The organism is Bradyrhizobium sp. SZCCHNRI1029, assembly GCF_032487555.1.
In the GTDB taxonomy this organism is placed as follows: domain Bacteria; phylum Pseudomonadota; class Alphaproteobacteria; order Rhizobiales; family Xanthobacteraceae; genus Bradyrhizobium.
On sequence record NZ_JAUEUK010000005.1, the window covers coordinates 574276 to 616006 of the forward strand.

General features: G+C 67.0%; 41 protein-coding genes and 1 pseudogene (1 of these 42 cut by a window edge). 22 read left to right on the forward strand and 20 right to left on the reverse strand.

All coding sequences use genetic code 11. The features are described 5' to 3' along the window. Positions 1-268, forward strand: partial view of a hypothetical protein gene (locus QW861_RS17605; RefSeq protein ID WP_316186635.1) — the 3' portion only. 173 nt of this gene lie to the left of the window's left edge; only the last 268 of its 441 coding nucleotides appear in the window; the start codon falls outside the window, past its left edge; it ends in the stop codon at positions 266-268. A 246-nt stretch (positions 269-514) separates the two neighbouring features. On the opposite strand, the gene QW861_RS17615 is transcribed toward QW861_RS17605, so the two are convergent. Both QW861_RS17615 and QW861_RS17620 read right to left on the reverse strand, forming a co-directional pair. Beyond that, a complete protein-coding gene (locus tag QW861_RS17615) occupies positions 515-730 on the reverse strand; it encodes a hypothetical protein (protein WP_316193325.1) in 216 nt (71 codons plus the stop codon). A 38-nt stretch (positions 731-768) separates the two neighbouring features. Beyond that, entirely contained in the window at positions 769-1956 is a 1188-nt protein-coding gene (locus QW861_RS17620) for a TCR/Tet family MFS transporter (protein WP_316193326.1), read from the reverse strand. A gap of 327 nt (positions 1957-2283) precedes the next feature. Between QW861_RS17620 and QW861_RS17625 the strand changes: the two are divergent. From QW861_RS17625 to QW861_RS17635, 3 genes and pseudogenes are all read left to right on the forward strand, one after another. Further along, a pseudogene (locus QW861_RS17625) lies at positions 2284-2587 on the forward strand (HigA family addiction module antitoxin). Between the two features lie 349 nt (positions 2588-2936). Beyond that, complete coding sequence (locus QW861_RS17630; protein ID WP_316172731.1) at positions 2937-3212, forward strand: hypothetical protein; 276 nt, start codon at positions 2937-2939, stop codon at positions 3210-3212. A gap of 14 nt (positions 3213-3226) precedes the next feature. Continuing rightward, entirely contained in the window at positions 3227-3616 is a 390-nt protein-coding gene (locus QW861_RS17635; protein WP_316172730.1) for a hypothetical protein, read from the forward strand. 916 nt (positions 3617-4532) lie between these two features. Here the strand turns inward: QW861_RS17635 and QW861_RS17640 are convergent. Next, complete coding sequence (locus tag QW861_RS17640) at positions 4533-6557, reverse strand: YgiQ family radical SAM protein (protein ID WP_316172729.1); 2025 nt, start codon at positions 6555-6557, stop codon at positions 4533-4535. A gap of 132 nt (positions 6558-6689) precedes the next feature. Continuing rightward, positions 6690-7376: a hypothetical protein gene (locus QW861_RS17645; RefSeq protein WP_316172728.1), complete on the reverse strand. Its 687-nt coding sequence runs from the start codon at positions 7374-7376 to the stop codon at positions 6690-6692. A 106-nt stretch (positions 7377-7482) separates the two neighbouring features. Between QW861_RS17645 and QW861_RS17650 the strand changes: the two genes are divergently transcribed. The 4 genes from QW861_RS17650 (at position 7483) to QW861_RS17665 (ending at position 10605) form a co-directional block, all read left to right on the forward strand. After that, positions 7483-8178: an HAD-IA family hydrolase gene (locus QW861_RS17650; RefSeq protein ID WP_316193327.1), complete on the forward strand. Its 696-nt coding sequence runs from the start codon at positions 7483-7485 to the stop codon at positions 8176-8178. Positions 8179-8324: 146 nt separating this feature from the next. Beyond that, positions 8325-8789: a hypothetical protein gene (locus QW861_RS17655; protein WP_316167296.1), complete on the forward strand. Its 465-nt coding sequence runs from the start codon at positions 8325-8327 to the stop codon at positions 8787-8789. Between the two features lie 131 nt (positions 8790-8920). Then, positions 8921-9751: a hypothetical protein gene (locus QW861_RS17660; protein WP_316172757.1), complete on the forward strand. Its 831-nt coding sequence runs from the start codon at positions 8921-8923 to the stop codon at positions 9749-9751. Between the two features lie 23 nt (positions 9752-9774). Continuing rightward, the gene (locus tag QW861_RS17665; protein WP_316172727.1) at positions 9775-10605 is read left to right on the forward strand and encodes a type 1 glutamine amidotransferase; all 831 of its coding nucleotides are present in this window, start codon (positions 9775-9777) and stop codon (positions 10603-10605) included. Positions 10606-10610: 5 nt separating this feature from the next. On the opposite strand, the gene QW861_RS17670 is transcribed toward QW861_RS17665, so the two are convergent. Beyond that, positions 10611-11321: an LrgB family protein gene (locus tag QW861_RS17670; RefSeq protein WP_315825887.1), complete on the reverse strand. Its 711-nt coding sequence runs from the start codon at positions 11319-11321 to the stop codon at positions 10611-10613. Continuing rightward, positions 11296-11715 carry a CidA/LrgA family protein gene (locus QW861_RS17675; RefSeq protein WP_316172726.1) on the reverse strand — a complete coding sequence of 140 codons (420 nt, stop codon included), beginning with the start codon at positions 11713-11715 and terminating at the stop codon, positions 11296-11298. Before QW861_RS17675 ends, QW861_RS17670 begins: the two co-directional genes overlap by 26 nt. A 110-nt stretch (positions 11716-11825) precedes the next feature. Between QW861_RS17675 and QW861_RS17680 the strand changes: the two genes are divergently transcribed. From QW861_RS17680 to QW861_RS17695, 4 genes are all read left to right on the forward strand, one after another. Continuing rightward, entirely contained in the window at positions 11826-12707 is an 882-nt protein-coding gene (locus QW861_RS17680; protein ID WP_316172725.1) for a LysR family transcriptional regulator, read from the forward strand. Between the two features lie 361 nt (positions 12708-13068). Next, positions 13069-13896 (forward strand): class II glutamine amidotransferase, encoded by an 828-nt coding sequence (locus tag QW861_RS17685; protein ID WP_316169580.1) that lies wholly within the window; start codon positions 13069-13071, stop codon positions 13894-13896. Between the two features lie 26 nt (positions 13897-13922). Next, complete coding sequence (locus tag QW861_RS17690; protein WP_316172724.1) at positions 13923-15698, forward strand: N-acetylglutaminylglutamine amidotransferase; 1776 nt, start codon at positions 13923-13925, stop codon at positions 15696-15698. A gap of 20 nt (positions 15699-15718) precedes the next feature. After that, positions 15719-16951 (forward strand): carboxylate-amine ligase, encoded by a 1233-nt coding sequence (locus QW861_RS17695; RefSeq protein WP_316172723.1) that lies wholly within the window; start codon positions 15719-15721, stop codon positions 16949-16951. Positions 16952-16958: 7 nt separating this feature from the next. On the opposite strand, the gene QW861_RS17700 is transcribed toward QW861_RS17695, so the two are convergent. The 3 genes from QW861_RS17700 to QW861_RS17710 all read right to left on the reverse strand — a co-directional run bounded on the left by QW861_RS17700 (position 16959) and on the right by QW861_RS17710 (position 19845). Next, positions 16959-18164, reverse strand: coding sequence for an amidohydrolase family protein (locus QW861_RS17700; RefSeq protein WP_316172722.1), 1206 nt, complete (start codon positions 18162-18164; stop codon positions 16959-16961). Between the two features lie 113 nt (positions 18165-18277). Then, the gene (locus QW861_RS17705) at positions 18278-18910 is read right to left on the reverse strand and encodes an alpha/beta hydrolase (RefSeq protein ID WP_316172721.1); all 633 of its coding nucleotides are present in this window, start codon (positions 18908-18910) and stop codon (positions 18278-18280) included. Next, positions 18907-19845: a ring-cleaving dioxygenase gene (locus QW861_RS17710; RefSeq protein ID WP_316172720.1), complete on the reverse strand. Its 939-nt coding sequence runs from the start codon at positions 19843-19845 to the stop codon at positions 18907-18909. The genes QW861_RS17705 and QW861_RS17710 overlap by 4 nt, the downstream gene beginning before the upstream one ends. Positions 19846-19976: 131 nt before the next feature. Here QW861_RS17710 and QW861_RS17715 point away from each other — a divergent pair, with 131 nt between their 5' ends. From QW861_RS17715 to puuE, 3 genes are all read left to right on the forward strand, one after another. Next, positions 19977-20882: a LysR family transcriptional regulator gene (locus tag QW861_RS17715; RefSeq protein ID WP_315752165.1), complete on the forward strand. Its 906-nt coding sequence runs from the start codon at positions 19977-19979 to the stop codon at positions 20880-20882. A gap of 81 nt (positions 20883-20963) precedes the next feature. Then, positions 20964-21320 carry a hydroxyisourate hydrolase gene (gene uraH / locus QW861_RS17720; protein ID WP_315713680.1) on the forward strand — a complete coding sequence of 119 codons (357 nt, stop codon included), beginning with the start codon at positions 20964-20966 and terminating at the stop codon, positions 21318-21320. Positions 21321-21325: 5 nt separating this feature from the next. Beyond that, positions 21326-22753 carry an allantoinase PuuE gene (puuE, locus tag QW861_RS17725; RefSeq protein WP_316172719.1) on the forward strand — a complete coding sequence of 476 codons (1428 nt, stop codon included), beginning with the start codon at positions 21326-21328 and terminating at the stop codon, positions 22751-22753. Here puuE and QW861_RS17730 read toward each other — a convergent pair. Together QW861_RS17730 and QW861_RS17735 are read right to left on the reverse strand one after the other, a co-directional pair. Further along, complete coding sequence (locus tag QW861_RS17730) at positions 22744-24096, reverse strand: amidase (RefSeq protein ID WP_316172718.1); 1353 nt, start codon at positions 24094-24096, stop codon at positions 22744-22746. The genes puuE and QW861_RS17730 overlap by 10 nt on opposite strands. Continuing rightward, entirely contained in the window at positions 24083-25276 is a 1194-nt protein-coding gene (locus QW861_RS17735) for an MFS transporter (RefSeq protein ID WP_316172717.1), read from the reverse strand. Before QW861_RS17735 ends, QW861_RS17730 begins: the two co-directional genes overlap by 14 nt. A gap of 29 nt (positions 25277-25305) precedes the next feature. Between QW861_RS17735 and QW861_RS17740 the strand changes: the two genes are divergently transcribed. Beyond that, positions 25306-25647, forward strand: a complete 342-nt coding sequence (locus tag QW861_RS17740; protein ID WP_316172716.1) for a hydroxyisourate hydrolase — start codon at positions 25306-25308, stop codon at positions 25645-25647. A gap of 194 nt (positions 25648-25841) precedes the next feature. Here the strand turns inward: QW861_RS17740 and QW861_RS17745 are convergent, their stop codons facing one another. The 8 genes from QW861_RS17745 to QW861_RS17780 all read right to left on the reverse strand — a co-directional run bounded on the left by QW861_RS17745 (position 25842) and on the right by QW861_RS17780 (position 33034). Further along, positions 25842-26657, reverse strand: a complete 816-nt coding sequence (locus tag QW861_RS17745; RefSeq protein ID WP_315713685.1) for an ABC transporter permease — start codon at positions 26655-26657, stop codon at positions 25842-25844. Continuing rightward, positions 26654-27523 (reverse strand): ABC transporter permease, encoded by an 870-nt coding sequence (locus QW861_RS17750; protein ID WP_315713686.1) that lies wholly within the window; start codon positions 27521-27523, stop codon positions 26654-26656. The genes QW861_RS17745 and QW861_RS17750 overlap by 4 nt, the downstream gene beginning before the upstream one ends. Before the next feature lie 4 nt (positions 27524-27527). Next, on the reverse strand, positions 27528-28574 hold the full coding sequence (locus QW861_RS17755) for an ABC transporter substrate-binding protein (RefSeq protein WP_006615317.1): 1047 nt from the start codon (positions 28572-28574) through the stop codon (positions 27528-27530). A 25-nt stretch (positions 28575-28599) separates the two neighbouring features. Beyond that, positions 28600-29685: an ABC transporter ATP-binding protein gene (locus QW861_RS17760; RefSeq protein ID WP_315825895.1), complete on the reverse strand. Its 1086-nt coding sequence runs from the start codon at positions 29683-29685 to the stop codon at positions 28600-28602. A gap of 216 nt (positions 29686-29901) precedes the next feature. Continuing rightward, a complete protein-coding gene (locus tag QW861_RS17765) occupies positions 29902-30651 on the reverse strand; it encodes an aspartate/glutamate racemase family protein (protein WP_315825896.1) in 750 nt (249 codons plus the stop codon). A gap of 65 nt (positions 30652-30716) precedes the next feature. Next, positions 30717-31169, reverse strand: coding sequence for a DUF3429 domain-containing protein (locus tag QW861_RS17770; protein ID WP_315825897.1), 453 nt, complete (start codon positions 31167-31169; stop codon positions 30717-30719). A 4-nt stretch (positions 31170-31173) separates the two neighbouring features. Beyond that, the gene (locus tag QW861_RS17775; RefSeq protein ID WP_315713691.1) at positions 31174-31353 is read right to left on the reverse strand and encodes a DUF2256 domain-containing protein; all 180 of its coding nucleotides are present in this window, start codon (positions 31351-31353) and stop codon (positions 31174-31176) included. 205 nt (positions 31354-31558) lie between these two features. After that, positions 31559-33034: an amidase gene (locus tag QW861_RS17780; protein WP_316172715.1), complete on the reverse strand. Its 1476-nt coding sequence runs from the start codon at positions 33032-33034 to the stop codon at positions 31559-31561. A gap of 282 nt (positions 33035-33316) precedes the next feature. On the opposite strand from QW861_RS17780, the gene QW861_RS17785 reads away from it, so the two are divergent. From QW861_RS17785 to QW861_RS17805, 5 genes are read left to right on the forward strand one after another with little or no spacing between them, the layout of a single operon-like run. Then, a complete protein-coding gene (locus QW861_RS17785; RefSeq protein WP_316167309.1) occupies positions 33317-33904 on the forward strand; it encodes a LysE family transporter in 588 nt (195 codons plus the stop codon). A 21-nt stretch (positions 33905-33925) separates the two neighbouring features. Next, a complete protein-coding gene (locus QW861_RS17790; RefSeq protein ID WP_315752156.1) occupies positions 33926-34345 on the forward strand; it encodes a hypothetical protein in 420 nt (139 codons plus the stop codon). Between the two features lie 58 nt (positions 34346-34403). Then, a complete protein-coding gene (ihpA, locus tag QW861_RS17795; RefSeq protein WP_316167311.1) occupies positions 34404-35672 on the forward strand; it encodes a divalent metal ion exporter subunit IhpA in 1269 nt (422 codons plus the stop codon). Further along, positions 35669-36652 carry a divalent metal ion exporter adaptor subunit IhpB gene (gene ihpB / locus QW861_RS17800; RefSeq protein WP_315713695.1) on the forward strand — a complete coding sequence of 328 codons (984 nt, stop codon included), beginning with the start codon at positions 35669-35671 and terminating at the stop codon, positions 36650-36652. The genes ihpA and ihpB overlap by 4 nt, the downstream gene beginning before the upstream one ends. Continuing rightward, entirely contained in the window at positions 36645-39818 is a 3174-nt protein-coding gene (locus tag QW861_RS17805; RefSeq protein WP_316172714.1) for a CusA/CzcA family heavy metal efflux RND transporter, read from the forward strand. Before ihpB ends, QW861_RS17805 begins: the two co-directional genes overlap by 8 nt. Before the next feature lie 59 nt (positions 39819-39877). On the opposite strand, the gene QW861_RS17810 is transcribed toward QW861_RS17805, so the two are convergent. Further along, the gene (locus QW861_RS17810) at positions 39878-40444 is read right to left on the reverse strand and encodes a hypothetical protein (protein ID WP_315825903.1); all 567 of its coding nucleotides are present in this window, start codon (positions 40442-40444) and stop codon (positions 39878-39880) included. A gap of 346 nt (positions 40445-40790) precedes the next feature. Here QW861_RS17810 and QW861_RS17815 point away from each other — a divergent pair, with 346 nt between their 5' ends. After that, on the forward strand, positions 40791-41186 hold the full coding sequence (locus QW861_RS17815; protein WP_316172713.1) for a GFA family protein: 396 nt from the start codon (positions 40791-40793) through the stop codon (positions 41184-41186). Positions 41187-41731: the final 545 nt, after the last annotated feature.

Consider the following 41731-nt stretch of genomic DNA (forward strand, 5'->3'; position numbering starts at 1 on the left):
TTATCCGCCCGTGCGGGTCTTTGGCAATCCGGGCAACCCGGGCGGGGGACAGATCGAATCTGAAGGCGAGCTACACCGCGACCGCGGCTTTGCGGAGTTTCGCCTGGTCGCAGGCAGCTATGGGGTCCGGATGAACTACTTCGTCTCAGCGCGCATCGAAAAATCCGGCTCCGGATCGCGCGTGACCATCAAGGTCAGCAACCCGATGGGAGCGGGCCCCCTGAGCGACCGTATCTACCGCTGGGCCGGTGGGGACTCGAGCTGCTAGCTCCGAGCTTCAAGAGCTGCCGTAATGACCAAGAAGCTCGAGCCGATGCATCCCGGAGAGGTTCTGCGCGAGGAGTTCCTGGTTACGCTCGAGATGTGAGCGGGCGCTCTCGCCAAGATTCCGGGCGGCTTGAGGACCGGAGGCTTGGCGTGTCCGCGGGCAGGGGGATCTCAAGCTTCGTGCACTGTCACCGTGACCGCGGGGCGGCGAGCTGGCCGATCGCCCGCCGCGTCCCGGCACGGCAGATCAGGATTGGTCGGAGCCGCGTTGTCGGTCGAGCTTGCGCAGATAGCTGAGGCCGCACACGGTCAGCCGGCCGGGATCATGCACGCCTTGTTCGGCCAGTCCGCGGATATGCCGCGCCAGGGCGCGCCGCGCTCCCCGGTCCAGATCGTGTCTGGCCACGCGACGATAGATCTGCATCGCTCGAACGAGCGGCTTTGCGAGTTCGATCTCAGGCATCCGGGCCAACGGGCGGCGACGGCGATGGTTCCGACGCATCAGGGCGCAGACGCCGGCTTGGCCGGGCGCAGCGTGACGACGACGGGAATGGCGATCGCGTAGATGGCGACGACCGACAGCCAGATCGCCCCGGGCCATTCGTCCCTGACGGCGAAGTAGAGGCTCGAGAAGCCGAGCGGCGCAACGATCGAGGCGAGGCTGACCGTGGCGGCGAGCACGCCCTGGAACTGGCCCTGCAAATGTGCGTCCACCTGCCGGGTGGCGATCGACTGCAGGGCCGGCATGCCCATGCCGCCGAGCGCGAACAGCGGCATCGCGCCAAACACCATCCAGCTCTGGTTGGCGAACGCCATGGCGGTGAGGGCCGTGCAGACACAGGTCACTCCGGTCAGGATGGCGCCGCGCTCGGTCAGCAATCTCACGGCCGGACCGGGAAGGAATATTTGGGCCAGCATCTGGCACACCCCGAAGGTGCCGAGCGACAGGCCGATCCAAAGACCGCTCCAGTGGAAGGCGTCGCCGCCCCACAGCGCCCAGCAGACGCCATAGGCCTCGCCGGTCGCGCTGAACAGGAAGAAGAGGAGAACGACCGGCAGCAGGCTCTTGACGGCGAACACCCAGCGCAGTGGCCGCAGCGGGTTCAGAACTGCGATCTCGATCTTGCCAGGGTCCGGCGGTCGCGATTCCGGCAGCATCAGCAACGCCAGCAGGACGTTGCATCCGTTCAAGGTCGCCGCCACGACGAACGGCAGCCGCAGCCAATGGTCGCCGAGCGCGCCGCCGAGCACGGGCCCGATGATGAATCCCATGCCGAACATCGCATTGAGGAGGCCGAAGCGGCGGGCCCGCTCGTCCTCGCGCGAGACGTCGGTGATGTAGGCCGTGGCCACCGAGACGTTGGCGCTGGTGACGCCGGCGATGGCGCGGCCGAGCAGGAGCATCCAGAGATCGGGCGCAGCGGCCAGGAACAGGTAGTTGACGATGGCGCCGGCCAGCGAGACCAGCAGCAGCGGGCGCCGGCCGAGCCGATCGCTCAGCGAGCCCAGCACCGGGGCGCAGATGAACTGCATCGCGGCGTAGAGCGCCGTCATGACGCCGAGAAGGAACGCCACGTCGCCGGTGTGGGTCACGTCGTGCAGCAGCGCCGGCAGGATCGGAAAGATCAGCCCGATGCCGGCGGCATCGAGCACGATGGTGAGATAGATGACGGCAACAGCCCTGGTCATGGCGCGCTCCGGTCCACGCGAGCCGATGGCGCAAACACGCGCGACCGCTCGCTGGAGCCTGACGATCCGTCAGGCGATTGATGTGTGGGAGACGCTGGGCCGGTCCATGCCAGAAAGGCAGATGGACGGCTTGTACTCGGCCGCAGGCAACGACCGCTTTTCGCGACAGGCGCCGTCTACACGCCGAGATCGGGCGGCGCAAGCCGCCTTTTCCGAACGACGATCGGTGCATTCAATGCATAGTCGAGCGAAGGCCGGTCAGTGGGCGCCTCCGCCGGAGCAGGGACTGCCGGGAGCGATCTCAAGTCGCCGAGATCGGCCGCGGCGATGACCAAGAAGCTCAAGCCTCGCATCCTGGCGAGGTTCTGCGCGAGGAATTCCTTATTCCGATCGAAATGTCGGCCGGTGCTGTCGCCAAGGTCTGCGGCCTGCCGCGAACCCGCATCGAGCGGATCGCCAGCGAGCAGACCGGCATCACGGCCGACACCGCGCTCCCGCTCGCAAGGCGCTCGCTACGACGCCGGAGCTCTGGCTCAATCTGCAGACGGGTTATGATGTCTAGATCGCCAAGCGAAAGCTTGGCAGGGTTCTCGATCGCATCGAGACGGTGAATAAGCCGCAAGCGGTCTAGCTCGGGAGACGACATAGGCCTGTTGGCGACGGTGGTGCCTTTGCCGGCTCCTGCCCAGCGGGTCATGAGCCGGCAAGGCGTTTTGCCATATACAATGTCATCGCAGTTCCTTGAGACTAGCCGTCGCGGCCTGAACGGCGGCGAGCGGCAATCCGGCAACTGTGGGTCCGGCGTGTGTACATGATAGCTGAGGTAAGCTTGAGCAGTTGTCGTCGAGGGTCTGAGGACCGTGGCATGACGGCCTGCAATACAAGGTTCGCCTGTTACGGAATCTTGTGTGATTGTCGATGGGACCGGCGTCGCGCCGTGTTATGGTTCGGCGTAGCGCAAATCCGGCGAATGGGGGAAGATGGTGCTTGAACGCATCTCGAAACATTGGCCAATCTTCACCGCGATTGCGATCGCAATCGTATCGCTATTCAACATCGGCTATTTTATGCCAATTGGCATTCATTTCATCGGAATTGTGGACATCACCAACATTGCCTATTCTTTCGGTTTGGTGATTGTTCTGATTCTTCTTCTTGGGCCAACGATATTTGGAGTTATTCAGGAGTCCGGCCCCAGCGTGATGGCGCAACTAAGGAAAAGAGGGATCGGTGTAAGGTTTTTGCGGCTCTTTTAATCTTGAGTGCGCCATTGGGCATGATGGCCGGTCATATCTACGGCGTCACCTTGCCGTCGGCCATCGTGTGGGTGGCAGCTATTTCGATCTACATGGCCGCATTTAGCTATGATGATTTGGTCAGTGCTGGGTCGGTAAACTCAAGTGGCATCTTCTTTTCATCTTGGGCAGCGATGCTGTTTTTTGTTTTGATAGGTGCGTGGGTTTGCACTCTTCAAATGAAGAGTACTGAGGTCTTCGAAGTTGCGACAAAAGAGCGTGTATTTGCAAATGCCAAGATATTGCGCTCGTCATCGAGCGGCTTTCTTATCTATGTAAATGACAGAGTAGCATATATTCCATCGAGTGAGATCAAGAGTGTTGTAGCGTTGACCGGTCCACTAAAACAGTCTGCCCCTTTTTAGATGCCTTTGTTACAGGGACAGTATGCGAAAACTGTCTTGTTGGACTTAAAGCCTTGGCGCCGTCGCTGCCCGACAGGCATTTCCCGCATCCCCGCATGTGCAAACTGCCCGTCGAGCCAGTTTGTCGCACGCTTCCCGGCTTGCACCGTCGGGCAAATCAGAACGATGTTTCCGGGCATCCCGCTCGCGATGAAGAGGGGCGTTTCGGCCGATCGTCACGGAGCGTAGCAAGCGGGAAGCGGTGGACGTGTCGGGCTTGGGGCTCTGCATTTGCGGAGCCGGCGAGCAGGCCTGGTGCGTACGGTCAAGTCGCGTGGTCCTGGCCTCCCGATGCTGAGGTCAAGCCGGTTGATGATGCGGCGACGCGTCTCGCTGGTGATGGGGGCAAGACAGCCCGGTCCCCAGGGAGATTGCGAAGCAGCCGTTAAAACCAGCGCGCGGGGAAGGCCGGGTCGTCCGGCTGAACCGTGGTACCTGCCGCCTGCATTTTTTTTCTGCAGGCGGGCCACGGACCTCAGTCGAGGTCCGGTCTTCCCCGCGCCCTCTCGTTTCTCGAGGGCGATGTCGGCAGCATGACCCGGGCGCGAATGGCGCCGCGGGGCTGCGGTGGGCTGTTTGGAGAAATCGTGCAGTGGATGTGGTGCGTGGGCGCGGATACGTCGCGCTCGCGATGCTCATCACGCCTGTGAGGTGGAACGGCCATGCGACACACTCAGTGTCGTCCCGGCCTTGAGCCGGACCCATCACCACCGGCGGATGTGTGAGGCACGCTGGTGGCTCAGGATGTGCCCAACACGTCTCCCTGTGGTTATGGATCCCGGATCTTCGCGCGCGATGCGCGCTCGTCCGGGACGATGGGGGAGTGTGGGGCGCGGGCTTGCTCTTGACGCCGAGATCGGAGGTCGTCCAGCGCGGACTACTTCCTGATCCGCACACCCTTCGTCGTGAAACGCTGCGGTCTCTGCTCCGGGCGCACCGGCCGCCGCGTCGTGGCGGCCTTGCCGGTGCCGGGCGGCTGATGCGCGGGGACCAATTGCTCGGGACGCGAGCCGATCAGATCGGCACGGCCCATCGCCCTGAGCGCATCGCGCAGCACCGGCCAATTGTCGGGGTCGTGATAGCGCAGGAATGCCTTGTGCAGCCTTCGCTGCCGCAGGCCCTTGATGGCTTCGACCTTGTCACTGCCGCCGTGACGCACGCCGCGCAGCGGGTTGACGCCGGTGTGGTACATCGCCGTTGCGGTCGCCATCGGCGACGGCAGGAAGGTCTGGACCTGATCGGCGCGGTAGCGGTTCTTCTTCAGCCACAGCGCGAGGTTCATCATGTCCTCGTCGCTGGTGCCGGGATGGGCGGCGATGAAATACGGGATCAGGTAGTACTTCTTGCCGGCCTCCTTGGCGGCGGCGTCGAACATCTGCTTGAAGCGGTCATAGCTGCCGATACCCGGCTTCATCATCTTGTCGAGCGGGCCGCGCTCGGTATGCTCCGGCGCGATCTTGAGATAGCCGCCGACGTGATGCGTGACCAGCTCCTTGATGTAGGCCGGGCTCTCGACCGCGAGGTCGTAGCGCACTCCGGAGGCGACCATCACGCGCTTGACGCCCTTGACCTCGCGCACCTTGCGATAGAGCCGGATGAGGTCGTCATGCGAGGTGTTGAGGTTCGGGCAGATCTCGGGAAACACGCAGGACGGCCGGCGGCACGCGGCCTCGACCTTGGGGTCCTTGCACGCCATCCGGTACATGTTGGCGGTCGGGCCGCCGATGTCGGAGATCACGCCGGTGAAGCCCGGCGTCTTGTCGCGGATGCGCTCGATCTCCTGCAGGATCGAGCCTTCCGAGCGGCTCTGGATGATGCGGCCCTCGTGCTCGGTGATCGAGCAGAAGGTGCAGCCGCCGAAGCAGCCGCGCATGATCGTCACCGAGAACTTGATCATGTCCCAGGCCGGGATCTTGGCGTCGCCATAGGACGGATGCGGCGCGCGGGCATAGGGCAGATCGTAGACGCTGTCCATCTCCGCCATGGTCAGCGGGATCGGCGGCGGGTTGAGCCAGAGGTCGCGGTCGCCATGACGCTGCACCAGGGGACGCGCATTGCCCGGATTGCTCTCCCGGTGCAGCACGCGCGAGGCGCGGGCATAGGCTTCCTTGTCCGCCTCGACCTGCTCGCAGGACGGCAGCCGGACCACGACGTCGCCCTTCTCGCGCGCAGCGCCTTCGTCGGCGGAGTCGAGATCGTCGGCATGCAGCTCGACAAAGCCTTCGGGCACTTTCCGGAACAGCGCGGTGCCGCGCACCGACTGGATGTCCTTCGGCGCTTCGCCGCCGGCGATCCGATGCGCGACCTCGATCACCGCACGCTCGGCATTGCCGTAGATCAGGATGTCGGCCTTGGCGTCGGCCAGCACCGAGCGGCGAACCTTGTCGGACCAGTAGTCGTAATGCGCGATGCGGCGCAGCGACGCCTCGATGCCGCCGAGCACGACGGGCACGTCCTTGAACGCCTCGCGGCAGCGCTGCGCATAGACCAGCGTGCAGCGGTCCGGCCGCCTGCCGCCTTCGCCATTGGGCGTATAGGCGTCGTCGCTGCGGATGCGGCGGTCGGCCGTGTAGCGGTTGACCATGGAGTCCATGTTGCCGCCGGTGACGCCGAAGAACACGCGCGGCCTACCGAGCGCCTTGAACGGCTCGGCGGAGTGCCAGTCGGGCTGCGAGATGATGCCGACGCGAAAGCCCTGGGCCTCGAGCAGCCGGCCGATGATCGCCATGCCGAAGGAAGGATGGTCGACATAGGCGTCGCCGGTCACCAGCACGATGTCGCACGCGTCCCAGCCGAGCGCGTCCATCTCCTTGCGGCTCATCGGCAGGAACGGTGCGGGCTTGAGGTCCGCGCGATGGCGCGGCCAGGAACTCAGCGGTGGGGCGGTGAGGGCGATGTTCATCGCCCACGCATAGAGCCGCGGCGCTGCGAGTTCAACCGAAGCCCCGGTCGCAGGCGAGGGCAGGTGGTCAATTTGTCCGGAATGGTTCCCGCGGCGTTGCGCGGCCGACCTGACGTCGCGGTTCCTGCCGTCTCAGTTGAGGTGATGCGACGCGCCGTTGCGGCGCTTGAGCCAGCCATGGCCGAAATAGGCCAGCAGCGCCGCTGCGGCAAGCATGATCCACATCGAGGGCATCTTCGAGCGCGGGCTGCCGCCGGCCTCGCCGACCGTGACGGGCGCCATGCCGGGCTCGGTCATCGACACCAGCCGCAGGCCGGCGGCGTCGGTCGCGCGCCGCATGTCGGCGATGGCGGAGTGGGGCAGCGGGTCGGACGCGAACAGCCGACCTGTCGCCGGCGCGTCGGACGCGGCGAGGTCGCTCGGCGGCGGCTCCATCGAAGACTGCGCGGCCTGGGTGCCGGAGGGCAGCTGCGCAAAGGAGTTCAGGTTCGCCGGCCGATGCGGCTTCGGTCCGTGCTGCGCCATCCGGTCCGGCTTCTCGGCCTTGTCCATCTTCTTCGGCGTCATGCTCTGCGGCACCGCGACCCGCACCTGCGGCCGCGAATAGGACGCCGGCTGGGTGACGGCCAGCATGCGGTCGGACCAGGCCATATAGGCCTTGCAGAGATCGTTGCAGTACTGGCCGTTGACCATGTCGCCGTTGGCGGAGCCGGCCTGCGCGGCGCCGGGCGCGGCAATGCAGATGACGGAGACCAGCGCGGCGGCCGCTCCGAGCCTCGACGATGTCAAAACAGGCAATGCGCTCAACTGGCCGATCATCGCAATTTCCCCCGTCGCGGTTTCACGCCGTTTGAGGAATAACGACAGCTGGTCTGGTCGAGAGTTGGATCAGATCGCGTCAACATCCGGATGAGTTGAGGTCAATTTGCTGATGCGAGGCGTTATCAATAAAAGGGGGCGGGCTTTGCTGTTCGACATAGACGGCACGCTCGCTGATACCGATGCGCTGCATCTGCAGGCCTTCAACGCGGTGTTCGGGCCATATGGCCATGCGTTCGACCGCGCGCGGGCGGCACGCGAACTGCTCGGCCGATCCAATTTGTCGATCTCCGCCCAATTTCTGCCCGATGAGCCGCCCGAGCGGCGCGCGGCGGTCATGGCGCAGAAGGAGGAGGTGTTTCGCAGCCTCGCCGCCGGCGCGGTGCAGCCGCTGCCGGGCCTGATGGCGCTGCTCGATCGGGCCGCGGCGGCGGCGATTCCAGTGGTGGCCGTGACCAACGCGCCGCGGGCCAATGCCGAGCTGATCCTGCACGGGCTCGGCCTGATGGACCGGTTTCGCGCCGTGGTCATCGGCGACGAACTGCCGCACGGCAAGCCGCACCCGCTGCCCTATCTGGAAGGCCTGCGCGCGATCGATGTCGTGCCGGAACGGTCGGTCGCCTTCGAGGATTCCCGCGCCGGCATCGCGGCGGCGACGGCGGCCGGCATCGCCACCGTCGGCATGCGCACCAATCTCGGTCACGACGAGCTGATCGCGGCCGGCGCGGCGCTGACCGCGGCGGCGTTCGACGACGCCGGCGTGCTGGATCTGGTGATGGCGCGGCTGGGAGGGAGACTGTGAGCGACGCGTCGCCATCCGGCGACAATGCCGCCGGCGGAGCTGACATGTCGCTGACATCGGGCAACAGCTTGCGGTCACCGCGCTTGCGCCATGGTGTCGATGAACGCGGCCGCCGGGTTGGCCGTGACGAGATCAAGGTGAGACGCATGCGCAAGTTGTTGATCGCGGCCGGCCCCTCGGAACAGCCGTTCCGGCTGATGTTGCAGGTCGATGACGAGGGATCAGCATCCAATCAGCGCGGCCGTCGCGCCAGCGGAGCCGGGCGAGCCAAGCGCGCCGATGGCCGCGCCAAGCGTTCGGCCCGGCCGTTTCGCTGGGCGCAGCCGTCGCGCGCAATGGCCGCCATCCTTCGCGGCTTGCGGGCGACGCTGCTGGCGCTCTCTCCCGTGGAGATCCGGAGTGATGTGAGCGTACGCCAGGAGGCCTTGCGGGACATGTCGCCGGTTGTGCCGCGGCTTCGCGCCGTCAGCGGTTGCGGAGGAGCGCGCGAGGCCGCCGCCGTGCCGGACGGCGCGCTCAATGCGATGGTCTGCACTGCGGCCACGCCGCGCCATCACGTCCGGTCGATGGAGACGCCGCGTGCCCAGCGCCGGCGGCTGCGCGCCTGCTGATCGCATCACCGCATGGGTGCCCTGCATGCACCGTCCGTCGCACCTTGCTTGTCCGCAGCCCGATGCCGTGATTGAAACGAACGGTGCGCGCCAGGCTCGCTGTGCTCGCCTCGCAGGAGGACGGATCGATCATGTTCGTGGCGCGTGTCCTGCCGATGGCCGCCGCCTTTCTCTGCGCGACCGCCGCCCTCGCGGCCGACAAGCCCGGCGACACCAGGGGTACGGTGCTGGAGCCGTCGCCGGCCAATCTTGCGCTGACCTGGAGCGGGGCCAACCTGGTGTTGCCGGCGACACTCGCCGGCGGACGGCGCTGGGAGGGCCGTGCGGAGGACGCGCCCGACGTGATCGGGATCGCGCCGCTCGTGATCGTGATGCACGGGTCGAGCGGCGTCGCGCCGGCGGTGAAGGAGTTCCAGGCCTGGCTCGCCGACGAGCTCGGAGTGGCATCGGTGGCGCCCGACAGCCTCGCGATTCCCGACCGGCTGACCTACACCTCGCCGGTCGACGTCGCGACCTATGAGCACGTCCACGCCTTGCGGCTGGCCGAGCTGGAGAACGCGCTGAAGGCGTCGCGCGACTGGAGCTGGGTCGACCGGCTGCGGATCGTGCTGGCGGGCACCAGCGAGGGCGCGGTGGCGGTCGGCCGCTACGCCGGCAAGGACGTGGCGGCGCGGCTGATCTATTCGTGGTCGTGCGAGGACAACTACTTCGTCACCGCGCCCGGGCTCGGCATCGGCCCGACCGAGCCGGTGCTGAACGCGATTTCGGCGCGCGATCCCTATTTCTCGGCCGCCAATCCCTGGAACAAGGACCGCGCCGTCACCGGCTCCTGCGCCGCCGCGCTCAAGGACGATGCGAAGGCGGAGGTGATGGTGATCGATGCCGACGTCCATACGATCCTGAACCGGCCGGAGGTGCACGAGCGGAGCGCGCGATTCCTGCGCGGCGTGTTGGATCCGTGATCGGGCGGGCGGAGGATCGACGAGTGCTGAGACTGCTCGTGCTCGAAGGCAACTCGCTGGACGGCCGACGCCGCTGGGCCGAGGTCGCAGGCGCCACGCCGTCGGAGAGCTACGCGGCCGTGCTGCGCGCGCTCGCGCCGGACGCGGCGATCGACATCGCCACGCCCGCCGATGCCGATGCGCGCCTGCCGCAGCCGATCGATGCCTATCAGGGCATCGTCATCACCGGATCGACGCTCAATATCTATCAGCGCGAGCCGGAATCCCTGCGTCAGATCGAGCTGGTGCGCGCGGTCTTCACGCAGGGCGTGCCGATGTTCGGCTCATGCTGGGGACTTCAGCTCGCCAGCGTCGCGGCCGGCGGCGAGGTGTCGCTCAATCCGGCCGGCCGCGAGGTCGGCTTCGCGCGCAAGATCGCGCTGACGGAGGCGGGCCGCGATCATCCGATGCATGCGGCGCGGGGCGCCGTGTTCGATGCCCCGGCGATCCATAGCGACATCGTCACCCGGCTGCCGCCGGATGCGACGGTCACCGCACGCAACGCGATGAGCGAGGTGCAGGCCGCGGAGATCCGCAGCGGCCGCGGCCGGTTCTGGGGCGTGCAGTATCATCCCGAATTCAGCCTGCAGGACGTCGCCTGGGTGCTCCGCCGCATCGGCCAGCCGCTGGTCGAGGAGGGCTTCTTCGCCGCTCCGGCGGAGCTCGAGCGCTACGCCGCCGATCTCGCGATCCTGCACCACGACCGTGCCCGGCGCGACATTCTGTGGCGGCTGGGGCTCGACCAGGACGTGGCGAATGACGGGATGCGGCAGACAGAGATCAGCAACTGGATCGCCTCGCTCGCACGGGGCTGAGCGCGCTACCGCATGAACTGAATGATGAGCGGCGCCAGCGCCACGTTCATCAGCCCGACCAGCACCATCACGAGGCCGGCGACCGCGCCCTCCTCGCGACCGATCTGGTTGGCGCGCGCGGTGCCCGCGCCGTGCGCGCCGACTCCGAACAGCGCGCCCTTGGCCAGCGTCGAGCGCAGCGGCAGCCGCGCGAGCACGAGGTCACCGACGGCGGCTCCGATGATGCCGGTGAGCACGACGAACACGGCGGTGAGATCGGGGATGCCGCCGATCTCGCCGGAGACTTCCATCGCGAACGGCGTGCTGATCGAGCGCGGCAACAGGCTCAGACGCAGCTCGCCATCGATGCCGAGGACATAGGCGAGTGCCCAACTGGTCGCCACCGCGGTGAGGCTCCCCGCGACCATGCCGGCCAGCAGCAGCGGCCAGCGGCGGCGGATCAGCGCCCGCTGCTCGTAGATCGGCACGGCGAAGGCGACGGTGGCCGGGCCGAGCAGCGCCACCAGCCAATGCGTGCCGCGGATGTAGTCGCGATAGGAGACGTTGAGCGCGAGCGCTGCGATCATCAGCAGTGCTGGCGCCACCGCGAGCGGCATCAGCCACCAGCGCGGCCAGCGCCGGTGCATGCGCTTGGCGAGCACATAGAGCAGGATCGTCGCGAGCGACCAGACAGCTGCCTGGATCAGCGGCTCACGCCACAGCGCGGCGAGGGTCATGACGCTCGGTCCAACGGTAGCAGAGGTCGATCGTGAGCGCGGTCACGCACATCACGGCGGTGGTGCTGACGACGATCAAGGCAAAGATCTTCAGGCCAAGCAGGCCGAACAGTTCGCGATGGTCGAGCAGCGCCAGCACCGCCGGCACGAAGAACAGCAGCATCTCGGCGAGCATCCAGTTCGCGCCGCGCTTCATGCTGGCGACCTTCAGCCCGCCGGCCAGGAACAGGGCGAGCGCGAGTGCCATTCCGATGATGCCGCCGGGCAATGGCAGGCCGGTCGTCCGGGCCAGCGCCTCGCCGACAGCCCAGAACAGGCCGAGCAGGCCGATCTGCACCAGTCGGTTGCGGCGGAGCAGGCGATGGACCCCAATGGAAATGTTGCGATGCATCATGCGACGCGTCCGAGAAGTGATTGCGCCTTCAAGGTATGTCGCATCGCAGCATGTAGAAAGCGAATTGATTGAATGATAATAAGTCCAAAATGGAATACTAAGGGGCGATTATGGAACTCCGTACCCTCAGGACCTTCGTCGAGGTCGTCCGGCAAGGCGGCTTCTCCCAGGCCGCCAAGGTGGTGTTTGCGACCCAGTCGACCGTGAGCAAGGCCGTCAAGCAGCTTGAGGACGAGCTCGGATTGCCGCTCTTGGACCGGCTCGGCCACAAGAGCCGCATGACAGCGGCTGGCGAGATCGTCTATCGCCGTGCGATCCGGCTGCTGACGGAGCGCGATGATCTGCAGGCGGAGCTCGCCGAGCTGCGCGGCCTGAAGCGCGGCGTGCTGCGCCTCGGCCTGCCGCCGATCGGATCGAGCACGCTGTTCGCGCCATTGTTCGCGCTCTACCGCCAGCTTCATCCGGAGATCGAGATCCGGCTGGTGGAGCACGGCAGCGACCGGCTCAGCGAATTGCTGGCTGCAGGCGACATCGATTTTGCCGGCCTGCTGCCGCCGATCGCCGATGAGTTCGCCGCGCAGATCGTGCGCCGCGAGCCGCTGATGGCGCTCGTTTCCGTCGAGCATCCGCTGGCCCGCCGCGAGACGATCATGCTCGCCGAGCTGCGCGACACGCCGTTCGTGCTGTTCGAGGCCGGCTTCGCGCTCAACCGTATCCTCCGCGAGGCCTGCCGCCGCAACGGCTTCGAGCCGGTCGTGGCCGCGCGCAGCACGCAGATCGATTTCATCGCCGAACTCGCCGGTGCCGGTCTCGGGGTTGCCTTTCTGCCGCGCATGATCGCGACCCAGCGCACGCAGGTGCCGATCAGTCTCGTCCTGCTCGACGAGCCCGGCACCGAATGGACGCTGGCGATGGCCTGGCGTCGTGGCGCCTATCTCTCGCCGGCCGCGGCGGCGTGGCTCCGGCTGGTGCGCGAGCGCGGCGAGGCGTGAACATGAGCGCGACGATGTCGCTTCATCTGTGAGGAACGTGCAGCGAGACGGTCGGTGTCGCCATGGCGATTGGCGAGGACCTGAGCTCTACGCACAACGCGCAACGATCGAACACCTGTCGCAACGCCGCGAAAGCGCGAGCCAGTAGAGGCGACCCTCGGACGTGCGGATGGGAACGGCAGGAGCTGACGAAGGTTGCCTCTGCGCGCTGACTCGTTGATCTGCGCTCCCACAGGCCGACGTCCCGTGCGTAACTGAGTGCGCGGGAACCAGTGGTGCTTTGACGCGTTTCCGCCTGCTCCGAAAGAACGTGACACGCGCAGGCGTGCCGCGAGCCCATTGATTGAACCGGAGGGGCAGGATGTGCCGCTGGATCGCGTACCGCGGTGAGACGACCGCCTTCGAGCACTATGTGACCGAGCCGGAACATTCCCTGGTGACGCAGAGCATCCGCGCGCTGGAATCCACCGCAGGCACAAATGGCGATGGCTTCGGTCTGGGTTGGTATGGGGATCATCCTGAGCCCGGCCTGTATCGCGAGACGCGCCCGGCGTGGTCCGATGAGAACCTCCGCTATCTCTGCCGACACCTGCGTTCACATCTGTTCTTCGCGCATGTGCGCGCCGCGACCGGCACGGCCGTGACCCGTCAGAACTGCCATCCGTTTGCCTGCGGCCGCTGGCTATTCATGCACAACGGCTTCGTCGGTAGCTGGAACAGGCTTCGCCGCAAGGTCGAGGCAATGATCCCGGACGCGCTGTATCCGTCGCGGCTCGGCACCACCGATTCGGAAGCCGTGTTCCTCGCCATCGTCGGCGCCGGCATCGATCAGGACCCGATCGGTGCGACATCGAACGTGCTGCGCGCGCTCCGCCAGTTGGTCAACGAGGACGGTCTGCGTGAGCACCTGCGCTTCACGTCCGCCCTGTCGAACGGCCACGATCTCTACGCATTTCGCTTCGCTGCGAATGATCGCGCCAACTCGCTTTACTACCGGGAAGATGGGGATCAGGTGATCGCCGTCTCCGAGCCTTTTGACAAGGAGCCGGACTGGATCGAGGTTCCGCCCGATCACGTGCTGGTCGCGCGCGCGTCCAGACGCGCTGAAATCGTTCCGCTATTTGACGCAGACTCTGCCGGTTTCGCCGCGGAACACAAACGAAGACAGAGGGTTGTCGGCGGCACCTAAGAACAACAGGAACTGGATGATCCGCGATGTGCGGCATTTGTGGTGAAGTCAGGATTTCCGGACAGCCCGCGCTCGCGGCGCTCGGCCGCGTCAACGATGCGATGCAGGCGCGCGGTCCCGACGCCGCTGGCCTCTACGTGCAGGGCGGAATCGCGCTGGGCCACCGTCGTCTCAGCATTCTCGATCTATCAGCCGCCGCGCAGCAGCCGATGATCGATGCCGCGCTCGGCCTCGGCATCGTGTTCAATGGGTGCATCTATAATTTCCGCGAGCTGCGCGCCGAGCTGCAGGCGAAGGGCTATCGCTTCTTCTCCGACGGCGATACCGAGGTGATCCTCAAGGCCTATCATGCCTGGGGCAAGACCTGCGTTCAGCGCTTCAAGGGCATGTTCGCCTTCGCGCTGTGGGAGCGCGACAGCGGACGCGTCGTGATCGCGCGCGACCGTCTCGGCATCAAGCCGCTGTACTACACCGAGGGGCCGGGCTTCCTCCGCTTTGCCTCGTCCCTGCCGGCGCTGCTCGCCGGTGGTGATGTCGACACCTCGATCGACCGAACGGCGCTGCATCATTTCTTCAGTTTTCACGCCGCCGTTCCGGCGCCGCGTACGATCCTCAATGGCGTGAAGAAGCTCGAGCCGGCGACGTTGCTGACGATCGAGCCCGATGGAACGCAGCGCCGCGAAAGGTACTGGCAGTTCAGCGTCGGCGCGTCGCGCTCCACCGATCGTGCCATGAGTCAGGAAGAATGGTCGGATGCATTGCTGGACGCGATGACATCGGCGGTGGACCGTCGCCGCGTCGCCGACGTGCCCGTCGGTGTGCTGTTGTCGGGCGGGCTGGATTCGTCGCTGCTGGTCGCGCTGCTGTCCAAGCTGGGCCACGAGGACATCCGCACCTTCTCGATCGGCTTTGACGCTGTGGGCAAGCACGCCGGCGATGAATTCCACTACTCCGACATCATTGCACGGACGTTCGGCACCAACCACGAGCAGATCAGGATAGGCGGCACCTGCGCGCTCGACGCCTTGCCCCATGCCATCGCCGCCATGTCCGAGCCGATGGTCAGCCACGACGCGGTCGCATTCTATCTCCTGTCGTCCGAGGTCGCCAAGCGTGTCAAGGTGGTGCAGAGCGGGCAGGGTGCGGACGAGGTGTTCGGCGGGTACAGCTGGTATCCGGGCTTTCTCTCGGCCAACGATCCCGTTCAGCAATATCAAAATGCCTATTTCGACTGGACGCATTCGGATCTGCAGCGGCTGCTGGCGCCGGAGTTGCTCGGCGAAGACGACGAGAGCCTGGCATTCGTGGAGCGCTTCTTCGCAGCTCACGCTGGCGCCTCGGCGGTGGACAAGGTGCTGCAGATCGACACCGAGATCATGCTGGTCGACGACCCGGTGAAGCGGGTCGACAACATGACGATGGCGTTCGGGCTGGAGGCCCGCGTGCCGTTCCTCGATCACGACGTGGTGGAGCTCGCCGCGCGCATGCCCGCCGAGCTGAAGGTGAAGAACGGCGGCAAGCACATTCTCAAGGAGGCGGCCCGCCGCTGCGTGCCGGCGGAGGTGATCGACCGTCCCAAGGGATACTTTCCGGTGCCGTCGCTGCGCTATCTGCGCGGCCCGTTTCTCGACTATGTCCGCGACGTGCTCAACGACGAGAAGGCGCGCGCACGCGGTCTCTACCAGCGCGACCTTATCGACCACATGTTGCAAAACCCCGAAACCGAGATGAGCCCCAAGGGACATTCGCGGCTGTGGCAGGCGGCCCTGCTCGAGGCATGGCTTCAGACTCACGGCATTTGACGTCTGACAGGATTGATCACATGGGATTGGATCCACGCATCTTGGAGAAGCTGCGGCTCGGCCTGAGCGATGACGAACGTCGTCTGGTGATCCGCTCGGCCACCGGCAGCGAGGAAGTCACGGAATATTCGTTCGGCATCGAGGAGGAGTACTTTCTCGTCGATGCGCAGACGCGCGATGTCGCGATCCGCACGCCGGACGATCTGTTCGAGGCCGCCAACTGGTCGACCGGCGGACAGGCCATGCGCGAGATGCTGCAGGCGCAGCTCGAGGTCGCCACCAACGTGCATGTCGATGTCGGCGATGCGCGCGAGGAGCTGAAATTCCTGCGGCGCGAGGTTGCCGGCGTGGCGAGTCAGTATGGCCTGACGATCCTGGCCTGCTCCACGCATCCGACCGCGACGTGGCGCAGCTCACAGCCGAGTCCCAAGCCGCGCTACGCGGAGATGATGGAGGACCTCCGCATCGTCGGCCAGCGCAACATGCTGTGCGGCATGCACGTGCATGTCCAGTTGCCGGACCCAGACCTGCGCTTCGCGGTGATGCGGGCGATGCTCCCTCACATCCCGGTGTTCGTCGCGCTGTCTGCGTCCTCGCCGTTCTGGAATTCGCGCGAGACGGGCCTGAAGGGCTATCGGCTCGCCGCCTATGACGAGCTGCCGCGCAGCGGCCTGCCCGAGCTTTTCACCTCGAAGCAGCAATATGATCGCTATGTCGCGGCGCTGACGAAGTCCGGCGTGATGCCGGACGAGAGTCATGTCTGGTGGGCGATGCGGCCGTCGCTGCGGCATCCGACCTTGGAGTTGCGTGCGCCCGACGTCTGCACGTCGGTGGATGACGCCGTGGCGATTGCCTCGCTCTATCGTGCTTTGGCACGCTACCTCTATCTCAATCCCGATCTTGCGGAGAGCGTCGGCAATGTCGAGCGCGCGATCGCGGTCGAGAACAAGTGGCGGGCGCAGCGCTATGGCACCGACTGTCTGTTCGTGACCGAGGACGGTCCCGTGACGGGCCAGGAGATCCTCAACCGCATGATCGCGGATGTCGCACCGCATGCGGAGGCTCTGGGATGTCTCGCCGAGGTCGAGCACTGCCGCATCATCATGCAGTTCGGCAGCTCGGCCGACTATCAGCTGCAGGCCTATCGCGAGTCCGGCGGACAGTTGTCGGCCGTGACGCGCTGGATCGAGGCCGCGACGGTGTCGCGCGCCGAGCCGCCGCGCTCACAGGCACCGGTCGAGCCGGCACAATGACGCGGGCCTAGGTCGGCTGCCTGATCACACGGCCGTCGCGCGCGATGAGGCGGCCGTCCTTGTAGACTGAGCGGCCCTTTGGCACGGCGACGACGGCCTCCGGCACGTGCTCGGCATCGAGGGTGACGAAGTCGGCCCGCGCGCCGACGCGCAGGCCGTAGTCCGCAAGCCTCAAGGCCTTGGCGCCGGCTTCGGTGACGAGGTCAAAGGCCATCCGCAACTCGTCATCGACATAGAAGCCGGAGCGATAGCCGACCATCATGGCGCGGTTCAACAGATCGCCGTCGCCATAGGGCCACCAGGAATCGCGGATGTTGTCGTTGCCGCTGAACACGGTGACCCCCGCCGCGCGCAGCACCGCCACCGGCGGGAAGGGCCGCGCGCCCGGAGCGTTGGTCATGATGGCGACGCCAGACGCCGCCAGGACGTCGGCAATCTTCTTCAGCGGGTCAGCAGGCAGGTCGCCGAGCGCGTAGGCGTGGCTGACCGCGACGCGACCTTGCATGCCGAGGGCGCGCGTGCGCGCCGCGATCTGCTCCAGCTCGAACAGGCCGAGCATGCCCGGATCGTGCAGATGGATATCGACATCGACGCCGTGCTTGTGGGCTGTGCCGAACACGACGTCGAGGTGCTTTTCGACGTCGCGGTCGAAGCTCGCGGGATCGAGCCCGCCGACGAGGTTGGCGCCGAGCCTGATGGCCTCGTCGAGCAGCTCGCGCGTGCCCGGGCTCTTGAGGATGCCGCTCTGCGGAAAGGCGACGAGCTGGATCTCGATCAGCTCGCGATACTCGTCGCGGACGCGCAGGATCGTTTCCAGCGATGTGAGGCCGACGGAGCCGTCGACCATGACGTGGCTGCGCATCCGTGTCGTGCCGTGGCCGATGCAGAGATCGAGCTGGTTGCGGGCGCGCACGTCCATCGGCGCCGCCGCCGCCATGTTCTGCGCCTGGAACGTGACGCGCTCATGCACGTCGAAGCCGTTGGTGCAGGGCTTGTGCGGCTTCCAGGCATCGCCGTAGAAGCTGGTGTCGAGATGGACGTGGCCCTCGACGAAGCCGGGCACGACCAGCGCGCCGCCGAGATCGATCACCTCGCGCGCCTCAGGGCGCTCGGTCTCAGCGAGAAGCCCGCTGATGCGGCCGCCGTCGACCGTGATCGCATGGCGCGCGCCGCGGTCGAGCCGCGCATTGATGAACAGCTTGTCGACGGCCATGCGCAACATCCTTCCCATCTATCCGCCAGCATCGGAGCCGCCGGAGGGCGGTCCGATGCTGGTGCCGATGAGACCACATTCTTGGCCAGGAGCCGCGACAGCCGCAAGCGTCTTCAGGCGGCGATCGCCTGCGGCAGTCCGGCGAGCCAGTCGCGCGCCAGCGTCACATCCGCCTGCGACAACTGGTGCCCCGCCGGAAGCGTCGTGTGGGTCACGTCGGCACCGGCCTCGGTGAGCTGCGTGCACAGCTTCGCCGAATTGCTGGCGGGTACGATCGGATCGGCGAGCCCCGACAGCATCAGCACCGGCCGGCGCGCGAGCGTGGCGGCCGGAGGATGCGCCAGCGGCACCATGGCGCGGAACAGCACTGCACCGGTCAGCGCTTCCGGCTGCAGCAGCAGCAGCGCGGCGGCGATGTTGGCGCCGTTGGAATAGCCGACCGCGACCGGCGCTCCGATCCCGTAGTGCTGACGCGCCTCGCCGATGAAGGCGCCGAGCTCCAGCGCGCGTCGGCGGACGTCGTCCTCGTCGAACACGCCCTCGGCAAGCCGGCGGAAGAAGCGCGGCATGCCATGCTCGAGCACCTGGCCGCGCGGCGACAGCAGGGCGGCGCCGGGCGACAGCGTGGCGCCGAGCGGCAGCAGATCGTTCTCGTCGCCGCCGGTGCCGTGCAGGAGCAGCAGTGGAGCTGCTCCCGGTGTGCGTCCGGGCTGGAAGCGGTGGGTGAAGGACAATGCCACGGTCATGATGCGGCCTCTTCGAGGTTGGGCAGCGCGCCTTCGATCTGCTTGCGGTGCGATTCGAGGAAAGCGGGCAGCTTCAGGTTTCGTCCGAGCTCGGCGACCGGCTCGTCGACCGCGAAGCCCGGGATATCGGTCGCGATCTCGAACAGCACCCCGCCAGGCTCACGGAAGTAGATCGAGCGAAAGTAGTTGCGGTCCTTCTGCTCGGTCGGATGCAGGCCGTGGCGATCGACCAGCCGCTGCGCCATCACGCCCTGTGCGGCGTCATCGGCGGCGCGGAAGGCGATGTGATGCACCGACCCGGCGCCCTGCGCGCCGCGCAGGAAGCCCTTGGCCTCGTAGATGTCGACCACGCTGCCCTGCGCGTCGCCCGGCGCCTTGAAGCGGATGACCGAGCCTTCGCGGCCTTGCTCTGCAAAGCCGAACACATCGGTCAGCACGGCGGCGGTCTTCTCGGCGGAGTCGAGCAGCAGGGTCACGCCGTGGAAGCCGCGGATCGCGTGCTCGGCCGGAATGTCGCCATTGCTGTAGCCGGGCTCGTTCTCCGCGCCGGGGACGCCGACCAGCGCGAGCGCCATGCCGTCCGGATCGGCGAACGGCAGCACGGATTCACCGAAGCGCTTCTCCAGCGCCTCATAGGCGATGCCCTTCTCGGTCAGGCGCTGCGTCCAGTAGCCAAGGGAGCGCTGCGGAACCCGGAACGCGGTCTGGTGGGTCTCGCCGACGCCGCGGCGGCCCGGCCGCACGCCGGCCCAGGGGAAGAAGGTCAGGATGGTGCCGGGGCGGCCGGTCTCATCGCCGTAGTAGAAATGATAGGTGCCGGGATCGTCGAAATTGACCGTCTTCTTGACGAAGCGCAGCCCGAGGTCGCGGGTGTAGAAGCCGAAATTGCGGATCGGATCGCCGGCAATCGCAGTCACGTGGTGCAGTCCGGGCATGTGGGTCTCCTGTCGATGGGCCGCCGAAAGGGCCGTTGATTTCCTGGGCACAATATTGGCCGGCTTTGATTTGGAGACAATCCGTGCTCTTGTGACGTCTCTGTCTACGATTTGGCGACAATGGCGGGCCTATGGACAAGCTGAGCAGCCTGCGGGCCTTCGTGAAGGTGGTCGAGAGCGGCAGCTTCGCCGAGGCCGGCCGGCAGTTGCGGCTGTCGCGCTCGGCGATCTCGAAATATATCGGCGAGCTTGAGCAGAGCCTCGGCGTGCAGTTGATCGTCCGCACCACCCGCCATGCCAGCCCGACCGAGACCGGCCAGCTCTATTTCGAGCGTGCAGTCTCGATTCTCGCCGAGCTCGACGCCGCCGATCAGGCCGTCAGCCAGTCGCAGGCCGCGCCGCGCGGGCTCTTGCGCGTCAATGCGCCGATGTCGTTCGGCACCATGCGGCTCGGTCCCGTCGTCGCCGATTTCATGGCCCGCTATCCCGAGCTGCAGTTGCAGATCGTGCTGAGCGACGACCTGCTCGATCCGGTCCAGGACGGTTTCGATGTGACCTTGCGGATCGCCGAGCTGGAATCGTCGAGCCTGGTGGCGCGGCGGATCATGCCGGTGGAGCGCGTGATCTGCGCCGCGCCGGCCTATCTCGCGCGGCACGGCACGCCTGGCAGCCCGGAGGAGCTGCGTCGTCACACCTCTCTCACCTACGGTTTCCTGCTGACCGGCAATCAGTGGAAGCTCACCGGCCGCGACGGCGACCACTGGGTCCAGCCGGCGTGGTCGTTGTGCGTCAACAATGCCGAGGTGCTGCGCGACGTCGCCATCAGGGGACAGGGCATTGCGCTGATCCCGCGCTTCATTGCGGCGGACGCGCTCGAGAGCGGCGCGCTGACCGCGATCCTCGCCGATTACGCCGCGCCGCCGCTCGCGCTGTATGCGATCTATCCGCCGACGCGGCACCTCTCGGTGAAGGTGCGGCTGTTCATCGACTTCCTGGTCGAGCGCTTCGGCAAGGAGCGCGACGTGACCAGCCCGTAGGCTGAGACTGAACTGCAAATCGCCTCGAACCTTTAACCTGGCGCTGATAGTGTTCCGAACCGGCAGCAGAGGGAACGATGCATGGGGCGGCTGAGCACGCATATTCTGGATACGGTCAGGGGCAAGCCCGCGGCCGGCGTCGCGATCGATCTCGATGTCCTCGAGCCGGACGGCTCCTGGCGCCGCGTCAAGCAGGTCCGGAGCAATGCCGACGGGCGCACCGACCAGCCGGTGCTGGCGGCCGATGACTTCACCACCGGCACCTACATGCTGACCTTCCATATGGGAGCTTATTTCAAGGCCCATGGCCTCGCCTCTGAAGACCCGCTGTTTCTGGACTTGATCCCGCTCCGCTTTTCCGTCGCCGACGCCGGCGCGCACTATCATGTGCCGCTGCTCGCGACGCCCTGGAGCTACCAGACCTATCGCGGGAGCTGATCCGGATGAGTGCTGACGTCTATCCGCGCGACATGGTCGGCTACGGCCGCACGCCGCCGCATCCGCGCTGGCCCGGCGATGCCCGCATCGCGGTGCAGTTCGTGATCAACTACGAGGAGGGCGGCGAGAACAACATCCTGCACGGTGACGCTGCCTCCGAAGCCTTCCTCTCCGAGATCGTGGGCGCCCAGCCGTGGCCGGGCCAGCGCCACATGAACATGGAATCGATCTACGAATTCGGCTCGCGCGCCGGCTTCTGGCGGCTGTGGCGGATGTTCACCGCGCGCAAGCTGCCGGTGACGGTGTTCGCCATCGCGAGCGCGATGGCGCGCAATCCGGATGCTGTTGCTGCGATGAAGGAAGCCGGCTGGGAGATCGCCTCCCACGGCCTGAAATGGATCGACTACCGCGATGTCCCCGAGGTCGACGAGCGCGCCGATATCGAGGAGGCTATCCGGCTCCATACCGAGCTGACGGGCGAGCGGCCGCTCGGCTTCTACCAGGGCCGCACGTCGGAGCGCACGCTCGACATCGTGTTGAACGAGCAGGGCTTCGTCTACAGCGCCGATTCTTATGCGGACGAATTGCCGTACTGGATCGCAGGGCCGCACGGCCCGCAACTGATCGTGCCCTATACGCTCGATGCCAACGACATGCGCTTCGCCACCCCGCAGGGCTTCAATTCCGGCGACCAGTTCTTCGCCTATCTGAAGGACAGTTTTGATACGCTCTACGCGGAGGGCGCGGAGAGCCCGCGCATGATGTCGGTCGGGTTGCACTGCCGGCTGGTCGGCCGCCCCGGGCGCGCGGCCGCGCTGGCGCGCTTCCTCGACTACATCACGGGTCATGACAAGGTCTGGGTCGCGACCCGGCTCGACATCGCGCGGCACTGGATCCGGACGCATCCGCCGGCCGGCGCGTGGCGGCCCTCGCAGATGTCGCGCGTGCTGTTCGTGGAGCGCTATGGCGACATCTTCGAGCACTCCCCGGAGATTGCCGACCGCGCCTATCGCGCCGGCCTGTCCGCATTCGACGACGCCGCGGATGCGCTGCATACGACGCTCATGAACGTCGTCCGCGCCATGAGCCGCGACGAGAAGCTGAAGCTGATCCGCGCCCATCCGGAGCTCGCCGGCCGCGAGGCACTGGCGGGTGAGATGACGAACGACTCGATCGGCGAGCAGGGTCGGCTCGGCTTCATCTCGCTGTCGCGCGCCGAGTTCGAGCGCGTCGCCGACATCAACCGCCGCTATCGCGACAAGTTCGGCATGCCGCTGATCGTCGCTCTGGCGCTGCACGCCGACCGCCCCTCGGTCATCGCCGAGATGGAGCGTCGCATCGGCAACGACCCGGACACCGAGATCGCCAACGCCATCGACCAGATCGGTCACATCACCCGGGCCCGGCTGGCGAAGAAGTTCGATCAGGACTGAGCAAGGATCCGCTCGGCGTCGGCAGCGACATCGAGCAGCAGGCGGTCGCGGCCGCGGGCCGCGATGAGTTGCAGACCGAATGGCAGTCCGTGAACGTTGGCGCCGCAGGGGATCGAGATCGCCGGCACGCCGGCGTGATTGGCGTAAGGCGTGAACACCGCATGCGCGCGCGGGCTCGCCGGCTTGCCGCCGATCTTGGATGGGCCGAGCTGCGTGAATGGCCAGGCGACGCAGGGCACGGTCGGCGCCAGCAGCACGTCGGCCTGCGTGAAGAAGCTTGCGAAGGCCCGCGCGATCTGCGCGCTTGCCTCGAGCGCACGCGCGACGTCGGCGCCGCTCAGGCCGAGCCCGCGCTCGATCTGCTTGGCGATATCTGGATCGAATTGCGCCGGATCACTGTGGAAGGCATCGCCGTAGAGCGCGGCCAGCCCGGCATGCTGGAGCGGCATCACCGCGTCCTCGGCAAGGCCCGCCGGCCAGACGGGATCCTTGTGGACGATCGGCATGCCGCCGGCGCGGAGGCGGTCGACCGCCCGCTGCAGGCCAGCGCTGATGTCGCCATCGACCGCGACGTCCAGCCCGAGCCGCGGCGAGAACGCCACGCGCGGCGGCGTTGCATGATCCGCCGCGGCCACATCGAACGTATCAGGATCGCGCGGATCGGCGCCGGCCATGATCTCGAACGCAAGTCTGGCATCGCCGACATCGGCCGCAATCGGCGCAATCACCGAGATGCGCCAGAATGGCTCGGGGAATCCCGGGCCGTAGGGAATGGCGCCGAACGACGGCTTGAAGCCGACCACGCCGACATGGGCCGGCGGCCGGCGGCTCGAGCCGCCGGCATCGGTGCCGATCGCGAGCGGCACGAGCCCAGCCGCCACCGCAACGGCGGGACCGCCCGACGAGCCTCCGGGCGTGAGCTGCCGGTCCTGCGGATGAACGGTCGGTCCGAACAGCCGCGAGGTCGTCACGCCCTTGCAGGCGAACTCGGAAGTTGCGCCGATGCCAATGATCACGGCGCCAGCGCGGCGCAACCGCGCGATCGCGATCGCATCCTCGGGCGCGATGAAATCAGCGAACAGCCGCGAGCCCTGCGTGATGCGCCAGCCCTCGACCCAGATGTTGTCCTTGACCACGATCGGCACGCCGGCGAGCGGCATTGCTTCGCCGGCGGCCACGCGCGCATCGACGGCATCGGCCTCGGCGCTCGTTCGCGCCGGATCTGTGGTGACGACGGCGTTGAGGTCATGGGCCGCCGCGATCCGCGCCAGCGCCTGCTCGGCGATCTCTCTGGCCGTGTTCCGCCGTGCCATGACGGCGCCTGCGATGTCACTCGCGCGCATGGGATCGCTCCATCAGCAGTACGGCTGTGCCTGCGGCCGCCGTCAATCCGAGCGCGACGAAGCTGCCGCCGAGTCCCACGCGGGGAGTCAGCAGCGCGACGAGCAGCGGCGCGGCGACGAGGCCCAGAAACGAGGCGGTGAGCACTGCGCCTGTCGCCTCGGCGACGCGTCCGGGCTTGGCGAGATTGGCGATCTCGGCGATGAACACGCCGTTCCAGCCGCTCGCCGTCAGCCCGAACACGATCGTGAGCAGGATCAGGATCGATCGGCTCAGCAGCGGCCCGCAGAGACCGAGCAGCAGCGCGCAGACGGCCATGCCCACGCCCGCCATCACCAGCACGGCGCGCGCCGAGCGCAGGCGTGTCGCGACCACGCCCCAGCCCAGCCGTCCCATCAGGCCGGCGCCTTGCGCTGACGCCAGCACCCAGCCGGCCTCGACATGGCTCAGCGCGAGCTCTGACGTGCCGAAGCTGACGAAGCAGGTGTTGAGGATGACCTGCATGCCACTGAACGGAATCGAGGCGACGGCGAGCGCGGCCATGCGGCGGTCGGCGCTGATCAGTCGCAATCGATCGAACAGGCCGAGCCGCGGCATGGTTGGCGGCGTCATGGCATAGGCCGGTCTGAGACGCTCGAAGCCGGCGACGGCGATGGCGGCGCAGACGATCACGGCGGCATAGGCGGAGCTCGGCGCCAGCAGCACGGCGATCGGCGGCAGCAGTAGCGAGCCGACGACGGCGCCGATCTGGTTGCCGGTCTGCCGGATCGAAAACACCATCGCGCGCTTTTCGGCCGGCACGAGCCGTCCGAGCAGCGCCGAGCTTGCCGGCGTCTCCGGTCCGACCGCAAGGCCGAGCATCAGCCCGGCCCCGAGCAGCGCCCATCCGCTCTCGAACAGCGCCAGCGACATGCCAGCGCAGACGGCGACCGCGCACAGGGCCGCCACGCGCAGCGAGCCGACGCGCTGGACCAGCGTGCCGCCCCAGAACGAGGAGACGAGGCTGATGGTGAAGGCTGTCGTGGAGAACAGCGACAGTTGCTCGATGCTCAGTCCAGCGCGCGGCGCCACGACGCCCGGCGCGAACAGCGCCAGCGACACCAGGGCCTGCAGCGCGGTCATCGCAGCGACTGCAGGCCACAGCGGCGGCGCTGGCGCTGATGCTTGCTTCGCGGCTATCATGCCGCGACAACCTGATGGCGGAGCACGAAATGGCCGGTGGAATCTCGGTTCATGCGGTTGATGTAGCGAACGGGCGCCCCGCGCGTGGCCTGCGCGTCGCGATCTGGCGCGTGATGCCCGATCGCACGCTGCTCGCGGAGGGACAGCTCGGCGCCGATGGCACTCTGCAGGCGTCGGTCGTCGAGGGCGACGGCGTGACCGCCGGCGAGTATGAGGTGCTGTTTCATGTCGGCGAGTTCTTCGGGACTGGCGCTCAGACGAAATTCCTCACCACAGTGCCGTTTCGCTTCGCGATCGACAAGGTCGAGGAGCACTTTCATCTGCCGCTCAAATTCACTCCCTGGGGCTATTCGATCTTCCGTGGGGCCTGAGGTACAGCTCGCGCCGTCGTACGCTGATGGTTGGACGATCCTGCCTGCCAAGGAAATACTCGTCATGCCCGTGTCCCGGGCATCCACGTCCATCCACGATCGCCGGCCGACGTGGATGGCCGGGACAAGCCCGGCCATGACGGCTTGGAGTTGGACGGGCACGAACTCCCAATTTCAGGAACGGGCACTCAGCCTCAACCCGTCAGCCGCTTCGACAGTCCGGTGGTGCGCTCCATGATCGTCATCAGCGCGATCGTGGCAATGATCAGCACGCTCGACAGCGCGGCGATGGTGACGTCGAGCTTGCCTTCGAGGTCCTGCCACATGCGGATCGGGAGCATGTCGGTGGCGGCGTCGCGCAGGAACAGCGACACCGGCACGTTGTCGAACGATGACATGAAGGCGATGAAGGCACCGGAGATGATGCCGGGGCGGATCAGCGGCAAGACGATGCGGCGGAACGTGTAGAGCCTGGAGGCGCCGAGGATCGCCGAGCTTTCCAGCAGGGTCGGCTCGAGCTGGGCCAGTGCCGCGACGGTGTTGCGGACGACATAGGGCACGCAGACGATGGTGTGGCCGATCACCAGGGTCAGCAGCGACACCGGTAGGCCGATCAGCGAGAAGAACATCAGCGCCGCCAAGCCGAAGGCGAGTGCCGGCAGTACCAGCGGCGACATGAACAACGAGTCCAGGAGCTTCGCCGTGAGCGTCTTCGAGCGCGAGATCGCCAGCGCCGCGGCGACGCCGAGCATGATCGACAGACCCGTCGACCATAGCGCGACGACGACGCTGTTGCGTGCGGCGAACTGCAGCTGCCAGGCGTTCCACAATTCGACGTACCAGCGGGTCGAATAGCCCGGCGGCGGGAATTTCAGCGAGAAGCCGGACGTGAAGGAGACGATCACCACGACCAGCGACGGCGACACGATCAGGATCAGCGCCAGCACGGCAACCACCGTCATCACGATCTGGAAGCTCAGCGCTTCCCAGTTGCGCTGGCGCTGGCTCATCTGGCGTCTCCATAGCCGCGCGCACGCCGCCCGAGTGTCGAGAACAGCGCGACGATGGCGAGCACTGCGAACAGGAAGATGATCGAGATCGCCGCCGCGAACGGCCAGTTCTGCAAGGTCGAGGCCTGCTGATACAGATACATCGGCATGAACAGCATCTGACCGCCGCCGACCAGCGACTGCGTGATGAAAGCGGTGATCGCAGCCGCATAGGTCAGGGTGCAGCCCGCGATGATGCCTGGCATCGACAGCGGCAGCATCACCTTGACGAAGGTGCGCCAGCTTCCGGCGCCCAGCGAGGCCGAGGCGTCGGAGAGATTGGGATCGATGCGGCCGATCGCGGTGATCAGGGGAAGCACCATCAGCGGCATCTGTACCTGCGCGAGCGCCGCGACCAGTCCGCCTTGCGTGTAGATCATGCGCAGCGGCGTGCCGATCAGCCCGAGCGATTGCAGCACGGAGTTGATGATGCCCTGCCGGCCCAGGATCACGATCCAGGCGAAGGTGCGGACGACGACGCTGGTGAGCAGCGGCAGCAGCACGATCATGATGATCAGGGTCTGCACCCGGCTGCCGGAGCGCTGGTACAGCCAGGCGATGGGATAGCCGAGCACGAGACAGGCGAGCGTCACCTCGGCGCCGAGCAGAAGCGTCGAGCCGAGCACGGCGAGGCTGAAGGGGTCGGTCAGGAATTTGACGTACTGGCCGAGCCCCCACACCGTCGCCGCGGTGTCGTTGTGCAGCGAGAGAAAAAGAAGTTGCGCCAGCGGCAGCACGAAGAAGATCGCGAACACCAGGCCCAAGGGCAGAGCAAGCCCTAGGCTGAAGCTGGTCACGTCTCCAGGTGCGGTCGTGGCGCTCTTCATCGCGTCAGATCTTGATGTCGCGGTTGAACTTCTCGATCCAGGACGCGCGCTGCTCGTTGATCTTCTTCCAATCCTGGAACACGAACTTCTTCTTCAGCTCCGCGGTGTCCTTGGCCAGCACCTTTGCGATCTCGCCGGACATCGCGACCTTGGTGTTGGTCGGCACGATCAGATACGGTGAGTTCATCAGCGTGGTCTGCACCTCCGGTGACAGCGCCGCCTCGATCAGCTTGAAGGCAAGCTCCTTGTTCGGTGAGTTCTTGACGATGTGGATCGTGGTCTTGAAGGCGATCGCGCCTTCCTTGGGCGCCACGAACTCGACGGGCACGCCGCGCGCTTTCAGGATCTGGATGGCGTTGAAGTTGCCGGGCGAGATGTCGATCTGGCCCTGCTGGAACAGGGTCGCCAGCGCGCCGGGATTGGCGGCGACGGCGGCGAGGTTCGGCTTCAGCTCCTCCAGCGCCTTGAAGCCTTCGTCGACATTGGCTTCCGAGCCGCCGCGCATGCGCGCGATCTCGACCAGCCAGCCGGTGCCGAGCGTGGAGTTCAGATTGGTGATGCCGACCTTGCCCTTGAACTCGGGCTTCCACAGATCGGCCCACGAGGTCGGCGGCGTCTTCACCGTCTCTGGATTGTAGGTGAGGCCGACGACCTGGAAGAACGGCGCCGGGCCCATCGCGTCCTGCGCTTCCGGAATCAGGTCCTTGAAATAGGTGCTCTTGTCGGCTGGGTAGGGCTCGACGAGATCCTGGCCGATCGCGACCAGCGCCGGACCCGGGTCGTGCAGCATGACGTCGATCGGCGGATTGGCCTTGGCGGCGTTGACCTTGGCGATCTGGTCGACCGACAGCATCGGATCGAGCACGATCGCCGCATCGGCGTTGGCCTTGCGGAAGGCAGGGACGAGCACGGCTTTATGTGCTTCTTCCCAGCTGCCGGTGAAGGTCGCGAACACCAGCGGCCGCGCCTGCGCGAGGCTCAAGCCCGGGAAGGCGTGCATGGCTCCCAGCGTCAAGGCGCTGGTCAGGAGCCGGCGGCGATCAAGCATCATGTTCCACTCCGATGTGTCTGTTGGTCTATTGCGGGAAGACGGTGGCGAGGCCGGGTGCGATCGGTGCGACCCGCACCGGGGCGCCGGCCTCGCGCAGCGGCGTGCCGCCGGTGCGGGCCTGCGAGATCTTGATGCTGGATCCGTCCTTGGCCTTGATCTCGTGGACGACGGTGGCGCCGAGCGGCAACGCCATGCCGATCTCGCCGGCAAAGCCGGTGTCGTCGCTGACGAAGGTGAGGTGCTCGGGACGCAGGCAGACGGTGACCTTGTCTGAGGCACTGACCGGATGCGGTGCGCGCGCGATGATCTCGCCGCCGGCCTCCAGACCAACCTTGACACTGCCCGCGTCGGTCGCGATCACGGTCCCCTTCATCTTGTTCGCCGTGCCGACGAAGCTGTTCACGAACAGCGTCTGCGGTTGGTCGTAGATCTCGGACGGCGTGCCGAACTGCTCGAGATGACCATGGCTCAGCACGGCGACGCGGTCGGCCATCGACAGCGCCTCCTCCTGGTCGTGCGTCACGATCAAGGTTGTGGTGCCCGCCATGCGCTGCAGCCGCTTGACCTCGATCTGCATGTCGAGCCGCAAATTCTTGTCGAGCGCCGCGAACGGCTCGTCGAGCAGCAGGATCGACGGCTTGATCGCCAGTGCGCGCGCCAGCGCCACGCGCTGCTGCTGTCCGCCGGACAACTGCCGCGGCAGCCGCTCGCCGAACGGGCCGAGCTGCACCATGTCGAGCAGCCGCTGCGCTTCCTTGTTGCGCGTCGCCTTGTCGACGCCGCGCGCGGCGAGGCCGTAGCCGACATTCTCGGTGATCGAGAGATGCGGAAACAGGGCGTAGTTCTGGAACACGATTCCGACGGCGCGGCGGTTGGGCGGCAGCGCGTCGACGACGTCGTTGCCGATGATGACGCGCCCCTCGCTCTGGCCGATGAAGCCGGCGATGATGCGCAAAAGCGTGGTCTTGCCGCAGCCCGAGGGCCCAAGCAGGGCGATGATCTCGCCGCCTTTCACGTCGAGATTGATGTCGGAGACGGCCATCGTGCCGCTGGCGAAGCGGTGCGTGATCCGATCCAGAACGAGCGACTTGGCTTCCGATACGCTGGCCATGGGCTTCCTGCTCTATTCGTTTGAAAAAGCAAGAAGCGTGCCGCCTTTTCAGGCAGTGGCGGCTGCTTGTGTACAAAAGAGGATATGACAGGTACGCCAGTATTAAGATGCCATTCCAGCTAGGAGGCACGGGCGTGCGCCGACGGCGATGCGCTCCCTCGCCCCGCTTGCGGGGAGAGGCACGGATCGAGCAAGCCCACTAACAGTGCCGTCCAGCTAACCGTCGCGATGCTCCAGCCGTGCGGCCAGCGCCTCGGGCAAGCCTGTCGTCGGCTTCGCGGCGGGGCGGCGGAAGGTGCCGGCGGTGGCTTTGCGCATCTTCAAGGCGAGCAGTGCTTCGGCCTGCTTCACCGCGGCGATCACCTGATCGACCACGGGGACGGGAATGCGATGCGCGACCCGAGCGGCGAGCCCCGACAGTGGCGCGCCGGCGAAGATCAGGACATCGGCGTCATTCTCCTCGACCGCGCGCAGCGCCAGCTCGACCAGCAGCTCCTCCTTTTCATGCTGCACGTCGGAGATCTGCTTGAAGCTGCCGTCGAGCATGCGGATGCCGGCGCAGCGCTCCATCAGCCCGTGCATGCGCACGCACTCCTCGTACCAGGGGCCGAGCGCCTGCGCGAAGGTGACGATCGCGAAGCGCCGTCCGGCCATGCAGGCCGTCAGCATTGCGGCCTCCGCAAGCCCGATCACCGGCACGTCGAACAGCTCGCGCGCCGCGAACAGGCCGGGATCGCCGAACGCGGCGATGATCGCAGCGTCGAAGGTGCCGTGACGCTCCGCCAGCATCTCCAGTGCGACGGCGCCGCCGATCTGCGCCTCGGCGCGGGTGGCGATGTAGGGCACGCCGCGCGGCGCGGTGCAGGGGATCAGGGTGGTGCCGGGCGCAGCAGCCTCCCGGCCGACCTGCAGCATCAGGTCGGTGATGTCGGTGCGGATGTTGGGATTGAGCAGCAGGATGTTCATGGCGCCTCGCGAGTGGATATGCGAGCTTGCCCGAGGGATTGCCGCATTGTCCACAACGGTGGCCGTCAGAGCGCGCCCTTGACCACGATGCCTATCAGCGTGGCGAGCAGAGACAGTATTGCACCAAGGCTGAGCAGCCGCCGCAGCTTCAGGAACCAGGCCTGTCGATCGTCGCCGCCGAAGCTGAACTCATCGTAGACCAACGCGGTCAGCAGCGCGGCTGCGAGCAGCACCAACGCGGGCAGCGCCGGCAGCAACAGCGCGACCCAGCCGAGCAGGGACGGCATCACCCCCCAGCTCATGCGCGGCCAGCCTGCCAGCGCCGGCGTCTGCACGGCGACGCCCCAATGGATCGCGCCGAGAAAGCTCACGATGACCGCGCCATAGCCGATCTGCGCGCGCAGCGCGGCCAGCCGGATCGGATCGTCACCTGCGATCGCCAAGACCGCGAGGCCCGCGAACGGAATCAGCCCGGCGAGGCCGAGAATGCGCATCGGAGCGGGGACGCCGGACATCATGACGCTAGCCTCCGCGGCTCCTGGCGATCGCAGTGGGCGTCCGGCCGCGGTCGGATCGGCAGCGGTCCGAGCAGTATCTCACCTCGTTCCAGTCGCGTGCCCATTTGCGCCGCCACGCAAACGGGCGGCCGCACGCAGCGCATATCCTGGTCGGCAAGTCGGCCTTGCGCCGCATCTTCGGCATGGCGTCACCACGCGACCCAGATGCCGCGCCGGGGCAGGGCGGCATCTGCCGCCTCCCTGCCGGAACGCGTCGCAATCCGCTCGTCCGTCACGTTCGCCCTCGCCGATCAGTGCGACGCGCCGGCTCCGGCCGGCACCGTCCACGCTGAACAACGATCGATGAGCGCCGCCGGATCAGTGGCCCGCGGGGCGCTCGTGGTTGCGGCTCAGGCTTTGGTCACGTGGACGGCGGGCGTGGTACCGCCGTTCCACTTGCCCTCGATCGCGCGCTCGATCTGGGCGGCCAACTGCAGCAGCAGGCCGTCGTCGGCCTGCTTGCCGATCGCCTGGATGCCGAGCGGCAGGCCGTGCTCGTTGGTCGCGAGCGGCAGCGAGATCGCCGGAACGCCGCAGAGGTTGGCGAGCGGCGTGAACGCGAAGTTGCGCCAGAGATTCTCGAACCAGTCGAGCACGTCCGGATTGTCGCTGATCGTCAGATATTCGGTGGTGCCGATCATCGGGGTCGGCAGCGCGGTGATCGGGGTCAGGATGATATCCCAGTCCTCGAAGAAGGCGCCGAAGGCGCGCGAGGTGGTGTTGAACACCGCCTGCATCGCCGCGCGCTCGGCGAAGCTGGTATCGCGGCCGGCCTCCCAGATCCGGATGTTGATCGGCTCGATCAGCTCGGCCGGCGGCCGCTCGAGCTTGCGCGACGCGAGCAGGTTGTTGATGACGATCGCGAAGTTGGAGATGTAGCAGGTGGTCTGCGCCGCGAATGCGGCGCGATAGTCCACGTCGGGCAGCGCGTAGCCGACGTGGTGGCCGAGGCCCTCGAGGAACTTGCCGACACGCGCCAGCTCTGAAGCGATGTGCGGCGTGGCGCGATAGTCGCCCCATTGATGCGACAGCGCGATCCTGAGCTTGCCGGGATCGCGCTTGATCAGCTCGACGTAAGGCTCCGGCGTGGTCCAGTACGGCATGAACTCGCCCGGCGCGCCGCCGCGGCAATGGTCGACGAACGCCGCGGTGTCGCGCACGCTGCGCGACTGGCAGCCCTGGATCGAGACGAGGCCGGAGAGATCCGACAGATGCGGTGCGATCGAGAACACGCCGCGCGAGACCTTCAGCCCGATATTGCCGTTGACGCCCGCGGGAATCCGGATCGAGCCGCCGCCATCGGTGGCATGCGCGATCGGCACCACGCCGGCGGCGACCATCGCGGCACTGCCGGCCGACGAGCCGCAGGTCGTGTAGTCGGTATTCCACGGATTGCGCGTGACGTAGACGGCCGGGTTCTCGGCCGAGCTGCAGACGCCGAACTCCGGCGTGGTGGTGCGACCCATCAGGTTGAGGCCGGCCTTGCGCATCTTCGCCGTCAGGTGCGTGTCGGCGGCGGGACGGTTGCCGCGCATGAACAGCGAGCCCTGCTCCTGTAGGCGTCCGGCCATGGTCGGTCCGAGATCCTTCATCAGGAACGGCAGGCCGGCGAAGGCGCCGTCGGCATTGGCGCCCGCCTTGATGGGATCTTCGACGGCGTCGGCGAAGACTTCGACCACGCCCGATAGCGCGGGATCCACCTGGGCAATGCCTTCAGCCGCCTGCCGCGCCAGCTCCGCCGCCGTCAGCTCGCCGCTGCGAACGCGCGCCGCCAGCGCCATGCCATCATGCCGGGCCCACTCGTCCCAGCTCATCGCCAACGTCATCTGTCTTCCGATCCTTGCGCGCCGACCATCGATGCTACGCGTCCGAACGGTGCGATGATCAGGCGCTGTTCCACTTCCGGCGCCGCGAACCTTAGTTTGCACGAGAGCCAAGTCAATCAATCGCCCTGCATGCTGCCATACGATCCTATCATGCGGCGCGGCCGACCATCGTGCGCAATGAAGCCGACATACGAGCCGTTCCGGAAAACGGGACTGCGGCCCGCGGCGCCGGACGTTGACGCTCGTCAAGGCCGGCGCATGGCGCGCGTGCTTGATGCGGTCATGGATATCCTGACCTTCGGCGCGGCGGGCGCCGCGCTGCTCGTCACGCCCGGCCCAACCAACACGCTGCTCGCCACTGCCGGTGCGAGTCGTGGCGTGCGCGCCTCCGTTCATCTGCTGCTCGCCGAGCTTGCCGGCTATCTGCTCGCGATCGCGACGCTGCGCATCACGCTCGGTCCGCTCGTTGCGACCGCGCCGCTGGTCGGACATGCTCTCCGTGTCGTGGTCGTGCTCTATCTGCTGCACCTCGCGGCCGCGCTCTGGCGCCATGGCAGCAGCAGCGGCGCAAGCGATGCGGCGCCGGTCACCCTGCGCGGCGTGTTCATCACGACGCTGTTCAATCCAAAGGCCATCATCTTCGCCTTCACCTTGCTGCCGCCGGAAGGCGATGCGGCGAGCCTATGGCCGTTCCTGGTCGTGCTCGGGCTCTCGACCGCGACGATCGGAGGAGCCTGGATCGTGCTCGGCGCGACGCTGCGCTGCGGTCTCGGACATGTCGTGCCGGCGTGGCTCGGCTATCGCTGCAGCGCTGCGGCCCTGGCGCTGCTCGCCTGCGTGATCCTGGCGCCCGCCCTTGGCGCGCCATGAGCGGTTCCGCTTGTTACATTGTTGCTGATCGACAACCGCGCCGGCCACGTGCTATCCGCTCGCCGAACAGGGGGCGCGGTGCGCAGCATTGGCAAACGAGACATCACGAGCCGTTCGCGCATGCTGCGCCGGATCGTGGCTGCCTGCCTGATGCTCGCCTATGTCCTCGCGGGCGCGCTGCACGGCGCTTGTGACATCGACGTCGCCCATCCCTCCGCGGGCAAGCCGGAGATCGCGTCGCTGCTCGACCGAGCGGGCCACACCGATCAGCGCGGCATCGCCGACCATCATTGCCATGGCTGCTTCTCGGTGGCCGTGCCGCAGCCGCAGTTCGCCGCCGTCCCGGCCGAGGTCGTGGCCGCAACCGGCTGGGCCGTTCCCCTGCTCAGTGCAGGCGTCCTCCCCGAGTCCGAGTCTCCGCCGCCAAAACGCCTGAGCTGACGCAACGTGCCGGACGGCCGATGCCGTCCATCCTTGCCCGCCCAGACAGGTTCATCTCATGCCATTCCCCGGGATGGCTGCGCGTGCCATCGGCGCCGCAGCCCTGCTCGCTCTGTCCGTGCACGCCTCCGCGGCGCAGACGCTGACCCTCCGCGCGGCGCTGTCGCGCGCCCTCGCCGCCAATCCACGGCTATCCGCCGCCGACCGCGACATCGGCATCGCCTCCGGCCAGCGGCTCCAGGCCGGCGCGCTGCTCAATCCCGAGCTGTCCTACGAGCAGGACAATTCATTCGGCTCGGGTCAATATCGCGGCACGCGATCGGCCGAGACGACCTTGCAGATCAGCCAGGCGTTCGAATGGTTCGGCAAGCGCGACGCCCGCATCGCCGCCGGCCAGGCCGGCGTGCGCGCCGCCGAGATCCAGCGCCAGGCGGTACGGCTGGAGATTTTGTCGGAGACCGCGATCGCCTTCGTGACGGTGCTCGCCACGCAGCGGCGCATCCAGATCCTCGACGATCAGGTCGCAGCGCTCGATCGCCTGACGCCGCTGCTGCGCCGTCGCGTCGAGGCGGGCGCGTCGTCGCCGGCGGAGACCGGCCGCGCCGAGGTCGCCTCGGCGCTGGTGCGAGCCGATCGCGAGCGCGTCAAGGCGACGCTTTCGAGCGCACGCCGCGAGCTCGCCGTGCTGATCGGCGACAGCTCGGCGAAGCTCTCGGCCGTCACCGGGCGGTTCGATGCGACCGGCCAGCCGCCGGCGTTCCAGACCGTGATCGCGGCGATCGATGCCAATCCGCAGCTCGTCCGCTGGACCGCGGTCTACGCGCAGCGCAATGCCGAGCTGCTGCTGGCGCGGCTGAAGCCGTACCCCGACGTCCGCATCGGTGCCGGCTGGCGGCATTTCAACGACACGCAGGACGACGCCGTCAGGCTCAGCGTCTCCGTGCCGATCCCGGTGTTCGACCAGAACCAGGGCAACATCCTCTCGGCGCAGGAAAGCCTCGCCAAGACCGAAGCCGAGCGCAAGGCCAACCGCAACGCGCTGCTGGTGATCGCCGGCCGCGCCTACGACTCGCTGCAGGGCTCGCTGCGGGAATTGTCCGTGCTGCGCGAGATCGCAATTCCGAAGGCGCAGGAGGCGGCCGACGAGATCGCGCAGGGCTACAGCGCCGGCCGCTTCTCGTTGCTCGAGGTGCTGGACGCACAGGCGAGCGTGGCGCAGGCGCGGCTGCGCGAGCAGGAGGCGCTGCAGAACATCCATGTCGCCGTGGCGACGATCGAAGGCCTGGTCGGCCGTCCCTTCACCCTGGAACGGGAGACTGCGCGATGAGACCATCCACCGTCATCCTCATTGTCATCCTGGCGGCCGCCGCCGGCGCCGGCGCATCGCGCCTGCTGGTCGAGGCGGAGCCGCAGGCCCAGGCAACCGTCGGCCATGCCGATCATGCCGAGAAGGCACCGAAGGACCATGTCGAGCAGGACGAGCATGGCGCCGACCGCATCCGCATCAGCGACGTGAAGCTCGCCGCGGCCGGCGTCGCGCTCGCCGAAGCCGGCCCTGCGACCTTGTCGGATACGCTGGCGTTCAACGGCGTGCTGCGCGCCAATCAGGAAGCGCTGGTGCAGGTGACGCCGCGCTTTCCGGGCATCGTCCGTGCCATCAAAAAGCGCATCGGCGACACCGTCGCCAAGGACGAGCTGCTCGCCGCGATCGAGAGCAATCAGAGCCTGACCTCGTATGATCTCAAGGCGCCGATCGGCGGCACCATCATCGACCGCCAGATCTCGCTCGGCGAATACGCCTCCGAGCAGAAGCCGGCCTTCGTGGTCGCGGATCTCTCCACGATCTGGGTCGACCTGTCGATTTATCGCCAGGATCTCCGGCGCGTCCGCCTCGACGACGAGGTGCTGATCGATCCAGATGACGGACGCGGCGCGATCCGCGGCCACGTGTCCTACATCGCCCCCGTCGGCGCCAGCGAGACGCAGACCGCGCTTGCCCGCGTCGTGCTGGCCAATCCCGACGGCCGGCTGCGCCCGGGCCTGTTCGTCACCGCGCGGCTGGTTCTCGCCAAGCGCAGCGTCGCCGTGGCGGTCCGCGCGAGCGCGATCCAGACCCTGGAGAACAAGACCGTCGTGTTCGTGCGCGAGGAGGGCGACAAGATCGAGGCGCGCCCCGTGGTCACCGGCGAGTCCGACCCGACCTATGTCGAAATCCGCGATGGCCTCGCCGCCGGCGAACACTACGTCGCCGAGAACAGCTTTGTGGTGAAGGCGGAGATGGGCAAGGGGGAGGCCGAGCATGATTGACGCGGTCCTCGCGTTCGCCGTGCGCCAGCGCTGGCTGGTGCTGATCGCTGCGCTCGCCGCCGCCGGCTTCGGCGCCTGGAATTTCACCCGGCTGCCGATCGACGCCGTGCCCGACATCACCAACGTGCAGGTGCAGATCAACACCAAGGCGCCCGGCTACTCGCCGCTCGAGACCGAACAGCGCATCACCTTCCCGGTCGAGACCGCGATGGGCGGCCTGCCGAAGCTGGACTACACGCGCTCGCTGTCGCGCTATGGGTTGAGCCAGGTCACCGTCGTGTTCCTGGACGGCACCGACATCTATTTCGCGCGCCAGCTCGTCAACGAGCGCATCCAGCAGATCAAGGATCAGCTGCCCCCGGGCGTCGAGGTCGCGATGGGACCGCTCTCGACCGGGCTCGGCGAGATCTTCATGTATGCGGTCGAAGCCAAGCCCGGCGCCAAGACGCCTGATGGCACCGACTACTCGCCGACCGATCTGCGCACCATCCAGGACTGGATCATCCGACCGCAACTGCGCGGCGTGCCGGGCGTGATCGAGGTGAACACGATCGGCGGCTTCGAGCGCCAATTCCACGTGCTGCCCGATCCCGGCCGTCTGATGGCCTACAAGATCAGCTTCCGTGACGTGATCGCGGCGCTGGCGTCCAACAATGCCAATGTCGGCGCCGGCTATATCGAGCGCAATGGCGAGCAATATCTGGTGCGCGCGCCCGGCCAGGTCGGCAGCGCCGCCGAGCTGAAGGACATCGTGATCGGCGCCCGCGGCGGCACGCCGGTGCGCATCGGAGACGTCGCCGAGGTGACCGAAGGGCGCGACCTGCGCACGGGGGCGGCGACGCTCAACGGCGAGGAGGCGATCCTGGGCACGGCGATGCTCCTGATCGGCGAGAACAGTCGCGCCGTTGCGCGCCGCGTCGCCGCCCGGCTCGACGACATCGCGAAGTCGCTGCCCGAGGGCGTGGTCACGCGCACGCTCTATGACCGCACCCATCTGGTCGAAGCGACGATCCGCACCGTGGAGAAGAACCTGCTCGAAGGCGCCGCGCTGGTCGTCGTCGTGCTGTTCCTCCTGCTCGGCAACATCCGGGCCGCACTGGTCACAGCCTGCATCATCCCGCTGTCGATGGCGATGACCATCACCGGCATGGTCGAGAGCAGGGTGAGCGCCAACCTGATGAGCCTCGGCGCGATCGATTTCGGCATCATCGTCGACGGCGCCGTCATCATCGTCGAGAACTGCCTGCGGCTGCTGGCCCAGGCGCAGCATCGCAAGGGCGGACTGCTCACGACCGCCGAGCGGTTGCAGACCATCATCAGCGGCGCGCGCGAGGTGATCGGGCCGAGCCTGTTCGGCACCGGCATCATCGCCGTGGTCTATCTTCCGGTGCTGACGCTGACCGGCGTCGAGGGCAAGATGTTCACGCCGATGGCGCTGACGGTGCTGATGGCGCTCGGTGCCGCCGTGCTGTTCTCGATCACCTTCGTGCCGGCAGCGGTCGCGATCTTCGTCACCGGCAAGGTATCCGAGCGGGAGAACCTCATCATGCGCGGCGCGCGGCGGGTCTACGCGCCGCTGCTGCGCGGCGTGATCGCGCACCGCCTGATGGTCGTAGCCCTGGCCGTGGTGATCGTCGCGGCGAGCGGCTTTGCCGCGACGCGCATGGGCGGCGAGTTCATTCCGAGCCTTGACGAGGGCGACGTCGCGCTCGCGGCCCTGCGCATCCCCGGAACGAGCCTCACCCTCTCGGTCGACCTGCAGAAGGCGCTGGACGCGCGGCTGCGACGCATCCCGGAGGTGAAGGACGTGTTCACCCGCATCGGCACGGCCGAGGTCGCGACCGATCCGATGGCGCCGTCGCAGGGTGACGGCTACATCATGCTGAAGCCGCGCCAGGCGTGGCCCGACCCGGCGAAGCCGAAGGCGCAGCTCGTCGCCGAGATCGAGGCGGCGGCCGACGAGATCCCCGGCAGCAACTACGAGATCTCGCAGCCGATCCAGTTGCGCTTCAACGAGCTGATCTCCGGCGTGCGCAGCGACGTCGGTATCAAGATCTTTGGCGACGATCTCGATATCCTGCAGGGCGCGGCGCGCCAGGTCGAAGCCGCGATCCGCGGCGTCAATGGCGCGACCGACGTCAAGACCGAGCAGGTCGCGGGGCTGCCGATCCTGACGGTCAGGATCGACCGCCAGGCGCTGTCGCGCTACGGCCTCAGCGTGGCCGAGGTGCAGAGCGTGGTCGAAATCGCGATCGGCGGCAAGGCGGCCGGAAAGCTGTTCGACGGCGACCGCCGCTTCGACATCGTCGTCCGCCTCCCCGAGCGTCTGCGCGGCAATCTCGATGCGATCCGCGCGATCCCGATTCCACTGCCGGCGGGTGAGGAGGCGAATGCCGCGCCGCTGCGCACCGCCTTCTCCTCGGCCGCACAGCCGCGCTACGTGCCGCTGTCGTCGGTCGCGGCCGTGGCTTCGGCGCCGGGGCCGAACCAGGTCAGCCGCGAGAACGGCAAGCGGCGGATCGTCGTGTCAGCCAATGTTCGCGCCCGCGACCTCGGCTCGTTCGTGACCGAGGCGCAGGCCGCCGTCGCGGAGAAGGTCAAGCTGCCGCCAGGCTATTGGATCGGCTGGGGCGGACAGTTCGAGCAACTGGTGTCGGCGACCAAGCGTCTCACGATCGTGGTGCCGATCGCGCTCGCGCTGGTGTTCCTGCTGCTGTTCATGAGCATGGGTTCGTTCGCCGATGCCGCGCTGGTGTTCTCCGGCGTGCCATTGGCGCTGACCGGCGGCATCGCGGCGCTGCTGCTGCGCGGCCTGCCGCTGTCGATCTCGGCCGGCGTCGGCTTCATCGCGCTGTCAGGCGTCGCCGTGCTCAACGGCCTGGTCATCATCGCTTTCATCGAACGGCTACGCCGGGAGGGACGCTCGGTGCGGGCCGCGGTGGAGGAGGGCGCGCTGGCGCGATTGCGGCCGGTGCTGATGACGGCGCTGGTCGCCTCGCTCGGCTTCGTGCCGATGGCGATCGCGACCGGCGCCGGCGCCGAGGTCCAGCGCCCGCTCGCCACCGTCGTCATCGGCGGCATCATCTCGTCGACGATGCTGACGCTGCTGGTGCTGCCGGCGCTCTACGTGCTGTTCAGACGCGAGGCGCGGTCCGCGTCGGCATAAGCGGCATGCAGTTCCCGACTTGATAGCTGCATGCCGCCCGCCCGCGACGGCGTCGGGACCTAGTTGAAGGCCATCGGCGCCGCGCTGGCCATCCAGCCGTCGGAGCGTGCATTGCGGGCGAACCGCTGATATCTCGGCGCACGGGCCTCGCGCGTGACACGAGCCGCTGCGCCGAACATCGTGGAACCGCCGTTCGGGTTCACGATCGCGTAGCCGGCGATCGACCGCGGATGCTCGCGGGTGACGTGACCGCCGGAATTGCCGTCATGCACATACCAGACATTGCCGGCGACCTGCTGCTGCAGGATCATGACGTGGCCGGAGCGGACCGCCGCCATGCCCGGTGCGGGAGCCGCGCGTGGAAAGCGACGCCAGTTGGATGCGAGATTCAACTCGGGAATGACCCGGCCGAACGTGTAGAGCGACGCTTCGCAGCCGCAGAAGGCATGCGGGCATCCCGACGGCCGGCCACCGACGACGCGGCCCTCGCCGGGGATCGAGGCCATGGCGTTCATGAAGGAGTGATGGTGACGGTACGAGTAGTGATGATGATGGTGACGAGGACGGGCCTCGGCTTGAACGGAGAGAGCCAGCAATGCGGCGACGACAATTACAACGCGGTACATTCGGAGGACTCCTGTACACTGTGAAATCCCCCTGCCGCGCGCCAATCAACGTCCAAACATGTCCTCAAAGTGACCGAATCACCCCCGAGCCATGCAAATGCGGGACGGCGCTGCCCGCTCGGGCTGGTTCCAAATCATTCGAAGTGATTGACTCTCGACGTCGAGAATGACTCACAACAAATGGATGTTCCGCCTTGGGAAGATCAGACTACCTACTAACAGCGCGGCGACCGCGGCCGGCCTTCAGTCGTCCTAATAGCCACAAAGATGTAATGAGGATAAATAACATCCTCCACGCGTGCCGCGCTCTTGGGCATTCCGTTCCAGACCACGACAGGAGATCGTCATGACCACGTTCCGCGGCAGTTGCCTCTGCGGCCGGGTCGGCTTCGAGGTCGATGGGCCGTTCGACAACTTCCTCAATTGCCATTGCTCGCGCTGTCGCAAGGCCAGCGGCACGGCGCACTCCTGTGAGGTCATCGTCAAGGCGTCGGCGCTGCGCTGGATGCGGGGCAAGGCGAACGTCACACGGTTCGACCTGCCGCAGGCGCGCAGCTTCGCCACCGCCTTCTGCAGCACTTGCGGCAGCCCGATGCCGCATCTGACGCGCAGCGGCCGCGAGGCGATCATTCCCGCCGGGAGTTTCGACGAGCCGCTCGGCGCCGTTCCCGATCGCCATGTGCATTGGGCGTCACGTGCCGACTGGTACGTCGATGGTGACGGGCTGCGCGTCGAGGACTGACGCAATCAGAATGCCGCTCGTCGGGCGACTCATGCCCCTCACGCCGAGATCGGACAAGCCTGTCGAGGCTTCATATCCGCCCGATCGCCGCTGCGTCCGGAATCCGATTTCACGAGCAAGTTCAGGCTGATTTGGGCTGTCCAGTCCCGGCAGGAAAAATATCCTGCTTGGCAATTTCGGAAAATCGTGATTGTTTGTCGCTGTCCCGCCTCATCGACGAGGGGCGCTGCGCGGTCGTCACGAAGCGTGGAGGTGGGATGTGATGGGCGGGCCGGTTTGCAGCGTGGTCATTCGCGCGGACGAACAACATCGGCTCGCACGGTCAAGTCGCGTGGTCCTGATACTCCGATGCCAGTATCAAGCCTGCGCTGGCGCCAATGGCGCCGCGTGGGTGACGGTGACCCAAAAGCCCGGCGCACCGGGGAGAACGCGAAGCAGCCGTAGCGCCATCGCGCAGGGAGGGCCGGGGGCGGGCTCAAGCGGTGGTCGCAACACCAAGTGTTTTCATTCGTGACAGCAGCTCGTCAAGCGCTTCTGCTGGAGTT

What these genes read in the sequence shown, in the direction of transcription:
- puuE (WP_316172719.1), top strand. Translation starts at nt 21,326, where the DNA reads ATGAGTGCTGACGTCTATCCGCGCGACATGGTCGGCTACGGCCGCACG.
- QW861_RS17740 (WP_316172716.1), top strand. Translation starts at nt 25,306, where the DNA reads ATGGCCGGTGGAATCTCGGTTCATGCGGTTGATGTAGCGAACGGGCGC.
- QW861_RS17680 (WP_316172725.1), top strand. Translation starts at nt 11,826, where the DNA reads ATGGAACTCCGTACCCTCAGGACCTTCGTCGAGGTCGTCCGGCAAGGC.
- QW861_RS17770 (WP_315825897.1), bottom strand. Translation starts at nt 31,169, where the DNA reads ATGATGTCCGGCGTCCCCGCTCCGATGCGCATTCTCGGCCTCGCCGGG.
- QW861_RS17700 (WP_316172722.1), bottom strand. Translation starts at nt 18,164, where the DNA reads ATGGCCGTCGACAAGCTGTTCATCAATGCGCGGCTCGACCGCGGCGCG.
- QW861_RS17645 (WP_316172728.1), bottom strand. Translation starts at nt 7,376, where the DNA reads ATGATCGGCCAGTTGAGCGCATTGCCTGTTTTGACATCGTCGAGGCTC.
- QW861_RS17630 (WP_316172731.1), top strand. Translation starts at nt 2,937, where the DNA reads ATGGTGCTTGAACGCATCTCGAAACATTGGCCAATCTTCACCGCGATT.
- QW861_RS17670 (WP_315825887.1), bottom strand. Translation starts at nt 11,321, where the DNA reads ATGACCCTCGCCGCGCTGTGGCGTGAGCCGCTGATCCAGGCAGCTGTC.
- QW861_RS17705 (WP_316172721.1), bottom strand. Translation starts at nt 18,910, where the DNA reads ATGACCGTGGCATTGTCCTTCACCCACCGCTTCCAGCCCGGACGCACA.
- QW861_RS17695 (WP_316172723.1), top strand. Translation starts at nt 15,719, where the DNA reads ATGGGATTGGATCCACGCATCTTGGAGAAGCTGCGGCTCGGCCTGAGC.
- ihpA (WP_316167311.1), top strand. Translation starts at nt 34,404, where the DNA reads ATGCCATTCCCCGGGATGGCTGCGCGTGCCATCGGCGCCGCAGCCCTG.
- QW861_RS17685 (WP_316169580.1), top strand. Translation starts at nt 13,069, where the DNA reads ATGTGCCGCTGGATCGCGTACCGCGGTGAGACGACCGCCTTCGAGCAC.
- QW861_RS17660 (WP_316172757.1), top strand. Translation starts at nt 8,921, where the DNA reads ATGTTCGTGGCGCGTGTCCTGCCGATGGCCGCCGCCTTTCTCTGCGCG.
- ihpB (WP_315713695.1), top strand. Translation starts at nt 35,669, where the DNA reads ATGAGACCATCCACCGTCATCCTCATTGTCATCCTGGCGGCCGCCGCC.
- QW861_RS17780 (WP_316172715.1), bottom strand. Translation starts at nt 33,034, where the DNA reads ATGACGTTGGCGATGAGCTGGGACGAGTGGGCCCGGCATGATGGCATG.
- QW861_RS17775 (WP_315713691.1), bottom strand. Translation starts at nt 31,353, where the DNA reads ATGCCGAAGATGCGGCGCAAGGCCGACTTGCCGACCAGGATATGCGCT.
- QW861_RS17690 (WP_316172724.1), top strand. Translation starts at nt 13,923, where the DNA reads ATGTGCGGCATTTGTGGTGAAGTCAGGATTTCCGGACAGCCCGCGCTC.
- QW861_RS17805 (WP_316172714.1), top strand. Translation starts at nt 36,645, where the DNA reads ATGATTGACGCGGTCCTCGCGTTCGCCGTGCGCCAGCGCTGGCTGGTG.
- QW861_RS17765 (WP_315825896.1), bottom strand. Translation starts at nt 30,651, where the DNA reads ATGAACATCCTGCTGCTCAATCCCAACATCCGCACCGACATCACCGAC.
- QW861_RS17730 (WP_316172718.1), bottom strand. Translation starts at nt 24,096, where the DNA reads ATGCGCGCGAGTGACATCGCAGGCGCCGTCATGGCACGGCGGAACACG.
- QW861_RS17785 (WP_316167309.1), top strand. Translation starts at nt 33,317, where the DNA reads ATGGATATCCTGACCTTCGGCGCGGCGGGCGCCGCGCTGCTCGTCACG.
- QW861_RS17620 (WP_316193326.1), bottom strand. Translation starts at nt 1,956, where the DNA reads ATGACCAGGGCTGTTGCCGTCATCTATCTCACCATCGTGCTCGATGCC.
- QW861_RS17815 (WP_316172713.1), top strand. Translation starts at nt 40,791, where the DNA reads ATGACCACGTTCCGCGGCAGTTGCCTCTGCGGCCGGGTCGGCTTCGAG.
- QW861_RS17810 (WP_315825903.1), bottom strand. Translation starts at nt 40,444, where the DNA reads ATGTACCGCGTTGTAATTGTCGTCGCCGCATTGCTGGCTCTCTCCGTT.
- QW861_RS17675 (WP_316172726.1), bottom strand. Translation starts at nt 11,715, where the DNA reads ATGATGCATCGCAACATTTCCATTGGGGTCCATCGCCTGCTCCGCCGC.
- QW861_RS17735 (WP_316172717.1), bottom strand. Translation starts at nt 25,276, where the DNA reads ATGATAGCCGCGAAGCAAGCATCAGCGCCAGCGCCGCCGCTGTGGCCT.
- QW861_RS17640 (WP_316172729.1), bottom strand. Translation starts at nt 6,557, where the DNA reads ATGAACATCGCCCTCACCGCCCCACCGCTGAGTTCCTGGCCGCGCCAT.
- QW861_RS17715 (WP_315752165.1), top strand. Translation starts at nt 19,977, where the DNA reads ATGGACAAGCTGAGCAGCCTGCGGGCCTTCGTGAAGGTGGTCGAGAGC.
- QW861_RS17655 (WP_316167296.1), top strand. Translation starts at nt 8,325, where the DNA reads ATGCGCAAGTTGTTGATCGCGGCCGGCCCCTCGGAACAGCCGTTCCGG.
- QW861_RS17615 (WP_316193325.1), bottom strand. Translation starts at nt 730, where the DNA reads ATGCCTGAGATCGAACTCGCAAAGCCGCTCGTTCGAGCGATGCAGATC.
- QW861_RS17760 (WP_315825895.1), bottom strand. Translation starts at nt 29,685, where the DNA reads ATGGCCAGCGTATCGGAAGCCAAGTCGCTCGTTCTGGATCGGATCACG.
- QW861_RS17750 (WP_315713686.1), bottom strand. Translation starts at nt 27,523, where the DNA reads ATGAAGAGCGCCACGACCGCACCTGGAGACGTGACCAGCTTCAGCCTA.
- QW861_RS17710 (WP_316172720.1), bottom strand. Translation starts at nt 19,845, where the DNA reads ATGCCCGGACTGCACCACGTGACTGCGATTGCCGGCGATCCGATCCGC.
- uraH (WP_315713680.1), top strand. Translation starts at nt 20,964, where the DNA reads ATGGGGCGGCTGAGCACGCATATTCTGGATACGGTCAGGGGCAAGCCC.
- QW861_RS17745 (WP_315713685.1), bottom strand. Translation starts at nt 26,657, where the DNA reads ATGAGCCAGCGCCAGCGCAACTGGGAAGCGCTGAGCTTCCAGATCGTG.
- QW861_RS17755 (WP_006615317.1), bottom strand. Translation starts at nt 28,574, where the DNA reads ATGATGCTTGATCGCCGCCGGCTCCTGACCAGCGCCTTGACGCTGGGA.